Below are 56008 nucleotides of genomic sequence, written 5' to 3'. Positions count from 1 at the left end.
GTCTGGATTTTGTGCTAGAAACCTTCCGCTGACTCTCTAGGGCGTTGGGGACTACGTTGCCTAGCCGAAGCTTTTGCTCTTACCCTCCGGCAGTGCTAAAAAACGAAGCCCGCCCCAGTCACTGGAACAGGCTTCGGTGGGGTAAATGGGCAGCTAAGCTTAATTGCCGGCTTTAGTTGTATCGGTGGGTTCAGCTGGCTCTGCGGGTTTGGGCTGCTCAGCGGGCTTGGCCGGCTGGGGTTTGGGCTTGCCGAAAAGGATGTTGTTCAGACCCTGCTTGGCTTTGTCCTGAAGTTTAGCCTGCGCTTCAAGGCGCTTTTTCTCTAGCTCTAGCTGAGCTTTCTGGGTGAACTCCTGCTGCTTGCGCTGTAGTTCGTGTTGAAGGCTGTCTTGGGCTACCTTGGCCTGGGCCTGCATCTTCAGCTTCGCATCTTCTACTTTGGCCTGCACAATATTGCTAACCAAATCTTTGGCCTGAGCTTTCACGCTGCCCGTAGTCAGCTTTACCTGCGGGTTCGTGACGGTGCCGCTGATGTTCAGGCCCAGCGTTACCCGGTCGGTGCCCTGCAGGTTGGAAACGCCCGTGAGGCGGGTGAGCTGGGAGTTGAGCTGGTTGCCAAGCTTGCCGGTGGGCACATTTAGGGCCGTAACGTACTCCAAGCCGCCGCTGCTGATGTTATTGGAGCCACCCACCGTCATCTTGATCTGGCCCACCGTCAGGTCAAACGGCTTCACCACGAAGTTACCGTTGATGATTTCGGCGGCTACGTCCTTGTTATCCACTGCAAACTTCTTCAACTCCTGAAACTGGGTCAGGCTGCTGATTTTGTCCAGCACCGAGGAGTTAGCCACGGCCGCCCGCACCACTTCAAACAGGCCCTTGCCCGTGAGCGTGCTGTACCTGGGCAGCATGTCGGGTCCCATTTCCCCGCTCACGTTGAAATTAGTGGAAAACACGCCCTCCAGACTGCTGGCCAGCGGCACCATGGCCTTCACGGAGTTAAAGGCTTTGAAGGCGTTCTGGAAGTTGAGATTTTTGATGTTTAGGCCCAGGTTAAACTTGGGGTGAGCCAGGTCCTTGCTGCTGTAGCTGCCGCTGGTAGCAAACGCACCGCCCAGGGTGTTAAACGTCAGTCCATTAAGAATAGCCGCCTGGTCGCGCACGGTCACAATGCCCTTCACGTTATCGAGCTTGAGGTTGTCGTAGACTACCTGCTGCACATTGGTGTTAAGTACCAAGTCAAACTCCTTCGGAATCTGCAGCACGCCTTCGGCCTTGGCGGGGCAGCACCGGTAGCCGCCACCGTAGGCTTCTGCGACACCTCATCGACCATCCACTCGTTCACGTTGAAGCGGTTGCTGTTCACGGTTAGGTTGCCACGCAAGGGCTGGCCGGGCACGAATAGGTAGCCCATGTAATTGCTGATGGTGCCCGAGGCGACAATGTCGGAGGAGCCCACTGAGCCGGCCATGTTTTGCACCACAATCTTGTCGTTGTTGAAGGTGGCCGTTGCCCGGTTTACCTTCATGCCCTGGGGTAGGTCGGTGCTTTTGTAGGTGATATTCTGGGCGTTAACCGTGCCCGAAGCTACTACCGTCTGGTAGCGGCCGGCCTCAATGTCGGCCATGTTGCCCTTGGCAGCCACGTTGCCGCTCAGGCGGCCCGTCACGGTCATGCCCTGCAGCGGGAAGATTTTGGTGAGCTTGGTCAGGTCCACTACGCCGTGCACGTCGGTGTCAAAGCGCAGCTTGTCCACGCCCTGGGTCGCCACCCGGCCCTGCAGCGGCTCCCCGTCCAGCAGCATCCGAAACTGCGGAATGTCCACGTGGGTATCGTTGAGCTGGCCCGTGGGGTTGGTGATGGTGCCGGTGAGGGTCAGGTTTTCGATGGGGGCCGGAAACTGCTTGCTCTTGACGTAGCCGTTGGTCAGGTTCATGTTGGCCTGCACTACTGGCATCTGAGTTTTGGAGTAGATGCCGCGGGCCGTGCCATCAATAAACAGCTTGCCGCGCAGCAGGAGGTCCTGCACCGGGTACACCTTCATCATTTCCGCCAAATCCACGTTAGCCTTCACGCGGCCGTCCACTTTCATGGGCTCCAGCCCGTCAATGGCTACGTTGCCATCAATGGGGTTGCTACCTAGGTCGAGGTGAAACTGCTTTACGTTCACTTTCACGTTGTTTGTGAAGCCTGAGGGGTTGTCCACCACCATGTCCACGTTGATGTTGCGGGCCCGCTGGGGCAGCTGGGGGTAGTGGAAGCTGCCCTCCTTTACTTGCAGGTTCACGCCGTAGCCGGGCATCTGCACCGCGTTCTGCACGCCCTTGAAGTAGCCATCAAACGCTACCTTGCCCGTGGCCTCTATGTCTTTGAACTGGGCCGTGTAGGCGCCGGGCACCAGACTCAGAATGTTCTTAAAGTCGGTTTCGAGGGCTTTGAAGGTTAGGTCGTAGGTAATGTCCGTGTCGTTGGGCAGGCCAATGGTGCCCTGGAACGAAGCCGGGAAATCGTTCAGCTTCACCTGGTTGTCCTTGAACGTAAAGAGCATTTTCTCCAAGTTCATGGCCAAGGTCACGTCGGCGTCCAGCTTCTTGTTGGTCACGTACTCCGTGCCGTCGTACTGCATGGAGAAGCTCTCGGCCGTGGTCTGGCTAACCATGTCAAACACGTTCTGCTCAAAGTCGCCGGAGCCGGAGTGGTTCACGCCCCGTAGCTGCATGCCAAACGGAATCGTCAGGTCCTCGTAGCGCAGGCGGCCGTTGTTAATCTGCCAGCCCTGAATGGCCAGGTTTACGGCCGTGGTATCCTGGCCTTTGGAAGCCGCCGCCGAGTCCGACACGTACACGTCCCAGTTGGCGCGGCCACTCTTGAGCACCCGCAAGCTTAGGTCGGGCTGCTCCAGGGTCACGTTCTTTATCTTGATTTGGCTGCCGCCCAGCACGCTCATCAAATCCAGCCCTACCCGCACCTGGGGCAGGTACGCCAGCGTGTCGCGGGCAAAGGAGTCCTGGCCGATGACGTGCAACTGGTCCAGGCGCAAGGATAGGTCGGGGAAGGAGCTGAGCAGGGTGACGTCTACATTGGCGGGGTCGTAGAGCACGGTGGCCTTCACCCGCTGCGCCAGCTGCTGATCAAAGGCCGCCTTTATTCTATCCTTAAACAGGAGCGGGGCCAGGGCCAAACCGGCTATCAGCACCACCAGAAATAGCAGTAGCCCGACAAAGAATTTGCGCATAATGGTAGAGAGAAAAGAGAAGCGACGAAAAGGGCTAGCGGCCCCAAAATCCAATCAGCACGAACGAGGCAAAAGTAGTGCGAAACCCCACCGACCGCGGGAAAAGACCCTAAAAAATCGATAAGGTTGAGTTTGGTAACGTTGCTACCCGCGGGGTTGGTGCCGCAAGTCAGGAAAGAAAATCCCATTTTAGACCCGTAGGCAGCGCCCAACGCGTACCAAAAGCCTGTTTCTCACCGTTAGGCACCATACTTATGAGGATGCTCCGCCCGCTGTACTTAGTTGTTACTCCGCGCCCCCGTTGGGGCAGTGGGCTATGGTCGCCGGGCTGGCGCTGGGCGCTTCCCTTACGGCCCAGGCCCAAGACTTATACTTCGCCCAACCCTACGCCAACCGCCTGCAGCTGAACCCGGCCTACGCCGGCCTACTCGACGATTATAGCCTCACGCTCAGCTACCGCAACCAGTTCCCGACCGTAGCGGGCACCTTTCAAAGCAGCCAGCTGGCCGCCGACTACCGCCTCGCGAACCAGCGGAGTGCCGTGGGCCTGCTTGTAAACTATGACCGTACGGGCGGCATTGGCTACACCCGCTTTCAGGCCGGCGGCGTGTACGCCTACCATTTGCGCCTCAATGAGCAGTTGAGTTTGAGCGGCGGCGCCTCGGTTAGCTACGGGTTGCAGCGGGTCAGCTACGGCAATCTGGTATTCGGTGACCAACTTTCCGATGAGGGTGTTACCCGCGACTTTAGTTTAGAAGTGGCAGACTATAAGCCCGTTCACTACGTTACTGCTAGCGTGGGCGGGCTGCTCTACACCGACCGGTTCTGGGTGGGTGCCGCCGCCCACCATGTAAATCAGCCGGATCTGGCGTTTGTCACCCAAACCACGCTGCCCCTGCGGCTAAACTTGCAGGCGGGCTACAAGCAGTATTTCGTGCGCTCTACTACTAAAGGAGAAAATAAGGAAGTTAGCCTCTCGCCTACCGTGAGCTACGCTCGGCAGGGCGGCTCCCAGCGGGCCGAGGCTGGACTGTACTTTACCGCGACGCCCCTTACCCTGGGGGCCGTATACCGTGGGGTACCGCTGCCCGGGGCCCCAAGCCCCAGCAGGTCCTGACGGCGGTGGCGGGGGTAGCGGTGGGAAGTTTTCGGCTCGGTTATAGCTACGATGTGAGCCTCAGTCAGTTCAGCCGAGATTTAGGTGGCGCCCATGAAATTTCTCTGGCCCTTCGGGAGTTTGATTCGCTGGAAGCCGCTTGGCGCCGGCTGAAACGACGGAATTACCCGTCAATTCCTTGCCCCGCCTTTTGATTTTTTGTATTATTGCAGCCGACTTGCCTTGTCTAAACGCTTTTCTCACAGGTAGTTTCAACTTGATCATGAATTTTTCCAAGTACCTGCGCTTTGCTGTAGTGGGAGCCTGCGCGCTGGCCGCCTGTAAAGGTGGGCCTCCCACCGCCACCAAACCCGGTAAGTACAGCTCCACTACGGGCATCGAGTACAACACCGAGGAGGGCATGAAGGTGTCTGATTACCAGGGTATCCCGGAAGGTCCCGGTCTGGTATTCATCGAAGGTGGTCGTACCGTGTTGGGCTCCGCCGAAGAGGACGTGGCCATGACCCACGACAACATCGAGCGGACCGTGACCCTGGCTTCCTTCTACATGGACGAAGCCGAGGTAGCCAACATCCACTGGCTGGAATACTTGCACTTCGTGCGCAAAGATTCCGCCGAAGAATTCTACCAGTCGGCCCTGCCCGACACCACCGTGTGGGCCCGCGAGCTGTCGTTCAACGACCCCTACGTGGATTATTACCTGCGCTACCCCGGCTTCCGCTACTTCCCCGTAGTAGGTGTGAGCTGGCTGCAGGCCAACGACTACTGCACCTGGCGGACGGCTAAGGTAAACGAGCGTCTGGCTGGCGAAGGCGACGAAGGTGACAGCGGCAGCAGCGGAGGCGGTGGCCTGTTTGGTCGCAAGAAAAAGAAAGGTGGTGACGCTGGCGACGCCGCCGAAGGCACTTCCGAGGACGGAGGCAAAACCAAGATTGCCATCGAAAACGGCAACACGCTACCCAACTACCGCCTGCCCACGGAGGCTGAATGGGAGTACGCTGCGCAGGCCCTCATTGGAACCCAGGAAACTGGCAACGAAAACCAGGAAAACAAGCGTATTTATCCCTGGGATGGTCGTCAGGTGCGTAACCCCTACGGCAAAGGCCAGGGTCAGTTCCTCGCCAACTTCAAGCGTGGCCGCGGCGACTACGCCGGTATTGCCGGTTCGCTCAACGACGGCGCCATGATTACGGAGTACATCTACAACTACCCGCCCAACGACTACGGCCTGTACAACATGTCGGGCAACGTAAACGAGTGGGTACAGGACATCTATCGTCCGCTTTCCTACGAGGATGTGGAAGATCTGAACCCCTTCCGTCGTAACGGCTTCCTTGACCCCTCGGAGAAGTACGACAAGAAAGGTTACCAGTCCCTCATCGACGACCACGTGCGCGTATACAAAGGCGGTTCGTGGCGCGATGTAGCTTACTGGCTCTCGCCCGGTACGCGCCGCTTCATGGCCGAAGATTCTGCCACGGCTACCATCGGTTTCCGTTGCGCCATGATCAACGCCGGCTCGAACAAGTAATACCGTTAGCCTCGGCCTGACATGAAAAAGCCGCTTCGCAAGGAGCGGCTTTTTTGCTTTACAGCTTTTTTAGCGGGAAGCTAAGCAGCGCCCTATCGGTCCGCGGTGGCAATGGTAGCAATGCTAACGGTGGCGGCCCCAGCGGCTAGCAGCACGGCAGCGCAGGCTTCTAAGGTGGCGCCCGTGGTTAGCACGTCATCCACCACCAAGATTCGCCGGCTGGCTACCAGTACCGGCTGCGCTACCTCGAAAACCTCGGCCACGTTCTGCCAACGTTCCAGGCGGTTTTTGCGGGTTTGTGATTCGGTACCGGTGATGCGGCGCAGGCCATCGGCTTGCCAGGGGCAGCCCAAGCCGGTAGCCAGGCCTTGGGCAAAGCTGTCGGCTTGGTTGTAGCCGCGCTGGGCCAGCTTGCGGGCATGGAGCGGAACGGGCAGGATCAGGTCGAAGGCCGTGGAGAAGCCCGCTTCGGCTAGCTCCTGCCCATACCAGCGCCCCAACACCCGCCCGACGTCCTGCTGACCGCGGTATTTGAGCTGATGGAGAAGGTGCTGCACGCGGCCGTGCTTCTGAAAGCGCAGGTAGCTAAAGGCGTGTTCAATGGGGAGTTTGCCCCAGAAGCGGCGGGCCAACGGGTTGTCTTCGGCGGGTAAGCGGTGGTAGTCTGTGTAGGGCAGCTGGGCCCGGCAGGGCGTGCATAGGTGGTCTTCGCCTCGGGTTAATGGGTCCTGACAAGCCAGACAGACCTGCGGAAATACGAGCCCAACAAAGTCAGCGAGCAGGGTAGGAAACGGCATCTAATAGGAGAAATAAAAATAGCGGAGTACGGGAATAGGTAGCCAGCGCACCAGCCCTTGGCAGGACGCTGGCGAACTTCTCCCTAATTTTAAGGTTTAAACCCGACTCCTCGAAATGCGTCCGGCCCTCAATGCTGGCAAACCGACGGGAGGTGCCCGCTGCCGTGCGGTCAAGCGGCGTTTTTGTTCATTTCAATCCTTGCCTTTCTATGAGCCTCGTCTCAGAATTTAACGACTACCGCCAGCGCATGAACGAAAAGATCATGGCGGCTGATAATAAGGTGATTAAGCGGTTTTTCAACCTCGATACCAATACCTACCAGGAGGGTGCCTTGAACGTAAAAACCAAGGAGATGCTGGGCCTGGCCTGCTCTATGGTGCTGCGTTGCGACGACTGCATCAAATACCACCTGGGCAAGTGCTACGAGGAAGGCATCAACGATGAGGAAATCTACGAGGTCTTTGCCATTGCCAACCTGATTGGGGGTAGCATTGTGATTCCGCACTTCCGCCGCGCCGTGGAGTACTGGGAGGTACTGAAAGAGGAGGCCGGCGCGCTGGCTCCACCCCACTCCCACGACGCGTAACCATGCTGGACCCTCAGGAAACCGAGGCCCAGTTCGAGCAGCGCTGGTGGGAGCTGATGAACCAGCTGCGGGAGCGGTTCGGCAAAAAGCCCGACCTGAACGCGCTGCTGCTGCTCATTGGCGTGCAGGAACTGGGCCAGGGCGCCGGCCCGTTTACCAAGGAGCAGAAGCAGGACCTGATGCACATTGCTACCTGCCGCCTGTTCAGCCTCTCGGGCTACTACGAGCTGGAGCAGGTGGACGAGGAAGGCTGGCCCCACTACCGGCTGGTGCACCCCGTACCGTTTGCTAACCTCAAGGAGCAGGAACGGATGCTGAAGTGGCACATTCTAGAGTATTTCGATTCTCAGGAGTAAGCCTTAAGCAAGGCTTCATACCTAATTTACACAGCCCCTACCCTTGAATATCATCTCCTATAACGTGAATGGCCTGCGCTCGGCCCTGAGCAAAGGGCTGGTGGACTGGGTGCGCGAGGCTCAGCCAGATGTGCTCTGTCTCCAGGAAATCAAGGCTGGGCGAGAGCCGCTCGATGTATCGGGGCTGGTGGCCTTGGGCTACTACGCCTACCTACACCCGGCCCGTAAGCCCGGCTACAGCGGGGTAGCCACGTTCTCGAAACAGGAGCCGTTGGCGGTGGTAGAAGGCTGCGGAACGGCGCTGTATGATGACGAAGGCCGAGTACTGCGCCTCGATTTCCCGGGGTGCTCCGTGCTGAACGTGTACATGCCTTCGGGTACCAGTGGTCCGGAACGCCAAGCGTTTAAGGTAGAATGGCTGCATTTTTTCCGGCGCTACGTGCGCGAGCTACAGGCTGCCGGCACGCCGCCCCTTATCATTGGGGGCGACTTTAACTGTTGTCAGCGCGACATCGACCTGCACAACCCCAAGGCCAATCAGCAGAGCCCTGGCTTCACGCCGGAAGAGCGGCAGTGGTTTCAGGATTTGCTGGCTGATGGCTACACCGACTCCTTTCGTCACTACCACGGCGACGCTACCGGCCACTACTCCTGGTGGACCTACCGGGCCGGTGCCCGTGCCCGCAACGTGGGTTGGCGTCTCGACCACTTGCTGGTAGACCAGCAGTTGCAGCCCCGCATTCAGGAAGCCCACTTGCTCCCCGATGTAGTCCACTCTGACCACTGCCCGGCTCAGCTCGTGCTAAGCCTCTAAGCGCTACCCATATAGAATCACCAGAGCCGCTATTCTTACCTCGTTGGAGGCAGGAGTAGAGGCTCTGGTGGTTCAGGCGGCCTGGGTGCCGGAGCTAGGAACTCAGAATGGCTTCGGCTACTTCCCGGCCCGAAGCCATGGCGGCATTCAAGGAAGGGTAGGCCGTATGGTCGCCGCACCGGTACAGAGTTTCGCCGAGCTTCAGCATCTGGCGGGCGGGCTGGCCGGGCGCGTACACGGGCAGGCCGTAGGGAATAAAATAAGTACGCAGATGCCGCCACTGCGCGGCAGCCGGACCAAACCAAGCGGTTAATTCCTGCCGCAGTTGCGCGGTAAGCTCGTCTTCGGAAAGGCCATGTTCGCCGTGCGTGCTCACTGAAACGAGCTGCTGACCGGCCGGGGCGTAGTGCGGCGCCACGTCGGAAGGGAAGGCCACGTTATGCGCCAGGCCCGTCGGGGAGGCGTTGAGCCGCAGCAGCTTATCGGGACGAGCGGCCGTAGCCGGGGCCGCAAAGTAGGTGCAGGTAGTGCGGCGCCACTGCCGGGCCGGGGCATCGGCCGCGGGCGGCAGCAGACGGGCGGCGGCTTCTCCATCAACGGCCACAACTACGGCCGCGCCTGCGTAGGTAGTGCCATCGGCGAGGTGTACCGTAGTGCCGTCGATGGCACTCACGGGCGCCTGCAGCCGGACGCTACCTTGGGGCAGGCGAGCCGCCAGCTGCTCCGGAATTTGCTGCATACCCAGGGCAGGTAGGGCGGCCTCACCTTCCACAAATTGCTTGAACACGAACTCGAAGAAGTTGGCGGCCGTGCCCAGGCTCCGGTCGAGGTATACGCCCCCAAAAAAGGGCCGGAAGAAGTTCTGAATGATTTGCTCGCTCCAGCCATACTGGCGCAGAAACGTTAGGGTGTCGAGCTGGTTGGTGCTGTTGCGGCTGATGAGCTGCCCGCTGCTGAAACCGCGCACGTGCTGCACCAAGCTGGCGAGTCGGAGCTTGTCGGGCAAAGTGCCAACCCGCGAGGTAAGCGCCGAAAACGCAGCGGTTGGCTGTTGCAGTGGGTTTACCAGGGTAGTCTGCTGACCATCGGGCAGGCGAATGACGGCCCCGGAGCGGAACGCCCGCAGTTGCAGGGCGCCGTAGTCCATGAGGTGCTGAACCTCGGGATATTTGGTTTGCAATACCTGAAAGCCCCGGTCGAGACGGAAACCCTCCGGCGTGACATCCGTCCGGACGCGGCCTCCCACCGCATCAGCGGCTTCTAGCACCAGCACGGGCCGGCCGGCGCGGTGCAGGTAACAGGCGCAAGTCAGGCCGGCCATACCGGCCCCAATGATAAGAATGGGCAGTTGAGAAGAGGGAGCGGCAGTAGTCATACCCTGCCCAAACTAGAAAACAGCCCGGAAGGTTGGGCTCCTCAGTAGAACGCCGCCCGCACTTCCGCGCAGTGCGGGCTTACTTGGCCCCAGCTGCCGGCTCTGGTGGGCAGGCCGGGCGCAGCGAAAAGCGTTCGGCCTCGCTGTAGCTGTCCAGGTCCGTGATATAAATGCGCGACCGGTCGTAGTAGAACTCCCCAGAAGGTCGCGCACTACCCCCCGAAAGCGACCTTTGAAGAACAGCTCCTCTGCCTTAATGCTCTGGCGCCCTGTTGTTTCGCGCACCCGCCAGCGGCCGGTGGGCAGGCCCTTAAGTACGTTGCCTTCTATGCGCAGGCCGGCGTCGGTGCGGTACCAGGTGCCCTGGCCATCCCGCACTAGCGGTTGCCCGTCTTCGGTCCAAAACTGCTGGATGAGTAGCGTATCGCCCGTCCCAAAGCTCAGAATCTGTCGTTTCTGGCCCGAAGCATACCAGTAGGCCCAAGTACCTACCGGCCGGCCCCACGGTAATAGGCCCGGGTGGCTACCTCCCCATTGGGGTGAAATACTTCAAATACGCCTTCCTTTTGCCCATTCTTATACGCGCCGACTAGGGCCGGCTGGGCCGTGTGCATCCAGTAGTCGCGCACGTACCCGAAAAACAGGCCGGTGCTATCCAGGCGAGCGTGGCGCCGGATGCTGGCGCAGCCCGGCGGACACAACTCATACTCAGCGGTATAAAACAAGGCTACGCTGTCGGGCCCAAGCACCCGGTAGGGCCTAGCCGCCGCCATGGCTCTGGTAAGTAGCGGGCGGCGGCTAGAATCGGGCTGTTGCGCCACGGCCGATAGGGTAGCACTGAGAATTAAAACGCTGGTTAGCAGGAAAAGCAGGCTTCTAGAATACATAACGCCTTTTCTGAGTACAGGAAAGATAAGTAAGGCAACGGGCTAATAAGCAAGTAATAAGCGCGGTAGTGTCTGCATGGTATTGGCAGTTGTCACTCCGAGCGGAAGCAAAGAACCTGGGTTATCGATTAGGAGCCTAAGCTATATTCCTCGCTCCGGCTCGGAATGACAATCGGCTGTTTTCCAGGGTTTCAGATGAAAATCAGGCTGACTAACTTTGAACAAGTTCTACCTCAACGTAAGGCCGTGATGCAGCATGGAGCGAAGCATCTCGCGTGCTGACGTTGCCATGCTACCTCAACAATGCGAGCGAGATGCTGGGGCCCCGCTTCGGGCATGACAGCTTGTTCGGCTACCGTGCGCGCAGCCTAAAAAAGCGGCTTGCGCTTCTTCATCACCTTGCGGGTTTTCATGGTGTAAAGTTCTGCCACGCCGCTGCGCTTGAAGCTGGCGCGCCACACGCCCATGCTCTGGCCCAGCCGGTAGCCAGTGGCTTGGTCCTGGGGGTACTGCTTCTGAATCAGGGCGTAGTCGGCGGCCGCAATGTCCTGGCCTACCTCGCCGTGGCAGCGTAAACACACGGCATCATTGAGTACCACGGGGCGTTGGTAAGTAAACTCCTCGGTGGCGGGGCGGGCTACGCGGCGGGTTGTGGTGTCGGCAGCGTTGAGGTCAGCGGGCGGGAGGGCGGCCCGGTGCGCGGGGTTGCGCGGCCGCGGGCTTCTCCAGCTCAGCGCGGCCTGCAGCACTGCGGCCAGCGAATCGGTGGCGGGCAGGGCAGCGGGCCGGCAGAAGGGGAGGGCCGCCGCTACGCCGCCTTCCTGCAGCTTGGCGGCCAGCACCTGGCGCAGCTCCCGCTCGGTGGTGCGCGTTAAAGAGTCGCCGGCCCAGCCGGTGGCGCGTAGTAAGTCTTTGGGCATGATGCGCTTTACCTGCCAGTTCTCGGCTTCCACGGCCAGCTCCTTAGTGTTGCTCAGGTGCTCTACCTGGTCGGAGTTACAGGCGGAAAGGGGCAGTAAAAGCAGGGCGGCGCGGAACAGCAAACGCATAAGACAACGGGTTTAAAGACGGCAGGCAAAGGGACGCACTTCCGGGCATTCAACCAACAGCTACCCCCAGATGATTTCAGCTGCTTTACGGGCCGGAACGGGCGGCCGCAAACCTACGCCGTTTCCAGCAGGTAGGTGCGCAAGGCTTCGTATTCGGGTTCTAGCAACGTGCTGCGCTTGGGTTGGCGCAGCAGGGCTTGCAGCTCAGTGGGCACCGGCACGGGCTGGCCGATAGCCGGCTCCACAGCGGCCGGAAACTTCACCGGATGGGCCGTTTCCAGGAAAATACCGCGGGCTTCAGGCTGCTGGCTAAGGTAGTCTTCCAGGGCGAAATAGGCCACGGCGCCATGGGGGTCCAGTAGGTAGCCCGTGTGCTCGTGTACCCGCCGGATAGTGGCGCTAGTGTCGGCATCCGAAACGGAGTAGCCGCTGAGCAGGTCCCGAATAACGGGGTACTCATGGCGGAACAGCTCCAGGATGCGGCCAAAGTTGCTGGGGTCGCCCACGTCCATGGCGTTGGAAAGGGTAGGCACGGCCGGCCGGGCGGCGTACTGCCCCGAGGTAAGGTAGGCCGGCACGGCGGCGTTGGCGTTGCAGGCGGCCAGAAAGTGCGCTACCGGCAGCCCCGAAACATAGGCCAGCAGCCCCGCGCACAAGTTGCCGAAGTTGCCGCTGGGCACGGCTACCACTGGCGGCTGGTTAGTGGCCGCCAAGGCCTGGGCCACGCCGTAGCAGTAGTACACCTGCTGGGGCAGCCACCGCGCTACATTAATGGAGTTGGCCGAGGTAAAGCGCCGCCGCGCCAGCAGCTCCGGGTCGCGGAACGCCTGCTTCACTAGGCGCTGGCAGTCGTCGAAGTTGCCCTGCACCTCCAGGGCCCGGATGTTCTGGCCCAGAGCCGTGAGTTGCTGCTCCTGCACCGGGCTTACCCGGCCGGATGGGTAAAGAATCACAACTTCCACGCCGGGCACGCCTAGAAAGCCGCTGGCCACGGCTCCGCCCGTGTCGCCGGAAGTGGCTACCAACACCGTAACGGGCCGGGTTTCGTGGCGGGAAAAGTAGCCCAGACAGCGGCTCATGAAGCGGGCGCCCACATCCTTAAACGCCAGGGTAGGACCGTGAAACAGCTCCAGGGCACTGATTCGTGCGGTAACTGGCACCACTGGAAATGGAAAGCTGACGGTTTCTTCGCAGATGCGGCCCAACTCGGTTGCCGGAATGGTGCTGCCCACATAGGGCTGTAGCACCGTGAAAGCCACCTCGGCGGGAGCCAGCTGGGGCAACCGCTCCACGAAGCCGGCCGGAAAGCGCGGAATAGTTTCGGGGAAGTACAAGCCCCCGTCCGGGGCCTGCCCGGCCACAGTAGCCGCGTCAAAGTCAACGGTAGCGGCCTGGCGGTTAAGGCTGTAGTAACGCATGGTAATCGGAGGTAGGAAGGAGAAGCTGGCCAGGATGATGGATAGGGTTTCGGCGGCCGGCACGCGGCGGGAAAAGCAGCGTCTTAGTTCTCATCGACCAGCACCTGGCAGCCCACCGGGTTGATGGTCGTCAGGTAGGTGAGGTAGTCGAGGCCGAGGCGCTGGTAAGTGGCGTGCATGACGTTTTCTACGGCGCGGGCCGTGGCTTCGTCCTGGCTGAGCATAAACAAGGAGGGGCCCGAGCCGGAGATACCGCCGCCCAGGGCCCCGGCAATGCGGCTACCCTCCTTCACGTCCTGAAAGCCCGGAATCAGAATGCTGCGCACGGGCTCCACAATCACGTCCTCCAGGGAGCGGCCAATCAGGGCGTAGTCGTGCTGGAGCAGGCCAGCCACCAGCCCGCCCACGTTGGCCCACTGCCGGATGGCGTCGCGCAGGGGTACTTCCTGCTTCAGAATCTTGCGGGCATCGGAAGTTTTTATTTCAATCTGCGGGTGCACTACCGTCACGAACAGAGGCGGGGCATCCAGCGCTACAATGTCGGGCGTGGGGGTAGTGGCCCGAATCAGGGTTACGCCGCCGTAAATGGCCGGGGCAATGTTGTCGGCGTGGCGCACTCCAGAGGCTACCTCTTCGCCGTACATGGCAAACTGCACCAGCTCGGGCTTGCTGAATTGGTTGTTCAACAAGTAGTTAAGACCCACCACGGCGCCCGCCGCGCTGGCCGCGCTGCTGCCAATACCACTACCGGGCCGGATGGCTTTGCGAATGCGCACCTCCACCCCAAGCGGTTCCGGAATGGCGTGAAGCATAGCCAGCAGAGCCGCGCCCGCCACGTTCTGGGTTGGCTCCGTGGGCAGGTTGAACTCGTCGTCGTTGATAAGCACTACCCCCGGCTGCTGGGTTAGCCGCAGCTTCATCACGTCGTTGGGCTCGTGTAAAGCAAAGCCGAGCACGTCAAATCCGCACACCACGTTGGCTACGGTGGCGGGCGCTAGCACCGTAATAGAAGCTGAAGAAAAAAGCATGAAGCAAGTAAAAGGGGTAGGATAACGCGAAGCTAGAAATCTGGCGGCAGCTTCGCGTACGAGTGAACAGCTTGCCGAGCTGAAGTGTAGTCCGCTGCCCGCCGAGAAGCTGCCGTGTGCTGCAGTACTCCAGCCGCCTGCCTACTAGGATTGTACGGCGCGCAGTACATCGGCAAATACGCCGGAGGCCGTTACCTCAGCGCCCGCCCCGGCGCCTTTAATAACCAGGGGCTGCTCCACGTAGCGGTTGGTATAGAATAGCACGGCGTTGTCCTTGCCTTGCAGCGAGTAGAGGTCGTGGGTGGGGGTAGGGCCTGCAGACCTACCCGGGCCTGCCCCGCCCCGAAACTCGCCACGAACCGCAGCTTCTCCCCGTTAACCGCGGCGGCCTCATACAAGGCCCGGAAGTGGGGCTCGTGCACGGCCAGTTGCTCGTAGAAAGCCGGTACGTCGCCTTCCAGGCAGGAGGTGGGCAGAAACGCTTCGTTGTGAATGTCGCTCATTTCCAGCGCGTGCCCAGCCTCACGAGCCAGAATCAGGATTTTGCGGGCTACGTCCACCCCGTCAGATCGAGACGGGGGTCGGGCTCGGTGTAGCCTTCGGCCTGGGCCTGGCGCACTACCTCGGCAAAGGGCCGGGAGCCGTCGTAGTTGTTAAATACAAAGTTCAGGGTGCCCGACAGCACCGCTTCCATGCGCTGCACCTCGTCGCCGCTACGCAGCAGGTCGCCCAGGGTCCCGATAACGGGCAGGCCCGCACCCACGTTGGTTTCAAACAAAAACTGGGTGTTGAACTCCTGAGCCAATGACTTCAGGCGCGCATAATTCTGATAATCAGAGGAAGCCGCTACCTTGTTGCAGGCTACCACGGCCACGCTGCGTGCCAGCAACTCGGCGTACACTTGCGCTACCTCTGGGCTAGCCGTTACGTCCACGAACACGGTGTTGCGCAGGTTTAGGGCCAGCAGCTGCTCGGTAAGGGCCTCCAGGCTCAGGGGTGGTCCGGCGGCCAGGGCCGGTTGCCAGTCCGCGAGGTCAATGCCTTCCTCATCGAGCACGAACTGCCGGCTGGTGGCTAGGCCCACTACCCGCAGGTTCAGGCGCAGCTTTTCGCGCAGCCAGGGCTGCTGCCGGGCCAATTGCTCCAGCAGCTTGCGGCCCACGTTGCCCACGCCGCTAACTACCACGTTCACTTGCCGGGTAGTGGCCTCGAAGAAGGTTTCGTGCAGCACGTTAATAGCCTTGCGCACATCCTGCTGGCGGATAACGGTGGAAATGTTCTTCTCCGAAGAGCCCTGCGCAATGGCCCGAATGTTCACCCCATTTTGCCCCAGGGCCCCAAACAGGCGCCCACTGATGCCGGGGTGGTTTTTCATCTGCTCCCCACCAGGGCCACAATGGCCAGCTCCTCCTCACAATACAAGGGGTCGAGGCGGCCGGCGCTAATTTCGGCGGCAAACTCCGCGTCGGCCGCCTGCCGGGCCTGCTGCGCATCGGTAGCGCGCACGGCCACGGAAATCGAGTGTTCCGAAGAGCTTTGGGTAATGAGAATCACGTTGATTTGCTCCTGGGCCAGGGCCGCAAACAGCCGCCGCGAAAAGCCCGGAATGCCCACCATGCCGCTGCCCTCCAGCCGCAGCAAGGCCACCGGCCCGATGCTGGAAATGCCGCGCACCGTAGCGTGGTTGGCGGGTGGGGCTACCTCAATTAGGGTTCCGGCATCTTCGGGGCGAACGTGTTCTTGATCCAGAGTGGAATGCCCGGTGCATAACCGGTTGAATGGTAGGTGGGTAGAGAACCTTGGCTCCGAAGTGCGACAACTCCATGGCCTCTTGGTAGGAGATGTGCGAAATGGGACGAGCGGCCCGCACCAAGCGCGGGTCGGCCGTCATCATCCCGCTCACGTCGGTCCAGATCTGTAGCTGACTGGCTCCCAGCGCCCCGGCAAAAATGGCGGCTGTGTAGTCGGAGCCGCCGCGGCCTAAAGTGGTAGTGGTGCCATCCGGGGCTGCGGCCACGAAGCCCGGCGCCACGTACAGGGCCGTCTCGGCCCCATTCACGGCGGCCTGAATCTGGGCGTTGGTGGTAGCAAAATCTACGGTGGCGTGGCCGTAGCGGGCATCGGTGCGCAGAAGCTGCCGACTGTCCAGCCACTGATGAGCCGTACCCCGCGCCCCAGCCCCGCCGCTACCACCTGCGAGGACAGTAATTCCCCGTAGCTCACTAGCCGGTCCAGGGTGCGGGCCGAAAGTTCGCCCAGGGCAAAAACACCGTCGCAGAGCCGCTCTAGTTCATTGCAATAGCTTTTCACGAAGCTCAGCACCGCGCTCTGTCCCGTAATCGGGAGCAGTTCGCGCACTACGTCGAGGTGGCGCTGTTCCAGTTCCTGCAGTTGCTCCCGGTAGCCGGCATCAGCGGCGGCAGCGCGCCGGCCGGCACTAATCAGGGCATCCGTCACGCCACCCAGGGCCGAAACGACTACCACGGAGGGCTGCTGGCGGGCGGCGGCTTCGACCAGCGCTAAAACGCGGTTAATGTTGGCGGCCGAAGCCACAGATGAACCTCCGAATTTAAGAACCTGCATAAGCGTCACGTCAAGGGCACTACCAGTGAAAAGGACAAGAAAAAGCCCGCGTCGGTCCGGCAGCTCCCTCAGGTGGGGCTTACCGGCGAAGCGGGCGGCGAATACGAGGTGAAAAGGAGTTCCGCGGCCCGCTTAGCGGGTTGTAGTCACGGTTGTCCCGGTGGCAATTGGGCTGATTGTCAGAGCGCAGGGGGTAGCATGGAAGGCACGAAGCAAAGCCATGAGCGCGGGGTTGAGGGCCGTAAAGTAGGAATTTTTTGAAACGATAACTGTTTAGGATAGAAATAATTTGACTGCTAACTGACCCTTGTTAGCGCGCTCCGAGCTGGCGGCGCCTACCGCAGGTGGCGCGCTTACGGGGGCGCTATTAAGGAATTATCAGGCACAGAAAGCGCGCAAACAGGAAGGCTTTTACCACTTCTGGTCCAAGCGGTTCAGCCCTGTTTAAGGTCGGCATTGATTCCGTACCTTTGCACTCCCAATACATTTTCTGAAGGCAAGATGCTAGACAAACTGGAGGCCATCCAACGGCGCTTTGAGGACGTGAGCGAGCAGCTCACCCAGCCCGAAGCCATGAGCGACATGAAACGCTTCAAGGCCCTCAACAAAGAATATAAGGACCTCGGCAAAATCGTGACCGAGTACAAGGCCTACCAGAACGTGCTGGCCAACATTGATAGCGCCAAGGAAGTTATTGCGACCGAAAAGGACGAGGACTTCCGCCAGATGGCCAAGGACGAGCTGGAAACGCTGTACCCGGAGCAGGAGCGGCTGGAAGCCGTTATCAAGGAGCTGCTGATTCCCAAGGACCCGAACGACAGCAAGGACGTTATCATGGAAATCCGTGCCGGGGCCGGGGGCGACGAGGCGGCTATTTTCGCTGGCGACTTGCAGCGCATGTACATGCGCTACGCCGAAAAGCAGGGCCTGCGCATGGACCTGATTGATGCTACCGAAGGCACCTCAGGCGGCTACAAGGAAATTATTCTGGCTGTGAAGGGCGAGGACGTGTACGGCAAGCTCAAGTTCGAGTCGGGGGTGCACCGCGTGCAGCGCGTGCCGGCCACCGAAACCCAGGGCCGCATTCATACCTCGGTAGCCTCTATTGTGGTAATGCCGGAGGCGGAGGAACTGGACGTAGAAATCGACATGAATGATGTGCGCAAGGACCTGTTCATGTCGTCGGGGCCGGGCGGTCAGTCGGTAAACACTACCTACTCGGCTGTGCGCCTAACCCACTTGCCCACCGGCATCGTAGCCCAGTGCCAGGACCAGAAGTCGCAGCTCAAGAATTTCGACAAGGCCCTGGGCGTACTTCGCTCCCGCCTCTACGAAATTGAGCTAGCCAAGAAAAACGAAGCCGAAGGCGCGGCCCGCAAGAGCATGATTGGCGGCGGCGACCGGTCGGACAAAATCCGGACGTACAACTACCCCAGGGCCGCGTCACCGACCACCGCATCGGCTACACGGTGTACAACCTGAGCTCCGTCATGGACGGCAACATCGACGACTTTGTGGAGCAGCTTCGCATTGCTGAAAGCGCCGAGCGCCTGAAGGAAGGCGTCGGCTAGGATACGTTAACGCTCCCAGCCCCGTTTGTCATCCTGAGTGCAACGCAGGACCTTATCACGTAACAACGACAGCCGATTCGGCGTGATAAGGTCCTGCGCTGCGCTCAGGATGACGTTTTTAAGTTAGTTAGCTTACTGCCATCTATGCGCTTTTTACTCCCGCTGCTTCTGCTACTTTCGGCCGCTACGGTGCTGCTACCCGGCTGTGAGCCCAAGGAAGACCTCGTAACGACCGACAGCAGCGCCCGGTTGGAGTTTTCCCTTGACACGGTGAAGTTTGATACCGTGTTCGTGACGGTAGGCACGGTAAGCAAGCGCCTGTGGGTGTACAACCGCAACCCGCGGGCGGTACGCGTATCGGAAATCAGCCTGCAAAACCAACCCGGCATCACCTACAACCTGCTCGTTAACGGGGATGCCGGCAGCGTAGCCCGCGACGTGGAAATCCGGGGCAAGGACAGCCTGCTGGTGCTGGTGCGCGCTACTATTGACCCCACGCCCAGCGACGGGAAGCCTTTCCTGCTGGCAAGTGACCTCCGGTTTCGCACCAACGGCAACGACCAGCAAGTGAAAGTGGTCAGCTACGGCCAGAATGCCTACTTCCATGATCGGGATGAAATTAAGGCCAACACCACCTGGAAGGCCGATAAGCCCCACGTTATCTACAATTCGGTGGTGGTAGGGCCGGGCGTCACGCTCACCATTGCAGCTGGTGCGCGCATCTACTCGCACGCCGGTTCTTTTCTGGTCGTGAAAGGCCGGCTGCTGTGTAACCCCACGTACCAGCCTACCGGTCCCATCAAGCCGAATGATCCTAACCTGGTGCGCTTCGAGGGTGACCGACGCGAAACCGAATATGCCGAGCGGCCTGGCCAGTGGGGCGGCCTGGAGTTTGATCTGGGCAGCCAGGGCAACGTGCTGCGCTACACGCTCATAAAAAATAGTACGCTGGGCGTTTATCTGTACAATCCCTTCAATGAGCAGCCCCGCCCGCAGGTGCAGCTTGAAAAAGTTGAGCTACGTAATATTTCTACCCTCAACAGCGGTTACCCGTTTGATGGGGCAGCCTTACTGAGTTTGTGCGGTGACGTAACGGCCAATAATACACTGATTAGTAACTGTGAGCAGTATGCGGTTTATGCCGTGCAAAACAGCCAGGTTCAACTTGATTACTGCACCATTGCCAACTATACCTCTGGCACCCGCAACCAGCCGTCCGTGTTGCTCTCGCCCGAGGCACCCTTCAAGGCTATTAGCGGCCGGCCGTTGCCCGCCCTTGCTCCGCGCCTGACCATGCGCAACTCCATTGTGTGGGGCAATTCCCGGAACCTGGAGGAGCTGGCTTTTATGAACGGGGAGCAATACGCGGGCAACATCAACATCAGTACCAGCGTGTTGCTGACCAAGAAGTACAACAACACGGGGCCGCTGGGACAGGCTAAAAACGGCAACATCCTGAATCCGCAGGAAGGCCCGACCTACCTTTTCTATAGCACCCCCTCCCGCCCCGAGGCAAAACGCTGGACTATCAGCTCGACACCCTTTCACCGGCCAGCAACAAAGCCGTGGCCTTGCCGGGTATCAGCACCGATCTGCTCAACCGCCCCCGCCTCAGCCCGCCCGATATTGGGGCCTACGAGCGGAAAAATCCGTAAGCAACCTATGCAGTTTGTTCAGAAGCGGTTGCGCCTGCCGGCCGTAAGCCGAGGCTTTCATTTGATTACCGATTTGCTAGTAGCTGAACTACCGGAGCTGGAGCAGCTGCAGGTCGGAACAGCTCACTTCTTTATTCAGCATACCTCAGCTAGCCTGAGCATCAACGAAAACGCGGACCCCACCGTGCGCCACGATTTCGAGCAATTCTTTAACCGCACGGTACCAGAAAATGCCCCCTACTTCCGCCACACCCAGGAAGGACCCGACGACATGCCGGCGCATATCAAAGCCAGCCTGCTGGGCCACGCCGTGAGCGTGCCCATCAGTCAGGGCCGGCTGGCGCTGGGTACCTGGCAGGGTATTTACCTGGGCGAGCACCGTAACCACGGCGGTCGGCGGTGGGTAGTGGCTACCTTAATGGGCAAGTAACAGCAGCTACAACTAGGGGTAAAAGGCACTGCCTAAGCGGAATAGGCAGCGTAAGCAAGCCATGCGCCTGAAGTTTGCGTATAGGGCAGAAAGCCTCCCTATCATGTTTGCTGCCCTGTTTCTGTCATCCGCCAAAGTCGCCTCGGCTACCTCGCTTTATGCCGCGGTACTTCTAGGTATGTGCGGTATGGATGCGAAACGCAACGAGCCGCCCGCTACCCGGAAGGCTACCACGCAACAGGCGCGGCCGGGGCGTGCTGCCCGATATAGTGCGCCTGCTGCTACCCGCGTGGTGCGCCTGACGAATGATTCCTTGGCCGGCCAGCCGTTCGGCGAGGAGCCGACAGTACAGGAGCTGCTGGCCACCGGGGCAAAGGTAGTGGCACGCCGGCCCCACAAGAACTTGCACGAAGCCGGCCAGATCGACACCATTCTGCTGGTGCGGCACCAGGGCAACGTGTTTGAGTTCTACCGGGCCCCGGAGAAAGACCTACTCCGCGACGCTACCATTACCAACTTTCAGCCAGCTTATGGGCGGCGCCTGCGCACCCGTCTGGAGCCGGCTTGCCGCTCGGCAGCTTCCACCACTGATAAGGTCCGGATTGGCGACACGGAGCGCACCAACTACGTGTCCGTTATCTACCAAAGTGGCCGCCTAAGCGCCGTGCACGTGGAGCCCTACCTGGATTAGGGAATTTACCGCACCACGCGGCTCTGCACTGAATAGCGCACCGAATCGAACAGCACAAGCTTCTGCACGCCGCGCACCTGGTAGCTGGATACTTGCCCGTTCTGGCAGCGTAGAGTCATAGTTTTGGTTGAGTACACCAGCGGGTTATCCTGGGCTACCGTGGCGGTAAGCTCCCGCACCGTGGAGCCCTCACTCAATACGGTAAGTTGCTCTACCGGGTGCTCCGTGCCGGGCTGACGACGGTAGCTGCGGCGAGTAAAGCCTTCGGCTGTCGCGGCAGAATCTACTTGGTATAAACCACGGAGGGCAGGTTTATTGATGTCGGCCTGCTGGAAAATCTGTAGTTCCTTGGCCCAGTCCAGTTGGGTTACGCGGGTGGTTTCCTGCTGGCCGTCACGGAGCAGAACCTGCTTTTCCACGGCGGGCTGGCGCTGATTCAGCAGGGTAGCTTGCGTTTCCAGAAAGCCCAGTAAGTTGAAATACGCCGGCTTCCAATTTGCCGGGTTGGGGCGCACGGTAGCATCCTCGCCGGCCTCACAGGCGGCAAGAAACACGACCATGCTAGCCAGCCAGAATGAACTACGCATTCGGGACTGTTTCGGGGCGCAACAGGCTTTGGCCGCCCATAACTTCGGGTTGGGGCAGACCCATGAGCTGCAATACCGTAGGAGCAATGTCGCCGAGCTTGCCATCGGTGAGGGTGCCGCGGTAGTCGTTGGAAGCCAAGATGCAGGGCACCAGGTTGGTCGTATGGGCCGTGTTGGGCGTGCCGTCCGGGTTAATCATCATGTCGGCGTTGCCGTGGTCGGCAATGATGATGCAGGCGTAGTCGGAGGCCAGGGCCGCTTCAACAACGCCGCGGGCGCACTCGTCCACAGCTTCGGCAGCCTTCACGGCGGCGGCAAACACGCCGGTGTGGCCTACCATGTCGGTGTTGGCAAAGTTCAGCACCACGAAGTCAGCCGACTTGGCTTGCAGCTCGGGCACCAAGGCGTCGCGCAGCTCGTAGGCGCTCATTTCGGGCTGCAGGTCGTAAGTTGCTACCTTGGGCGAAGCGCGCATGATGCGCTTCTCGCCCTCGAACTCCACCTCCCGGCCCCCGGAAAAGAAGAAGGTTACGTGCGGATACTTCTCCGTTTCGGCAATGCGAATCTGGGTTTTATGGTTCGCCGCCAGCACTTCGCCCAGGGTTTCTTCCAGGTTGTCCTTCTCGAAGATGGGCGTGACGCCGGTAAAAGTGGCGTCGTAGTTGGTCATGGTGAGGTAGTGCAGGCTGAGCCGGCGCATCTCAAAGGCGTGGAAATCCTGCTGGTTTAGGGCCTGCGTGATTTCCCGGCCCCGGTCAGTGCGGAAGTTAAAGCACAGCACTACGTCTCCTTCCTTGATGGTAGCCAGCGGCTGCCCGTCGGCTCCTACCTTGATGATGGGCTTCAGGAATTCATCCGTTACTCCTTCTTTATAGGAGTCCTGCATGCTCTGGATCAGGTTCTGCGACGGAGTGCCCTTGCCGTTTACCAACAGGTCGTAGGCTACTTTCACCCGTTCCCAGCGGTTGTCGCGGTCCATGGCGTAGTAGCGGCCCACGATGGAGGCAATCTTGCCGCTGGCTCCGCGCTGCAGGTGCTGCTCCAAATTATTCACGTAGCTGACGCCGCCCTTGGGGTCGGTATCACGGCCATCAGTGAAGGCATGAATGAACACATTGTGCACATCAGCATCATACGCTAAAGTACACAGGGCTTTCAGGTGCTCAAGGTGGGAGTGCACGCCACCATCGGAGAGCAGGCCCATCAGGTGCACGGGCTTATTGTTGAGGCGGGCGTATTCAAAGGCTTTCACCAAAGCAGGCATGGCGCCCAGCTTCCGCTCCCGAATGGCTTTGTTGATGCGCACCAGGTCTTGGTACACCACGCGGCCGGCCCCGATGTTCATGTGGCCCACCTCAGAGTTGCCCATTTGCCCGTCGGGCAAACCCACGGCCTCGCCAGAAGCTTGCAGGCGGCTGTGGGGGTAGCGCTGAAACAGCGAATCGACGAAGGGCGTACGCGCCTGATCAATAGCCGATACCTCTTTGTTCTGCGCCAGACCCCAGCCGTCCAGAATCACCAACAATACCTGTTTGTTCATGGCAGCAAAGATAGGCCAGATGGGCCGAAACGCCCGCATTTTCCCTAACTTGGCTGCCAGGCCAAGCGGTTAAAGGTGCCAACCTGAAGGCCAGCCCAGGTTGGCATAGTTTTGGTGAGCTGCATGACGAACTCTTTACACTAACATGAAACGCAACTTCTTTTTGGCCTTCGCCCTAGTGTGGGGCCTGTTGCTGTCGGTGGGAGCCCTGGCACAGGGCGAAGCTTTTGGTCCCGTACGCAATGCCATCCGCAGCTCCTCCTCGCGCGATTTGGCCGAGTTTTTTGCCCCTACCGTGGAGCTGAGCTTCGACGGGGACAAGCAAAGCTACAGCGCTACCCAGGCCGAGTTCGTGATGAAAGACTTCTTCGCGAAACACTCCCCGGCTTCTTTCGATTTCATTCACTACGGCGGCAGTAACGAAGGTACGCCCTATGCCGTGGGCAAATACACCGGAAAAGATGGCGCCTACCGCATGTTCGTGAAAATGAAAGCGGCCGGCGGCAACCTCAAAATTGCTACCATCGACTTCACTAAGGAGAACTAGCTTCTCTTCCATTGTCTCTCTCCCAGCGCCGCGAAGCTTCTTCGCGGCGTTTTTTTGTGCCCGGTCGGGCCGGCAATTCGCTTTGTGTAACTCCGTAAATCCCGGGGAATAGCGGAAAATTCTGTCCCGTGGTTTCTGTGGAAGCCACCGGAAACCATTGATGGTTAAGTAGGGGCATTTTTGACTATTTTTGCCCCGTGCAAACGCCCTCCTACCTCACCCCGGAAGCTCTATCCACCTTTATTCGCACGGCCCTGGCCGAAGATGTCGGCGACGGCGACCATTCGGCATTGTCGGCCATTCCGGCAACGGCGCGCAATCGGGCCCACTTGCTGATCAAGGATGAGGGCGTACTAGCCGGTGTGGAACTGGCCCGTCACATCTTTCGGGAGGTAGATGCCGACCTACAGGTTGCGCCGCGCCTCGAGGATGGTACTCGCGTAAAGCACGGCGACATTGCCTTTACCGTGGAGGGCCGCGCCCAAAGCATTCTGACGGCGGAGCGGCTGGTACTCAACTGCATGCAGCGCATGAGCGGCATTGCAACCCGCACGGCCCACCTCACCAGCCTGCTGGCCGGCACCCAGGCCCGCCTGCTCGACACCCGCAAGACAACCCCCAACTTCCGTATGTGTGAGAAGTGGGCGGTCCTGATTGGGGGCGGCGTCAACCACCGCTACGGCCTGTTCGACATGATTATCCTGAAGGACAACCACGTGGACTACGCCGGCGGCATTCGGCAGGCTATTGAGGCTTCCCGCGCCTACCTGGCAAGTACTGGCCGGCAGCTACCCATTGAAATAGAAACCCGCAGCCTGGCCGAAGTGCAGCAGGCCCTGGAGGCCGGCGGCATCGACCGGATTATGCTTGACAACATGGCCCCGGCGCAGCTGCGCGAGGCCGTGGCCCTGGTAGCGGGCCGCTACCCCTGGAAGCCAGCGGCGGCATCACTGAAGAAACCATTGCCGAGGTAGCCGCTACCGGCGTCGATTACATTTCCGTCGGGGCCCTGACCCATTCCATCCGGAGCCTCGACATGAGTTTGAAAGCCTTTTAATAAGTGGCTAGTTGTCAGGTGCCGGTTACCAGCTTGTTCTTCGGAATAGTACAACTGTTAACTGGCAGCCGGCACCTAGCAACTGACAACTAATATTCCATGCAACTTCCCAACCAACGCGGCGGCTACCGGCAGCAACAGCAGCAGCAAGGCGCTTCGCCGCTGGCCATTCGCACGAAAAAGCACCAGCTCGACACCGATACCTACACCAAAATGGCCATGGCCCGGGTGTGGCGCCGCGAGTGGTGGTACGCCCTCATTCCCTTCGTTATTGGGTTGCTGCCCGCCATCATCTGGCCCTCGTGGTGGTGGCTGGCCGGGGCTTTGCTCCTAACGCTGCTGTACGTGCTGTTCCGCTCGGCTCAGGTAACGGGCGTGACGCAGGTTGAGCAAACGAAGCCTCTGTTCGAGAAGTTGGGCTATGAGTTTGACAATAAGCAGATTGTGCTGCGCCGTAACGAAAAGGAGGGCATGCGCCTGACCTGGGACATGATTGGCGACGTAAAGCGCCAGGCCGATGGCTACCTACTGTCCTTGCGCGCCCCGGAACTGCCCCAGGAGCTGAAAGGCTGGCGCCTGTGGCTGGCCAAAACCTTTGATACCCCCATTTTCCTGCAAGTGCCGGACCGCATCTTTAACTCGCCCAACGACCAGAAGCTGTTTGATGCCATGCTGCGCCGCAAAAACCTGCTGCCCGGTGGCGGTCCGGTAGCTGCCTAAAGCCCGGCCTTAACTTGCCCGGTCGTTTCTTCGTCATACCTCTTATTCAAGATTCCGTTTTCCTTCTCATGAGCAAGCAACTCGTACTTTCTGCCCTGGCCCTGGCTACGCTGGCCCTGAACGCGTGCAGCAGCGAACCTTCGGACTGGCGCGCCGACAAAAAAGTATCGGTAGACATGGTAGAGCCTGGCAGCCGCTCTTCTGACAACTTCGACCAGAACACGGAAGAAGCCGCCCACCAATCGAAAGGCGGAGCAATTGAGCGCCCCATCAACTCGGAAGTAACCCTGGACGAGCCCAACGCCCGCGACCGGGTAACGGCCGAGGAAGTTCGTACGGCCGATGCCAAAGACGCTACCCATACCAGCAGCGCCGAGGCCATTCAGAGCGACAAAAAAGCCACCAGCGACCAGAAGGCTGAAACGGCAGAGCCTACGCCCAAAAACTAACGTCGGGCTTATGGTATCTTTTTGGAAATCAACGGTAACAGCTGTTTTGCTGGCCTCTGGAGCTGTACTGGCCGGCTGCCAGTCGAAGCCCGCGGAGCAGGCTGCCACTACGGCGGCTGCCGCCACCGCACCTGCCGATAGCACGGCGCTGCCCGTGGCCACGGCTGCCTACCTCTGCCCCATGGGCTGCGAGGGTAGCGCCAGCAACAAGCCCGGCAAATGCCCAGTTTGCGGCATGGACCTGGAGCCTAACCCGGCCGCTACGCCTGCCAAGGCGCTTTGATTTAAACAAACGGGGGTTCATATTTGCAGCGCTGTTGCAAATATGAACCCCCGTATTTGCTCATAAAACGAGAAGGGGCGTGTAAGCGCCCTTTTGTCGTTTTAGTACCTGCCCTGTTACTTATGCTGCCTGCGCCCCCCAAGAATGGTTTAGTACTTGGTTTGACTCGCCGTACTATCATCGGCTCTACCGGGCGCGAAACGACGAGGAGGCCCGCGCTTTTCTGGCGAAATTGCTACGGTACCTGTACCCCAAGCCAAAGGCTCGCCTCTTGGACCTGGCCTGCGGCAAAGGACGGCACGCGCTCTACCTAAGTGAGCAGGGCTATGACGTAACGGGGTTGGACCTGTCGCCGGAAAGTATTCGTTACGCCCAGCAGTTTGCCCATAAGCACCTGCACTTCCAGGTGCACGACATGCGGCAGCCCCTGCTTACCGGGCCCTTTGACTTCATTTTCAACTTGTTTACCAGCTTCGGCTACTTCGCGCAGGAGGCCGACAACGTAGTGGCTCTGCGTAACGCGGCCGCCGCCCTGCGGCCCGGGGGCAAAATGGTCATCGACTTCCTGAACACGGACCTGACCATCCGGCAGCTGGTAGCGCACGAAACTAAGCGGGTGGAAGACACGGAGTTCCGGCTGTACCGCCATTTCCAGCACGATTTCATCGTGAAAGAAATCCGCTTCCAGGACGATGAGGGCCGAGAGCAACACTTTGAGGAGCGGGTGCGCGCCCTCAGTCAGGAGCGATTCGAGGAGTACTTCCGAATGGCGGGCCTGCGCCTAGTGGAAGTGTTGGGCGACTACCACCTCACTGCCTTCGATGCCGCTACCAGCCCCCGCATGATTTTCGTGCTCAAGAAATAAACTAGTCAGGTGGCGGCCAGGGGCAAGATCTGTTAGGTCTTCCCTCCTGAGTCTGCCGCCTCACCCCTCACTTTACTGCCCATGTGGTTTGCCGTTTTTGCGTTGTTTCTGACTGTGCTGGGGGCCGGCTGGCTGACCCGACTGGTCCCAACGGCCCGCACCACCTGGATGAAGCCGCTGCTGGCTTTTAGCGGGGCCTACTTGTTCACGCTCACCGTTACGCACTTGCTGCCAGAAGCCCTACAGATGCAGCCCGGGCACCGAGTAGGCTACTTCGTGCTGGCGGGTTTTTTTGGGCAAATGCTGCTGGAGGTTTTCTCGCAGGGCGTGGAGCATGGACACGTTCATCATCATACTGAGCATGCGGGTAGGGTGCCTTTCCTGCTGCTGTCGTCTTTGGTTTTGCACTCGTTTCTGGAGGGTAGCATTTTGGTGAAAACCCCGGCGGCCGGCGACGTAAGCCAGAATTTCTACGCCATTCTGGCTGGGGTAGCCCTGCACCACATTCCGGCGGCCTTTGCCCTGATGGCGGCCTTGCTGCTGCGCCTGGGCTCTTTCCGGCGGGCGTTGCCCTACCTGCTGGTGTTTGCCGTGGCGGGCCCGGCCGGTATTATTGTAAGCAACTTTGTAGTGCTGGAGCAACTCCTGACCGGCGGCCTATACGCGGCCCTGCTCGGGTTAGTAGCCGGTAACTTCCTGCACGTTTCCACTACCATTCTCTTCGAAACCAGCCCTGACCACAGCCTGAACGTGCGCAAGCTGGTAGCCACCCTGGCCGGCTTGCTGCTGGCCCTGCTAGTGGATGTGGGGTAGGAGGCCAATGGGGGCTAGTGTTAGAGTTGGTTTTACAGACGCCCACGCTAGCACTATAAATACAGAGAAGAGCTTATTTCGACTCCAAAGTCAAAGGCCGTCTTACAAAGCGCCGCCGCAGCATCTTGCATGCTGATGTTGCCATGCTACCTAACAATTCGAGCGAGATACGGTGGCGGCGCCTTCGCAGAACGGACCGGCAATCTGTTACCCGCTTACGCCGGAACAATAGCTACTTCAGCAGACAATTTGAGACTAGAGCAGGTACAGACTCGACACATGGCCCTAGCAAAACGAGTTAACATACTGGATTAGCTACGGACATAAAAAAGCGCCTTGCTCAGCTGAGCAAGGCGCTTTTTGATTTATGAACCAGCTACCAGTTAGCGGCGTGGGGTGGTCCGGCGAACCGGGGCCTTTGCAGGAGCTTTCTTGGCCGGAGCGGCGGCTTTCACCGGAGCGGGCGGAATAGCAGGAGCAGGACCATACTTGGTTTCAGCGGGGTTCGGGTCACCGGGTAGGTACACGTCGAACTCTACGCGGCGATTGAGGGCGCGGCCGGCTTCCGTGGTGTTCGGAGCAATCGGCTTGCTTTCCCCGTAGCCATGCGATACGATGCGGTCCTCCGGGATGCCTTTGCGCAGCATGTAAGCACGGGCCGAGGCAGCACGCTCATCCGAGAGACGCAGGTTGTACTCGTCGTTGCCTACGTTATCGGCGTGGGCCGAGATGCCGAGGAAGTAATCTGGGTAGTCGTTCAGGATTTGCACCAGGCCGTCCAGAGTCGGGAACGAAATCGGCTTCAAAGTCGCCTTATTGAACTCGAACTGAATGTACTTGGTAGCCTCCTGCAGACGCTTTTTCTCCTCAACCTTCATTTCCGGGCAGCCTTTGTTGGAGGCCGGGCCGGGGCGCTGCGGGCAGCGGTCCTGGTAGTCGGGTACACCGTCACCGTCGGAGTCAACGGGGCAGCCATTGGCGTCTACTTTCACGCCGCCGGGCGTGTCGGGGCACTTATCATTCTGGTCGATTACCCCGTCGTTATCGGAGTCGGGGCAGCCTTGCAGTTCAGCCTTGCCAGGAGTGTCGGGGCACTTGTCGTCGCCGTCGCGCACACCATCACCGTCCCGGTCGGGGCAGCCTTCCAGGGCCGCGAGGCCTTTCTCAGTGGGGCATTTGTCTTGGTAATCCGGAACACCGTCGCCGTCACCGTCGAGGGGGCAGCCGTTGGCATCCACGGCCACACCGGCGGGGGTACCGGGGCACTTGTCTTTGCGGTCGGAAACGCCATCCTTGTCCTCATCCTTGGCCTGACCTAGGGCGACGTTCAGGCCCACAGTGTGCTGCAAGAACCGGTCGTCGATGCTGTTGTCGTCGCGGGCAGGGTCGCCGTCAATGTTGGCATTGAGCGGGAAGTGCTGGCCGGTCTGCACAAACAGGTGCACGGCCTCGCCCAGGCGAAAGTCAATACCGGCGGCCCCGAATAAGTCAAAGTAGTTCTTGTCCTGGTCGGTGGGCTCGGTGCGGTTGTTGCGGAAGATGGTGCCCTCGCGGCTGGTGTAGGTCAGGCCCGGGGCGGCCAGCAGGTAGGGGCGCACGGGCGAATCCTCACTCAGCAGCTTGAACTTCAGGCCCAGGTTCACGTTCACCACGTTGGTGGCGAAGTTGCTGCCGAAGTAGGGGGCGCCGGCCGGGGCCGTCTTCTTCAGCTCCACGTAATTGCCGCTCAGCTGCAGGTCCAGGCCGCTGGTCAGGTAGCGGCTGATTGTCAGGCCGGGCGCGTACTTGTTCTCGCTCCAGTTCCAGTAGTCAGAACCGAAGTTGCCCTTGTACTGCATGGCACTCACGTTGAGGCCGATGGCCGTCTTGCGGTCGGCAGTTTGTGCGTGCGAAGCCAGCGGGGCCAACGCCCAGGCCGTAAGGCCGAGGGCTAACGCCTTTTGGAGGGGAATGCGTGGAGGCATAGGAAAGGGAAAAGGGTGACAAAAAAGGCAATTGCCACAGCGGGCAAGCTGGGGCTTTATACCCTGGTTAGGGGGAAAAGTTGCCCTGCTGCGTCCAAACCCGCCTACGAATCCTCCAAAACAACCAGCCAGACGCTCTCACAAAGCTGAGCGCTAGCCAGGAGGAACAAAATTTTACCGCAGGTCAATGTCCAGCATGGGCCCAGTGCCGCGCAGGAATACTTCCAATTGCCGGACTCGGGCCCGCTGCTGGCCAAGCTCCTGCTGGAGCTGCTCCAAGCGCTGACGCATGGCCAGAATTACCTCCAGACTGTCCTTGCTCAAGCCCAACTCGTGGTGCAGGCGAGCCAGCAGGGCCACATGGTCGGGCTCTTCGTGCAGGGCATTGGGCGTATCTGGGGCCGCATGCAGAAGCCCAAGCTCCAAGAACTCCCGCACATCGGTTTCGCTTAGCCCGTAGCGGGTAGCGCACTCGTGAAAAGAGAGGATGATATGATGCGTTTCCATGAGAGGTAGCAGTTTTCGGGACTCAAGGACAAACAAAAGGGCTAATACGGCTGTGGTTATTTCCGTAGCTCAGCCAGCTGACGAAACAGCTCCTTTTCCTTTTCGCTCAGGTTCTGGGGTAGCGTGAGCGTCAGGCGCAGGTATAAGTCGCCGAACTGTCCGGACTGGCGGTAGACTGGAAACCCCTTGCCGCGCAGGCGCAGGCGGGTGCCATTCGGCGTTTCGGGCTTGATGGTGATTTTCACCGGGCCCGACAAGGTTTCTACTACCTGCTCGCCGCCGAGCAAGGCCGTGTAAATGCTCACCGGCACATCCATGGTCAAATCGTTGCCGGCGCGGGAATAGCGGGCGTCGGGCTGAATGCGCAGAGTAATGTAGAGCGAGCCGGCGGGCCCGCCGTTGCGGCCCGGCCCACCCTGGTCGCGCAGCCGAATGACCTGCCCATCTTCCACGCCCGGGTGAATGGTAAGGCGCAGATTTTTGCCATTAACCGTGAGCGTGCGGGGGCCGCCGTGGTAGGCCTCTGCCAAAGTCAGTTCCAGCTCGGCCTGGTAGTCCTGGCCGGCGCGGGGCCGGGTGCTGCTCCCCTGGCTACCCCCACCCATGCCCCCAAACATGGAGCTGAAGAAATCGGAGAAGTCGGCGCCCCCAAACGGGTTGTCTTCGCCCCCGAAGCTGCCGCCCTGGGCGTACTGCGACCAGTCGAAGCCAGCTCCGTTGCCCTGGCCGCCCCGGCCCGCGCCCGCCTGCTGATAACGCTGCCAGTCAGCGCCCAGTTGGTCGTACTTCTGACGCTTGTCGTCGTCGCTAAGAACTTCGTGGGCCTCGTTGATTTCCTTGAACTTGCGTTCGGCCTCGGCGTTGTTGGGGTTCACGTCGGGGTGGTACTGGCGGGCCAGCTTGCGGTAGGCTTTCTTGATCTGGTCCTTGGTGGCCGATTTATCGAGGCCCAGAATCTGGTAGTAGTCTTTGTAATCCACGGGGCAGGTGATAACAGGGGAGAGCCAAGGCCCGCTACCGGGCGTTTGGAAGCTACTGCTAAAACGAATCTGGCTCAGGCGAGGTTACCCAACCAACATTGCGAAATTCGGCCCGTATTTTGTATTTTACAGCTACCGTACCCAGCGGTGTTTTTCTCCAATTCTCTCATTTTCCACCCACTATGAAACGGTATCCTACTACTATTTTGGCCACGCTTTTGCTAGCCGCAGCCGCTACCCTCAGCGCCCAGGCGCAAACCAAGCTGCCTCCCCGCCGGCCCGTGCAGCCCCGGGCCAAAGCCGCCGCTCCGGTGGGCCTGACCATGAAGGATGGCTTCCTGATGAAGGAGGGCAAAGTAATGATGACGCGCGACGCCCACACCGAGGCCCTGACCTCGGAAACGGCCCTGGTAAATGGGACTAAAGTTCGGGCCGATGGCACCGTGACCCTGGCTGATGGCACAACGGCCATGCTCAAAGAAGGCGACTACATGTCCTTGACGGGCCGGATGACTACCAAAGCCATGCGCGCCGAGCAGGACAGCCTGTTGCAGCTCGCCAAAAACGGCGGCAAGGTCAAAATGAAGAAGAAAGTCAAGTAAGCCAGCCCCTGGCCTACTACCTACCGCGGGGCGGTCTGGCACAAAGCCGGGCCGCCTCGTGGCGTTAGCGGCGGCCGGTTTGAGTGTAGTCCTGGAAGATGAGGACCACCTCGGCCTCGTCGCGGGCTTCCACTACCTCGTCCATTACAAACTGAATTTCGGTTTCCGACCAGCCCTGGGCTTCGGCCGCCTTTACAAAGGCGCCGAGCTGAACGAAGCGGTTGGCCTCGGCCGGAATGGTCCATTGAACTTTCTTACGAATACGCATGGGCTAAGCGAGGCACCGACGGGCGGCGCGGGATTATTTGGCTTTCCGGACAACTTTTAATTCCACTGGCGCTACGCCGGCATCTACGATACCAATCTTACGGGCCGCCTTGCGCGAGAGGTCAATGACGCGGCCTTTGGCGTGGGGCCCCGGTCAGTAACTTTCACTTTTACGGAGCGGTGGTTGCGCGGATTGGTGACGCGCACAATGGTGCCGAAAGGCAAGGTATTATGTGCCGCCGTGCGTTTGCCGCCCCGGTACACGGTACCGCTGGCCGTTTTGCGGCCTTCAAACTTATCAGCATAGTATGAGGCCTTGCCAGATTGGGTAAAGGTATTCGCGCCCCCGGCGCAGGCCGTAACCAATGCCAAAGTCAAAAGCAGGAACCCAGAGCGGAGGTAAGAAAACAAAGCAAAACTCATAAAATGGCAGATTAGTTGGCCCCGGAGCTGCGGCCGCGGGGCGGAATGCGCAGGGCCAACAGGCGCTGAAAGTTGCCCTGAAATACGTTAAAGTCGACGGTACCCCGAATGCCGGGCACGTAAGCCTCGTCGGAATGCTGCCAGATAATCCACTTTTCGCGGGGTAGCACGGGGCTTTCTACCTCGTAGTGCGCCAGCCAAAGCGGGTACTTATCGAAGTGGCCAGCCAGGTGACGCTTGTAAAAACTGTAGTTGGAGTACAGAATGGGCCGCACCCCGTAGTGGCGCTCCACCAGCCGCAGCCAGGTAGCCACGCCCCGCCGCATCTGGGCCACGTCGTGAAACTCGGCGTGTTCCACGTCTAGCACCGGGGGTAAGTCGCCGGGAGCCAGGGGCACGGTACGCGTAAACAGGCTGGCCTGGCGGGTGGCGTCGTAGTTAGGCTGGAAATAATGGTAGGCCCCGCGGTAAATGCCCGCCGCCTGGGCACCCTGCCAGTTTCGCTTGAAGCGCGCGTCGTGCAGAGTAACGCCCTCCGTGGCCTTAATAAAGGCAAACCGCACCTTGTGCCCGGCCACTTGGCCCCAGTCGATGCGGCCTTGGTAGGCCGACACGTCGATGCCGTGCACGGAGTAGCCGGCCAGCAGCGGGGTACGTTCGCGGCCCGTTAGGTGGGGGCTGATAAAGGAGGCGTACACGCGCCGGACGTAGCGGTTGAGCTGGCGCTGGTGCCGCCAGTAAAACACGAGGCTCCCAACCAGCAAGGCCAAAAAAGCCAGCGGCAGCACCCGGCGCCATACCAGGCGAAAGCCAGAACGAGAACGGCGGGAAGCAGTCATAGAACCAGGGCAAGTTGCCAAAGGTAACGTTGGGGAAGGACGATGTGGTGCCTTAACCGGGCGAAACCACCCGAAAGACGCCCGCTTTTTCGCACTTTTGTACTTACACGTTGCCTTTTGCCATGCCCGATTTGCCCAACCTCCCCGATGCCCGCGACGAGTCCGGCCACCTTATTCGTGAGCTGCACGGCGTCACGCTGGCCCAGATTCTGGAGTACCTGGTGGCCGCGTACGGCTGGCCCGAGCTGGATAACCGGATTCGGATCAACTGCTTCGCCGTAAATCCCAGCATCAAGTCCAGCCTCACCTTCCTGCGCCGTACGCCCTGGGCCCGCGCCAAGGTCGAGGAGCTCTACATTCGTACCCGCACCGCCGAGGTGTTGGGCAAGAAGTGAACAGGCGAGTTAGTGAAATTAGGAAGCGGTAGAACCAGGTAGTCAAAAAGTACGCTCAATTACCGCCTCACTTCATCACCCAATCACCCTCCATCTCACCATTTTACCGCCTCATGGCTGACGTGTCGCAGAAATCCGGGCCGCTGGCCGTGTTAGCAGGAGCCGGACTGTTCGTGCTCTTTGAACTAGTGGCCTACCAGGTGCTACGCCTAGCTACTTCCGGCTTGGGCATGAGCAACCAGATGCAGCCGGAAAACACGATTGTCAGCAATTGGGTGAAAACGGTGGTGTTTCTGCTGCTGCACCTCGCGCTGGTGGTGGTAGCGGTGCTGGTGCTCAGCAACCGCCTGCCCCGGCGCTACCGGGGGCAACTGATGGGCTGGTTCTACCTGTCTTTACTCACGGGTTTTCTGCTGCTCTGGCCCCTGTTTGACTAGATTGTACACAAAAAAGCCACTACCGGGGGCAGTGGCGGGTGAAACCATAGGGCCGGTCGGTCCCGGCGTTATAGGCGGCTAACGGCAATTAGCGCTGCTTGATGTTGATTTCGCGGGGCTCCGTGGCCGCGTTGTGGTACGGGATGCGCACGTGCAGCTCCTGACCTTCGAACACGGCATCAATGCGGCTCAGGTCGAGGGTAGCCGGCAGGGTAAGCGTGCGGGTGAACAAGGGAGCCGCCAGCTTATCCTCCGCCGAGTGGCGGTACTCGGCAAAGACCGTCAGCACGTTGTTGTTAAGCACGACGTGGAAGTTCTCGGGGCTCACCGAAGGAGCAGCAACGCGCACGACCACGCCCTTCTCCTGCTTGTCAATCCGTAGCATGGCCTGGGCAATACCTCCGCCCAAGGTGTTGAGCAGGTCGAGTTGCGGGGCAATGTTCCGGATAAAATCCTTGCTGATAAGATTCATGGTTGGGTTCCTCTCTAGATTGTGTATCAGGCTTATTTCAAAACCTGTACCAACCTGAATACAACCGCCTCCAACGCTAGATAGTGACGAATTGGCCGTTTATAGTCGGTTTATGGATGCTTTAGCAGCCATTGTGTCCGAAATTAGGCCGTATGTTGCCTTTCCTATCTGGGTGAAACTGCCAATACCTACACCTACCTAGCTGGCCGATCAGCCGAAGGGGCGTAGGAAAAGTACCGCTTGAGGTTGTTGAAGGGGCGCTCCAACCACCGCCAAGAAATGCCGGCCAAGGCCAGTGTTATCGGCGTCAGCACTAAGCTCATTCGCCAGGGGTTCATCCAATAGGCCAGGAGTGTTTGGCTGGCGGGTTCTGCTGCCCACAGCCGGTATATCAGCCGTTGGTACACCACCACCGCAGGCAAGTGATACAGATACAGGCCGTAACTGCGCGTACCCACCCACTGAACAACTGGGTGCAGCAGCAGTACTCGGGTGAAACGATAGGGCGTGTGTAGTACCCAGCCCAGCAAGCCAGCAGCTCCCAATGCCGCGGCACCCAACCCCACCACCAGGAAAGATGCCTCCCATTCAGACGGGGAAACCATGTGCAACAGGCTGATAGCTAGCCATGTACTCCAGCCCAGAGCCGCCAGCCAGCCGTAACCCCACCAGCGGGCCGGTAGGTGCGTTTCCAGCAGCCGCAGGAGCCCGCCCGCCGCAAAGGCGTCCAGATTGGCCGGCATGAGCACGAAGGTGAACGGTAACGGCGCGTTTCTGATCCATACCAACCGAAAGACGAAAGCCCCCACCATAAGGCCAGCTAGTAACCAGCCTTGTTTTCGGGTAGGCCAGAAAAGCAATAGCACCGGCCAGAGGGCGTAGAACTGCTCCTCAACGGCCAACGACCAGAAGTGGCCGACGCCTTCGCCCCATTGTTGTAAGCGGTAAAACAGCACGTTGGAGCCGTGCAGCACGTACCAGGGCCAGTACTGCCGTATGCTTGCCAGAGGCAAGAGGGCGCAGAGCACCAGAGTGAAGTAGTAGCCCGGCAAAATCCGCAGCGCCCTTCGACAATAAAACAGCACCAATGCCCGGCCGGTACTCATAATGCCGGCTTCCACCTGGGCCCGCTGGTGCCAGACAATGCCCGTAATTAGGTAGCCGCTCAAAACGAAAAACGTAGTGAGACTGGCCTCACCGAATGGTAGCGACATGGGCAGCCAGTGTTGGGCTACCACTAGCACAACTCCAATGGCCCGAATGCCATCCAGCTCGGGGCGAAACGTAAGTCGGGAACCGGTCGGGGAAGGTAGCATCATGCAGCAGGAAGGGGCGCAAAGTACGGCATCAAGCGCCGCATTGCTGACGCCGTACCTGCCACCTGCGGGGCGCATGGTGGGCACGTTAGCAGTTGGGGCCCCAGCAATGCGGCGCTAGTTACCAGGCGCAACTACCCACATTGCCCTAAGCTTGTTGGGCCCCGGTGGTTTTATCCGTGGCCATAATATCCCGCTCAAAATGCAGGTAGCCTTCCGCATCGGGGGTAGGGGAAGTGAGGCGGAAGGCGTTTTGCTGCAGAATCCGCTGGGCTCCCAAGTTATCGAGGGTGGTACGGGCGGTGAGGTGCCGGACCATCCCGGTATCGGCGGCGTGGCGCACCAGGCCAGCTACCAGTTCTGTGCCCAGGCCCCGGCCCCGCCAGTCGTCGGCTATGGAAAAACCGATTTCGACGCTACCCTCCACGGGTGGGCCATGAAAGCCCCCGGTGCCGATCAGCACGTTGGTCGGAGTTTCCGCCCCCGCCCGCAGGATGGCGTACCACCCGTACCACCCCGCCGCGGTGCGGCCCCCAGCCGTGAGCTGGGCCAGGAAGTAGCGCATGGCTTCCTCATCGTACTCGCCCGGGGGCCAGTGGGCCGGCAGCTGGGCGCCTAGCAGAATAGGAAAATACTGGGGCTTAGTAAGTTCAGCGGTGAGCAAGGCCCGGCTGGCGGCTACCAGCGTTAGCCGGGAGGTATAGGCAATCAGAGCAATCATGGGAAAAGATACGGAGTTCGTCGAATAAGGGCGCAAATGGGAGCGGCTGCCCGATGGGTTGCCCGTCTTGGCGCGTATATTTGATTTCTCCCTGCCTCCTGCCTGATGCTGCCAGCCGCCCCAGAGTTTGTTGAAGTTACCCACCGCGCCGACCTGGATGTGTTGCTAATCCGGTGGATGCGGAAAGTGACGCTGGAAGAAATGTGCGCAGGCTACCACTACGTGCTGGAGCGCGCCGCCGAGCACCGCTGCCGGCAGTGGCTGCTCGATGCCCGGCGCCGCTTCAATACCGACCGGGACGGGGCCCACTGGATGATTACCAGCTTCCTGCCTACCCTGCACGCCCGTTTGGGCGGCCGAACCTACCTGGCTTACCTGCTCGTGCCCGTCATTATGCGGGATGTTGAAGCCGATGCGGCCTTTCCGCCCGCCAGTTTTTTCGAAGGTAAGCCCTTTGCCGCCGAGCGCTTCATTGATGAACGGGAGGCGGTTGCGTGGCTGCAGGAGGCTCGCCAGCAACCCGTAGCCTAGCGCCGGTCGGGCAGTCACTAGCGGCTAGTACCCGAAAACAAAAGTCGCGCTGGCCGTGCTGAGCGAAGGGAAAAATATGGGCTACTGCTTGGGTGGTAAGTTCAGATTCCGTGCTTCACTTGGCACGGCCAGCGCCGCAACCAGTGCGCTAGTGAACGTCCAGTTCACTTACTCATTCACCAACTCACTTAAATGGGTGTCCACGCAGTCGAGCACGTCCTGGACAGTGCGGAGGTCTTCCAGTTCGGGGTCGGGAATTTCGATGTGGAACCGGTGCTCCAAGTTGATGACCAGCTCGACCATATCGATGGAGTCCAGGCCTACGTCTTCGTGCAGGCGGGAGGTAGGAGTAAGGTGCAGGGCGGGGTTGCGGTGTTTTTTGCGCAACATGCGCTCTACCTGGTAGCGGATGAGCTGTTCCATAGTCTGGTATGAAAGCAGGTAAGAGGGAAAAAGTAAAGAGCAGCGTTTGCAGCCGAGCTACTCAACGCTAGACAGTAGCAAGGTGGTATCCGCCGCAATCAGGCCCGAGGCAAGCTGCGCCACTACCGTCTGGGGCGTGAGGTAGTCGCCGGTAGTCACGGCCATGCCCGTAATAACGCCATCGGCCGGGGCCGTCACGAACACGAAGCTGAGCATGGGCACGGCCCGGGCTAGCTGGGCGCGGGTGTCCGTGAGTTGGGTTTCGGCCGCCGTGAGGGCCGCCGAGGCCGGATGAGTGGCTTGCAGAACCTCGTAGGCGCGCAGCTGTTGGGCAAGGCGGGCCTGCAACTGCTGCTGGGTTACGCTGGGCAGCTTTTCTACCAGCTTCAGCAGCAACTGCCCTTTACGTACGCGCTGGCCTTCGTGGAAATACACTTCCCACACCCGCCCGGCGGTGGCGCTACGAACTGCCTGCGCGGTGGCATAAGTTGGGGACCCCGCGGACGTGGCTGCGGAGAAGTGGGAGGTAGCTAGTAGGGGTAGGCCCGCGCCCGGCGCTTCGACCGGGGTAAGCCACAGGGGCAGCAGGAAGCTTCCTGCCGCGACGAGGAGCACGAGCCCCACGCCAAGTATCTTTTTCATGGGTAAAACGCCGGCACATCCGACGAAGCCAGTTGCCACTACCGCAGCAAGCCAGCCGATGCCTCCCGTGCGCGCTAGGGGGTAGCGCGGGCAGAAGACGGTGAGAAACAGTGAGTAACCAGGGTGGTTACATTTTTGGTTAAATAAAAAAAGCTCTAGCCCGAAGCATCCGTGCAGCCGCCGGGCAGGCGCTTGCCCAGCTCCTGCATCACCTGCTGTACCGTTACGGCGGCCAGGGCAGCCCGCATGGCTTCAATGGCCGGCCCAAACAGGCCCTCGAGCGTTTCCTGCATCACGCTGCCCAGGTCGCAGTGGGTGTTGGGGTTGGTACTACCCACCTGAAATAGATCAGGCTCACTGGCCTGCATGGCCCGAAACACATCGAGCAGGGTGATTTCGGCGGCGGGCCGGGCCAGGACGGTGCCCCCGCCCGCGCCGCGCTGGCTTTGCACCAGGCCCGCCTCGCGCAGTGTGCTCATAAGCCGGCGCACAACCACTGGGTGCGTACCCGCACTGCTGGCCAGCACCTCCGACGAAACTGGCTGCCCCGGCTGGGCATGCGCCAGGTAGGCCAGAATGTGCGTGGCGACGGCAAAGCGGGTGTTCATGAGGAATTAGTAACAGATTCGGTTACAAATGTACGACGAGAAAAAGTTGGGCGCAATCTTTTCCGTGAGGCACCTGAATACGAACGTAAATTGCAAGCCATAGGGTAGGTGGGGCCGCATCAGAACAGCCCACTGCAGCAGACGATTACCGAGCCCGATTACTTTACGCCGACCCCAGTTATTCTTCCCAGCGCCCAAACTTGCCAGCCTGATAATCCTGGTAGGCCTGGCGGATTTCCTGCTCGGTGTTCATCACGAAGGGGCCGTAGGACACAATGGGCTCCTGGAAGGGTTGGGCGTGGCCCAGCAGCAGCACGGCTTCTTCCAGGGCTTCAATGTGCAACTCGTCGCCGTCGTAGTTGAACTCGACCAACTGGCGGGCCTGGGTTTCCTGGCCGTTTACGCGCAGGCTGCCGCGCACGGTGTAGAAGAAGATGGTATGGCTGGCCGGAATGGTTAAAGCGAGTTTGCCGCCCGCCTGGAAGTTAATGGTAGCCAGCTGAATATCAGCCAGCGGGGTTACGGCTCCGGCCGTGCCGGCCCAGTTACCCGATACAGCGTGTACTACCACCCGGCCCTCATCCAGGGAAGCCGTCGGAATTTCTGGCTCCTGCAGCCCGAGGTAGCGCGGCTCCACCATCTTGTCCTTGGCCGGCAGGTTTACCCACAGCTGCAGAATCTCCAGCGGCCCACCGGTGCGCTTAAACTCCGGCGAGGAAACCTCCGCGTGAATCAGGCCTCTACCTGCTGTCATCCACTGAATGCCGCCCGGCCCGATGATGCTCTGGTGCCCGCCCGTGTCCTGGTGCATGATGTCGCCCTCCAAAATGAACGTCACCGTCTCGAAGCCGCGGTGAGGGTGGGGGCCGAAGGGTAGGCCCTGGTTGTTCGGTCGGTACACCTGGGGGCCGTGGTGGTTCAGGAACAGAAACGGGTCGAGGTGCTCTACGGAGTTCGTAGGTAGCGCCCGGTAGGTAACCAGATCGGCAATGGGCGCATTCTGGGCGCGGTGCTGGGTGTTAATAGTGCGCATAGCAAGCAACGGGTAAGGAAAGGTGCACTTGCATACCAGCAGCCCCCAGGAATGGTTTTAAAAACCTACGCGGCCCGGCTGGGGGCTTCTTCCCGGCGGATAGAAAGCAACAGTTCCTGAAATAATCGATTCGTCTTACAAAGGCGCCACCGCTGCATCTCGCGTGCTGGCGTTGCCATGCTACCTAACAATTCGAGCGAGATGCGGCGGTGGCACGTCTGCAGGACGGCCTGATTGTTCGCTACCAAGCCACCTAGCACGGCAGCCCCTGGCAGAGTAGAGCCGCGGGTAGCTCAGGCGTGAAAACCCCAAGGCCACGCGGGTGGTTTAAAAGTCTTTCCCGCTTGCTTCTCCCGACTTCTTTCCTGTAACATGGCCCACCTCTTCACGCCGCTTACCCTGCGCGGCCTCACCCTGAAAAACCGCATCGTCATTTCGCCCATGTGCCAGTACAGTGCCCAGGATGGCTTCGCTAACGACTGGCACCTGGTGCACCTAGGCTCCCGGGCCGTGGGCGGCGCGGCGCTTATCTTGCTGGAAGCCACGGCGGTAGTACCCGAAGGCCGCATTACGCCCGACGACCTCGGCATCTGGAAGGATGAGCACCTGCCTGGCTTGCGCCGCATCGTTGATTTTCTGAAAAGTGAAAACTGCGTCCCCGGCATTCAGCTAGCCCACGCCGGCCGCAAAGCCAGCCACCGCAGCCCCTGGCAAGGCGGCACGGTAGTGCCCGAAACCGAAGGCGGCTGGCAGACCGTAGCTCCCAGCCCGCTCCCCTTTAGCCCCGGTGAACCCGCTCCGCGGGAGCTAAGCTTGGCCGACATTCAGGGGTAGTAGAAGCCTTTCGGGTAGGAACGCGCCGGGCGTTGTCGGTTGGTTTTGAGGTGATTGAGTTGCACGCGGCCCACGGCTATCTGCTTCACCAGTTCCTCTCCCCACTCAGCAACCAGCGCACCGACGAGTACGGCGGCTCCTTCGAAAACCGCATCCGGCTGCTGCTGGAAGTAGTAGACGCTACCCGCGCCGAGCTACCCAACCACCTACCCCTGTGGGTGCGCATTTCCGCCACCGACTGGACTGAGGGCGGCTGGACCGCCGAGGACTCCGTGGCCTTGGCCGCCATCCTGAAAAACCACGGCGTAGACCTACTAGACTGCTCTACCGGCGGCAACGTGCCCCGCGCCGATATTCCCATCGGACCCGGCTACCAAGTGCAGTTTGCCGAGCAAATCAAGCGCGAAACCGGCCTGCCTACCGGCGCCGTGGGCATGATTACCGAAGCCCAGCAGGCCGAAACCATTATTGCCAGCGGCCAAGCTGATGTAGTGCTGCTGGCCCGCGAGTCCCTCCGCGACGCCTACTTCCCGCTCCACGCCGCCCACGAGTTAGGGGTAGACATAGAGTGGCCTGAACAGTACGAGCGAGCCAAGCCCCGGCGGCGGTAAGGGGTATTATGTTCAGAGTAACCTCTAAACGAGAGCGGGAAGCATTGCTGCTCTCGTTTAGAGGTTACTTGCTGAATGAAGGTTTGCTGCCGTTTTAAGGTAAGCAGCTTCCCATTTTATCTACCCTAATATGGTCTTGTAGTGTAGTCTAGGTTACAAGCGAAGTAAGTTGCACCCGGCCTTGCTTACCATCTTATTTGTCTAACAACACCGCGTCCGATACTTCTAGGCAGGTGATAGTAGCTTCTCTTAATCCATCTACATTGGGCGGTACCTCGGGGCCAAGCTGGTAGCCTACCCGAAGCACCTGCCCATTTATTTGGTGCGCATGATAAGCTTGCCATTTCGGCCCAACCGGAAGCACATGATAGCCAGCCGGTAACCCCTCGCGGCTGTTCGCTAATTGCAGTGTTGTGTGCAGGGTCTTACAATTGGGTGAATCGCCATAGCTCGGGCAGAAGCGCACTGTGGCAAGCTCACTGCACTCGGTAGTAGCGGGAGCAACACTATCCTGGTTAGTGCAGCCGTTTAGGCCAAGAAAGAATAGTAGGCCGAAGTTTGCCAGATGGTGAAGAGGAATAAGGGTGCGCATGGTAAGGGAGAATTTGTTTTAAATAAAGGCGTATGATTGGACGTCTAGGCTTTTGCTAGCCTCAGCTACTAGCGATGCCTTAGGGGTAGCTCAATAAGAAGTAGATGAGCGAAAAAGGAGGAAGGAATAAGCCCCTCAAGCTTACGAGTGTCGCAGCTGGGTTAAGGTTGCATCGGGCTGCTTAGTGAATAGCATAAGTTGACGAGCAAGAAAGCGTTACAGAGTAATCCATCCATGTAAGCTAACTCAGACTGTGAGGCTAATTGTCGCCATTGCGGTATTACAACATGGTCCATAGCGGCACTTCGGGGGCAGACGCAGCCATTCTGGAAGCGTCACTATAACAGGAATCATATAGGCGCAACCTTCCTGGCGCAAGCTGCGACCTTAGCGAAACCACCGTTCTGTATTTCGCTGAATGAAAAACCGTTCTGCTTCCCCGCGCGCCGGCGCCGCGGCCTTACTCCTGACGCTGGCCGGCTGCGCCACTAGCCAGCCCACAACCACCGCTACTACTGCTACCCCTGCTGCCGCTTCAACTGCTACTCCCGTGGCTTCCACCTCGGGCGGGCGCAGTATCAACCCCCAGGATGTGGACCGCTCGGTGTCGCCGTGCGAAGACTTTTTTCAGTTTTCGGGCGGCAACTGGCTGAAGAATAACCCAGTGCCGGCCTACGCCTCCAGCTGGGGCCCGCGCAACCTGCTCGGCGACCGGACCCAGGCCACGCTGAAGCGCATTCTGGAGGAAGCCGCGGCTAACACCTCGGCGGCGAAAGGCTCCAATGCCCAGAAAGTCGGCGACTTTTACGCCTCCGGCATGGATTCCGCGGCCATCGAAAAGGCGGGGCTGACGTATTTGCAGCCCGAACTCAAGCGCATCAGTGCCGTGAAGGACTTGAAAAGCCTGCAAACGGAGCTGGCCCGCCAGCAGCGGCTGGGCACGGGTGCATTCTTCCGCGCTGGGGTAGGGCCCGACCGCAAGCAAAGCACCGTGTACGCCGTGAACCTGAGCCAGGGCGGCCTGAGCATGCCCGACCGGGACTACTACCTCAAGGACGATGCCCGCTCCAAAACCGTGCGCACGGCTTACGTCGCCTACATGACCAACACCTTTAAGTTGATGGGCGACAGTGAGGCTACCGCGGCCCAGAAGGCGGCTACCATTTTGCGGCTGGAAACCCGCCTGGCCAAAGCCAGCAAAGACCGGGTTGCCCTGCGTGACCCTAATGCCAGCTACAATAAGATGACCCTGGCCGAGGCTAACACGCAGTTTCCCAACATCGGCCTACCCACCCTGCTGGCGCAGAATGGCTTGGGTGCAGCCAAGGAAGTAATTGTGGGTCAGCCAGATTTCTTCCGGGAGGTGAGTGCCCTGCTGAAGGAAGAGCCCCTGTCGGATGTGAAAACCTACCTGACCTGGCAGCTGGTTAGCTCCCTACCTTCGGCCTTGCCCAAGGCGTATTCCGATGAAGCCTTCCGTTTCCAGCAGGTGCAGAGTGGGGCCAAGCAGCAGCCCGTACGTTGGAAGCGCATGCAAGCCGCCACCGATGCTACCTTGGGCGAGGCGTTCGGCCAGCTTTACGTAGACAAGGCGTTTTCGCCAGAAGCCAAGCGCAAGGCCCTCGAAATGGTCGCCAACATCAAAGCCAGCATGGCCGAGCACATCCAAACCAACACCTGGATGAGCGACGCGACCAAGGCCGAAGCCCTGAAAAAGCTCAACGCCCTGCGGGTAAAAATCGGCTACCCCGATAAGTGGAAGGACTATTCTGAGCTGTCGATTTCGCGCGAATCCTACCTGAAAAATGTGCTGGCGGCCCGCGAGTGGGGCTACAAGCAAAACGTGAAGAAATTTGGCGGGCCGATTGACCGCAACGAGTGGGGCATGACGCCGCCCACCATCAACGCCTACTACAACCCGCCGATGAACGAAATCGTGTTTCCGGCGGGCTACCTCCAGCCGCCCTTCTTTGACCCCGAAGCCGATGACGCCGTGAACTACGGGGCCATTGGCGGCGTGATGGGCCACGAAATGACCCACGGCTTCGATGACCAGGGCCGGCAGTACGACTCGGAGGGCAACCTGCGCGACTGGTGGACCAAGGCCGATGGGGAGGAGTTTACCAAGCGCGCCGCCGTGGTAGGCCGCCAGTACGACGCCTTCTCGCCCCTGGACTCGGTGCACGTGAACGGCAAGCTGACCATGGGCGAAAACCTGGCTGATTTCGCCGGCCTGACCATCGTATACGGCGCCCTCCAAAAGCAGCTCGACAAGACCTACGGCAAAGGCAACCGCCCGCTTATTGACGGCTTCACACCCGAGCAGCGCTTCTTCCTGAGCTGGGCCCAACTGCGCCGCCAGAACATCCGGCCGGCCGCCCTACGCCAGCAGATCCTCACCGACCCGCACTCGCCCGGCCAGTACCGCACCATCGGCCCCCTGATGAACATGCCTGCCTTCTACCAGGCTTTCGGCTGCCAGCAGGGCCAGAAAATGGTGCGCCCCGATGCGGAGCGGGCGGTAATTTGGTAACTGTACTAGCGCTAAAAGCCAGTTGCCTTGCTTGAGCTATGCCGCGCCCCAAACGCTGTGGCCTAGGGCAGGTGCTTCAAGCAAGAACGACACTAGAACTCTCCCTCTGGAGAGGGGCTAGGGGTGAGGCGAACTAGCGCTAAAACCAAAAGGACGTGCTACCCTCATCAACCACCCCTAGCCCCTGCTTGCCAAGGAGGGGAGCCAGTTTCTAGGCTTTAGCTTAACTTAGAACTCCACACATCCCACATTTTCCTTTCATGACCTCGAAAAACTACCTATTGCTGACCTTAGGTACGGCGGCAGGCCTCGGGCTGGCCGGCTGCGCCACCAGCACTCCCGCTACCACGGCTACCTCCGCTACTACTACCACCACAACCAGCACTGCTACTGCCTCAACGGCTGGCGCTACCGCTACGGAAGCCCCCAAAGGCCCGGTAATGCCGGGCGTGGGCCTCGACCTTTCGGCCCGCGACTTGGCGGTTTCGCCCTGCGAGAACTTCTTCCAGTACGCCAGCGGCACCTGGCTCAAGAACACCCCCATTCCGGCCACGGAGTCGTCGTGGGGTTCCTGGAACACGCTGATTGACCAGAACAACGCCGTACTGCGCAACATTCTGGAAGCTGCAGCCGCCAATAAATCGGCGGCCAAAGGCACCAATGCCCAGAAAGTAGGCGACTTCTACGCCTCGGCCATGGACACCATGGCTATTGAAAAAGCTGGCCTGAAGTACCTGCAACCGGAGCTGGCCCGCATCAACGGGGTAAAAGACCTGAAAGGCCTGCAGAACCAGCTGGTGCGCCAGCAGATGCTGCAAACCCGCTCGGTATTCGGGCTGGGCGTGCGCCAGGACTCCAAGAAAAGCACCGAGTACGCCCTCTACCTGGGCCAGGGTGGCCTTACCCTACCCGACCGGGACTACTACCTCAAGGAGGATGCCCGCTCCAAAACCATCCGCTCGGCCTACACTACCTACCTCACCAACCTGTTCAAGCTGTTGGGTGATGCGGAGGCCACGGCTGCCAAGAACGCCGCCACCGTACTGCGCCTGGAAACCCGGCTCGCCAAAGCCAGCAAAGACCGCGTAGCCCTGCGCGACCGGTACGCCAACTACAACAAGATGACGGTGGCCGAGGCCAACAAGCAGTTCCCAAATCTGGGCCTGACCACCATGCTGCCCCAGGTGGGCCTGGGCTCAGCCAAGGAGGTGATTGTGGGTCAGCCGGAATTCCTGAAAGAAGCCAGCGCCGCCCTCCAGCAGGAGCCCGTAGGCGACTGGAAAACCTACCTGCGGGCTCACCTGGTGAACTCCGTATCGTCGGCGCTGCCGAAAGCTTACGTGGACGAGTCCTTCCGCTTCCAGCAGGTGATGAGCGGAGCCAAGCAGCAGCAGCCCCGTTGGAAGCGCATGCTGCGCGCCACCGATGGTACGCTAGGTGAGGCATTCGGTCAGATTTACGTGGAGAAGGCTTTCACGCCGGAAACCAAGCAAAAGGCCTTGGAAATGGTGGCTAACATCAAGGAGGCCATGGGGGAACACATCCAGGCCCTGGAATGGATGAGCCCGGCCACCAAGCAGGAAGCCATGAAGAAGCTGAACGGCTTCACCGTGAAAATCGGCTACCCCGATAAGTGGAAGGATTACTCCTCGCTGAACATCTCCCGCGAGTCCTACCTGAAAAACGTGCTGACGGCCCGTGAATGGGAGTTCAAAGACAACGTGGGCCATTACGGCAAGCCCATTGACCGCACCGAGTGGGGCATGACGCCGCCCACGGTAAATGCCTACTACAATTCCACGATGAACGAAATCGTGTTTCCGGCCGGCATCATGCAGCCCCCGTTCTTCGACCCCAAGGCCGATGACGCGGTAAACTATGGCGGCATGGGCGCGGTCATCGGCCACGAAATCACCCACGGCTTCGACGACCAGGGCCGCCAGTCGGACGCCGAAGGCAACCTGCGCGACTGGTGGACCAAGGAAGATGCGGCCGAATTCTCGAAGCGCACCGACCTGGTAGGCAAGCAGTACTCGGCTTTCCAGCCCCTCGACTCCATTTTCGTGAACGGCAAGCTGACCATGGGCGAAAACCTGGCCGACTTCGGGGGCACAGCCCTGGCTTACTCGGCCCTGCAAAAGCAGCTGCAGAAAAAGTACGGCTCGGAGCCCCGTCCGCAGTACGATGGCCTCACGCCCGAGCAGCGTTTCTTCCTGGCCTGGGCCCAGATCTGGCGCACCAGCGCCCGGCCTGAGTACATCCGCCAGCAAGTGCAGACCGACCCGCACTCCCCGGCTCAGTACCGCACCAACGGCCCCCTGATGAACATGCCCGAGTTCTACCAGGCTTTCGGCTGTAAGGAAGACGCCAAGATGGTTCGTGCGCAGAACGTGCGCGCCCGGGTATGGTAGTGTTTGGCAAAAGCTTGTAAATAAGTAGATTGAAAAGCGGGTTGCCCAGGTAGCCCGCTTTTCTCTTTTTCAGTTCGCCGTATTTCCCGCATCTATGAAAACCCACAATACGCTAACGTTGGCTGCCCTGTCGGTGGCAGGTTTGGCCGCCACCAGCTGCAATTCCTCGAAGCCCGCTGCTACGGCCGCTACCACCTCTGCCACGGCCGTAACAGCTACTACCACTACTACCCCAGAGGCGCCGAGCGTACCAGGAGTAGGGCTGGCCGTAGCCAACATCGACCGGTCCGTGGCGCCCTGCGACGACTTTTTCCACTTCGCCAGCGGCACTTGGCTTAAGAACACGGCCATTCCGGCCAGTGAGGTCCGGTGGGGAAGCTTCCAGCAGCTCGCCGACCAAAACAACGCCGTGAGCCGGCAGATTCTGGAGGAAGCCGCCGCCAACCGCAACGCCCCCAAAGGCAGCAACCTGCAGAAAGTCGGTGACTACTACGCTTCGGCCATGGACTCCGTGGCCATTGAGCGCGCCGGCATCACGCCCCTGAAGCCAGAGCTGGCCCGCATTGCCGCCGCCAAAGACCTAAAAAGCCTGCAAGCCGTAGTGGCCCGCCACCAAGCCCTGGGCACGGGCGCTTTCTTCCGGGCCGGTGTGAGCCCCGACCGCAAAAACAGCACCGTGTACGCCGTAAATATGAGCCAGGGCGGCCTGGGCATGCCCGACCGGGACTACTACCTCAAGGACGATGCCCGCTCCAAAACCGTGCGCAACGCCTACGTGGCCTACATGACCAACACGTTCAAGCTCATGGGCGACTCGGAGGCGGCGGCGGCCAAAAAGGCGGCGGCTGTGTTGGCTATTGAAACGCGCCTGGCCAAGGCCAGCAAGAGCCGCGTGGAGCTGCGCGACCCGTACGCGAACTACAACAAGATGACGGTGGCTGAGGCCAACCAGCAGTTTCCCAACATCGGTCTGCCTACCCTGCTAGCGCAAAACAAGCTGGGCGCGGCCAAAGAGGTCATTGTGGGTCAGCCGGCTTTCTTTCAGGAAGTTAGCGCGCTGATGAAGCAGGAGCCGATGGCCAACCTCAGAAGCTACCTCGACTGGCAGTTGGTAAGCTCCGTTAGCTCGGCCCTGCCCAAAGCCTATGCCGACGAAGCCTTCCGGTTCCAGCAAACCCTAACGGGGGCCAAGCAGCAGCAGCCCCGCTGGAAACGCATGTTGGGTGCCACCGACCAGGCCCTAGGCCAGGCCTTCGGTCAGCTCTACGTGGACAAGACCTTCACGCCCGAAACCAAGCAGAAGGCCATGGAAATGGTCAATAACATCAAAGCCTCCATGGCCGAGCACATTAAGCAGCTAGACTGGATGAGCGACGCGACCAAGCAGGAGGCCTTGAAGAAGTTGAACGCCTTCACCGTAAAAATCGGCTACCCCGATAAGTGGAAGGATTACTCGGCCCTGACCCTTTCGCGCGAGTCGTACCTAAAAAACGTGCTGGCCGCCCGGCAGTGGGCCTACAACGACAACGTGAGCAAGTACGGCAAGCCCATTGACCGCACCGAGTGGCGCTTCACCCCGCCCACGGTGAATGCCTCCTACAACTCATCGATGAACGACATTACCTTTCCGGCTGGCATCATGCAGCCCCCGTTCTTCGACCCGAAAGCGGATGACGCGGTGAATTACGGTGGCATGGGCGCCGTCATAGGCCACGAAATCACCCACGGCTTCGACGACCAAGGCCGGCAGTCGGATGCCTCGGGTAACCTGCGCGACTGGTGGACTAAGGAGGACGCCGAGAAGTTTACCCAGCGCGCCGACATGGTCGGCAAGCAATACTCCGCCTTCTCCCCGCTGGACTCGGTGTACGTGAACGGCAAGCTAACCATGGGCGAAAACCTGGCCGACTTCGGCGGATTGAGCGTAGCGTACAGCGCCCTGCAGAAGCAGCTCCAGCAGAAATACGGCAACGGCCCCCGGCCCAAATACGACGGCTTCACGCCGGAGCAGCGTTTCTTCCTGGCCTGGGCCCAAATCTGGCGTACCAATGCCCGCCCCGAATACCTGCGCCAGCAGGTGCTAACCGACCCCCACTCACCCGCGCAGTTCCGGACCAACGGCCCCCTGATGAACATGCCCGAGTTCTACGAGGCTTTCGGCTGTAAGGAAGACGCCAAGATGGTGCGCGCCCAAAACCTGCGCGCCCGCGTCTGGTAAACCCGCAAGCAGCCCGTTAAACTTGTTCGAAGGATAACAAAAGGGCAAAATAGGCCCTGTCATGCAGAGGCGGAGCCGAAGCATCTCGCTCGAATTGTTGGGTAGCATTGCAACCTCAGCACGCGAGATGCTTCGCCTCCGGCTCGGCATGACGGTCTTTCGATTTGCTGAACAACTTTACTAGTAAAAGCCCGCTTGCCCACAGCAAGCGGGCTTTTTTGTGTACCGCTAAAAAATATTTCACTACTTCCTGTATCTAATTACGAAATATTCGTAGTATTACGAAAAGATAGTAATTGATGATATGGAACGACTTACTCAACCCGAAGAAGAAGCCATGCGCGGCTTCTGGCAGCTCGAGGGCGGCTTTATCAAGGACGTGCTGGAGCTGCTGCCCGAACCCCGCCCACCCTACACTACCCTGGCCTCCACGGTGCGCAACCTGGAGCGCAAGGGCTACCTGCGTAGCGAGAAGCTGGGCAATACCTTCCGCTTCACGCCCCTGATTCCGGCCGAGGACTACCGCAAGCGGTTCCTGGGCGCCTTCGTGGGCGACTACTTCCGCAACTCCTACAAAGAGCTGGTTTCCTTCTTTGCTAAAGACCAGAAAATCAGTGCCGAGGAGCTGAAGGAAATCATTGATATGATTGAGCGGCAAAAGCCTCAGCAGCCATGATACCCGAGCTATTAGTGTACTTGCTGAAGGTGAACGGGGTCCTGCTCCTGTTGCTGGGAGTGTACTATGCCCTGCTGCGCCGGCTCACCTTTCATCAGCTGAACCGCGCCTACCTGCTGGGGGCGCTGGGGTTTTCGGTGCTGTATCCGTGGCTGGATGTGTCGGCGCTGCTGGCCCGGCCGGCTGCGCTGGATAACCAGCTTAGCGTGCTGCTGCCCAACTGGCCCGGGAGTGGTAGTGTAGCGCCCGTAGTGCCTGCTGAGGAAGGCGTTAACTACAGATTCTGGCTGCTGGCCGTTTACTGGGTAGGCGCGGGGCTGATGACGCTACGCCTGCTGCTGCAAGCAGCTTCGCTGGCCGGCGTGCACCGCGCCTCCCGTCCGGCCCAGGTGGCCGGCGTGGCTTGCCGCCAGGTAGCCGCCGACATCAACCCCTTTTCCTTCTGGCAGACGATTTACCTGAATCCAGCCCAGCACGCGCCTGCGGAGCTACCAGCCATTGTGCTGCACGAGCAGGTGCACGTGCGCCAGTGGCACACGCTGGATGTGCTGCTGAGCCATGTCCAGCGGATTTTCGGGTGGTTCAGTCCGGGGGCGTGGCTGCTGCTGCGGGCCGTGCAGGAAAACCTGGAGTTCATTACCGATGAGGCCGTGCTACAGACCAAGCAGCTCGATGCCAAAACGTATCAATACAGCCTGCTGCAACTCAGCACCCTGGCTTCTGGGCCGGCGCTGGTTACTCCTTTCTCCTTTATCACTCTTAAAAACCGTATTCGTATGATGAACGCGCAACGATCTGCCCGCGCTCAAGCGGCCCGCTACCTCCTGGTGCTACCGCTGGCCCTGGGGCTGCTCAGCCTCTCGGCTCCCGAAGCTGCCTCCGCTGCCCTGACTGCCTCCGATGTAAGCACACCCACGGGCCCCGATGTTGAAAAGGAAGCTCCCATTAGTGCCCTACCCCCGCCGCGCTGGCCTACATCGTAAAGCAGTACCCCGGCTACCGCCTCATTGGCGTCTCGGAAGTGCGTGCCGCCGATGGCAGCAACCTGCGCTACCGGGCCGAAATTGCCTACGGTCGTCGGCCGGAAAAAGTACTGTTCGATGAAAAAGGCCAGCCGCTAGCCGTTGCCGCCGAGCCCCTGTATTTCCTGGACGGCAAGCCCAGCACCAAGGCGGAAGTGCAAGCCCTCGACCCGAAAGCCATTGAAAGCATGAGTGTGCTGAAAGGTGAGCAAGCCCGCACTGCCTTCGGCGAAAAGGCCACGGGTGGCGCCATCCTGATTATCACCAAGAAAAACCGAGATTCGGCTGCGGTTCAGGCCTTTATCAAGGAGCACAACCTGAGTTTCGAGCCGGCCAAGCCCGAAGATCAGCGGGTCATCAACCTGATAAGTGCCGGTCGGGGCCTGAGCCCGGCTGATGTGGGCGGACGGCTACTGATCATCAACGAGAAGGAAGCCACCATCGAGCAAACCAAGATTCCGGCCGCCCAGCTTTCCTCCGTTTTCGTGATGGATGCCGAGCGGGCTACCAAGAAGTTCGGCGAAAAAGGCCGGCAGGGAGCTATTGTAATAACTACCAAGTAGATAGTGCTGGCTAGATGAACGCTTTTCGCTAGTGACAATAGCTATAGAACAAGTTGCCGGGCCGGTTGCGGAAAGCAGCCGGCCCAGTTTTGTATCTTGGGAGCCGAACTTTTGTTTGTTGCTACTATGCTCACCTTTTCCTCTTCACATTGCGCGGTTGTCCTAGCTGGTCTGCTTGTGGCAACTACCTGGTACACTGCTGATAGCCAGGCTGCTGGCCCGGTGCCGGCTGCGTGGGCCGCCGCAACAGGACCCAGCTTGTATTTTCTTGATGGTCAGCCTTCGGACCAGAAAACCATTGAGCAGCTCAACCGCCGGACCATTGCTTCGGTGAACGTAGTGAAGGGCGACGAAGCCCGCCGCATCTTCGGGGCGGAAGCTGGCGAAGGGGTGATGATTGTGGTAACCAAGCGCAACGTAGGCTCGGCGGCCGTAGCCGAGTTCAACCGCCGCTACGATATTCGGCCCGTGGAAACTCCCGTGCCCCCGACCGTTCCTGGTAAGCCCTAAAACGCCGGTCTCGGGGGCGGCCTCACCTACTGGGCTAGGCAATGCCCCGCGTACTACTGGGGCAGGCTGGCCTGACTCCTCTGCCACTGGGCCAACGTGCGGCCCGTATGCCCCGTATCCGGACCACTTTATTTTCTCGTCAGCTTCTCCGCTCGCCCCGCATGAATCCTACCACGCTTGCCGACTTTCTGGACTTATCGTACCGGCCCGACCTAGGGATTGTGGCCGCCCGCTGGACGCGCCCCACGGCCTCACATGAGCTGCGCGCCGGCTACCAGGAAGTGCTGCGCTACGCCGCTACCTGCGACTCCTGCCGCCACTGGCTTGTGGACTCCCGGCGCCGGCTAGAGGTAGACTCCCGCGACGTGCACTGGCTGACCACCGTGTTCTACCCCCTGTTGCGTCAGCACCTCGGCGACCATGTGTACCTGGCCTTTCTGGTGGCGCCCTACCAGCTCGACGACGTGCACGACGAAACCCTGCCGCCCCTGCCCCACACCCACGGCGACTACTGCTCCCTCAACCAATTCACCGACGAGGGCGAGGCTGTGCGTTGGCTCTGCTCCCGAGGGTAAGCGCCTGGACTACCCATTACATACTCTTCTAAGTACTTGCTAGGGCTCCGGGTGCGGGCGGCCCGCTAAATAGTATTGGCTTTAGCAAAAGCCTTCTGTAACCGTTGGGCAGGGCAGACCTAGGTAAAAGGTGCCCACCGTTACCGTCCTAGCTACGTCCTTAGTTTCCACCAGCTGATCGAGAAAGTAAAGGTGCCAGGAGGCGTTGCTAGGCTAGCATAGGAAGCAATGACAGCGCTTCTTCTTGAGCCGGCAGAAGCCAGTACGAATATCAACGAACTATTTACCTGAGGTTTCAGCATACGCGGGGGGCTGGCAATAGCGTGCGTCGCTTTCTGTCATCAGGCAACCAGGCTCAGGAAAGCTCACAAGATTTAGGTTGATACACGGATCGTATTAGAAAAGTTAAAAGGAATGACGCTAACGTTAGAGAAATCGAAATGAGACTTGACATAGAATTTTTCTTAGAATAACTCTTTATTTCAGCTTGTTACGATAATTATCTAAAGATTCGCTTTATTTGGAGGTGCCATGTGGTGCCGTGCTTCTCTCACCTCTTATTCTTTCTTATGTTCAAAAAGATACTCCTGCTACTTTTGGGCTTCCTTTTGTTCCTAGAGCCGGCCCCTACGCGGGCCGAAACGGGAAGCAGCGCCACCTCATCAGTCAGCGCTGAAACGGTAGCCAGCGTTCCGGTCTTTCGTCGTTCATACAAGCGCGGCCGGCCTAACTACAAAGCTTACCGTGGCAACAGCCGTCACAAAATGAAGAAGTTGGGCCCGTTTCGTCGCTGGAAGCTGCGCCTCAAAGCCCAACGCAAGCGCAAGCGTAACCCAAGCGTAAAAGTAGGAGCACCCACCCGCAGTATGCCCAAGAAGTAATTCCACTCCCCTCACACGCAACAAGCCGGTTCCCGTACGTACGGAAGCCGGCTTGTTGCATTATGGTGGCGTAGTAGGTTGTTACCCTTTGGCCCGGCCCTAAGCCGTAGCCGGCTGGCGTTACCAGCTGCCACTCGTGTTGTCGTCACTGTCGAAGCCCCCGCCGCCGGTATCGTCCGACGACGTGTCGTCGTAGGAAGAGCTGTCGTCGGAGGAGGAGAAATAGTCTGGGGAATCGTTTGCCGTGTAGTCCTCCGAGAAGTAGTCTGGCTCCGCTTCGGGGTAGCATCGGTGCCGCCCAAGGCCGGAAAGCCACCCGTTGAGGCCGCTCCACCTACCGCGCCAGCTGCCGCTGCTCCACCCGCGGCACCCGCCGCGTCCGGGTCGAAAGTGCGGGAGCCGTCGGGGTGGAAAGCAGAACTGTCGGGGTTGTCGTGGCCCTGGGCCATGCGGTTGCCAAGGTAAGCGCCGGCGGCGGCGGCAGCACCCGTCATGAGCATGCCGCCCACACCACTACCGCCGCTCCCGCCCCCAAAACCAGAAGTACGGTTAGGCAAGAAGTCCGGAACGTTACCGGGCTGGTTTACTGGCCGCTGCCCGTAGCCGCGGGTAGCATCGTTGGGCTGGCCTGGCTGCGTCGATTGGTTGGGCAGAAAATCCGGGGTAGGGCTCGGGCCTGGCGCGGCGGGTGTCCGGCGCCGAAATAGCTTGGATACCAGCCAAATGCCGCCTCCTATAATCAGGGCACCCAGGGCCAACGTGCCCCAGCCAAACCCCGATGAAGCAGGTTCTGCCGCCGGTAGGGTAGGCGCTACGGGTTCCGGAACGGCGCTTTGGGCCGGAAGCTCGCTGGCAAGTTCGGCTCCGCTGCCGGCCCCGTTGGCGCCTACCCCAGCGGCGGCGCTAGTTGCCGGACTAGTGGCGGCCGCTGGGGAGCTGGTCGGAGCAGAGCCCGGGTTAGCGGCCAGCATTAGGGCATTAAGGCCCGAACGCAAGCCGGCGAAATAGCGGCCTTGCTTAAAGCTGGGCGTCATTTTTTCGTTGATAATCTGGCTGGTCAGGGCCGGAGTAATCTGCTGGCGCAGCCCCGAGCCGGCCTGAATGGTGACGTTGCGCTCCTGCGCGCCGATTAGCACTACCACGCCGTTGTCTTTGTCGCGCTGGCCGATGCCCCAGGCCGTGCCCAGCTCCCGGGCGTACTCGGCCACGTTGCGGCCTCCCAGCGAAGGCACCGTTACCACCACAATCTGGGTACCGTTTTCGTCGGCGTAGCGGCGCAAGCCATTTTCCAAGGTCTTGGCGTTGGCTTCGGGTAGTAGTTGGGCCTGGTCATTTACAAACCGGAAGGGAGCGGGGCGGGGCGGCAGCTCTTCCGCGGGGGCGCCCACGGCGGTCTGGCTTAGGCCGGCCACCAGCCCCAGCCACAGAAAAAGAAGGATGCGGTGCATAAGGAGTACGAAGTGAAGTGGAAAGATGCTCGTAGCGGTGTTTTACGATGCGGCGCGCGACGCGGCTACCAGCCGGGCCGCTTACCCACCAAAACCAAAAGCCGATTCGGAATCCGAACCGGCTTGGTGCACCAATAAGAGGCGAGGCCTTAGGAGCCTACCCCCGAGCTTTGCGGGCGGTTTTTCATTTCCTCGGCCGGATCTACGGAGCCGGTGGCTTGGGGCTGGCCGTTGCCATTGCTGCCCGTTTGCACGGCTACGTCGGTGGCCTGCTCTCCCAGGCGCTCCGACATCTGGCCGGGGCTACTACCCTGGTTCTGGCCGCCGCGCACCTCAATCTGGTGGCGCATGGTTTTCTTCTCGTCCTTGGGCACGCTTACCCGCAGCACGCCATCTTCAAAAGCGGCCTGAATGCGGCTGGCATCCACGGTATCGGGTAGCTGGAAGGCGCGGTGAAACGAGCCGAAGGAGCTTTCCACCACGTGGTAGCGGCGCTGGTTTTGCTCGTTGCGGAAGTGTCGCTCCCCCGATATAGTCAGGCGCCCCTGGTGGAAGTCAACCTTAATGTCTTCGCGCTTCAGGCCAGGTAAGGCGGCCTCAATCTCGTAGCTTTTCTCCGTCTCGTAAGCATCTACGTGGGGCGAGAAGCTGTTCACGCGCCCTCGCGAGGCCAGGGAGTCGCTGAAAAACCGGTCGAGCATGGTGCTGAAGCTCGAGGAGTTCATGTCAGAAAAGGAGTCCTGATATTTCTGAATAGCCATGACGGTACGCTGTTTTAACGTGAAACATCACTGAAAACGGCGTTTTATACGACCTTGAAAATCAGAGGTTATAGGCGAGCTAGAAGCACCCTGCGCCCGGCTGCGGTAGTAGTACAGTGGCCGGATTATCAGCCCTGAAACCGTCATTTTGTTACAGCCAGCGGTTTGGGTAAGCCCTCCTCCAGGCAAGCGGCATCTAGCGGGCCACCGCATGGCCCTTGGCAGCG

Annotated in this window: 53 protein-coding genes and 6 pseudogenes; 30 read left to right on the top strand and 29 right to left on the bottom strand. The window is 60.0% G+C overall.

Annotated features, from left to right (window positions below; translation table 11 throughout):
* Positions 1-159 precede the first annotated feature (159 nt).
* Both MUN84_RS11245 and MUN84_RS11240 read right to left on the bottom strand, forming a co-directional pair.
* On the bottom strand, positions 160-1266 hold the full coding sequence (locus MUN84_RS11245) for an AsmA-like C-terminal region-containing protein (RefSeq protein WP_244698533.1): 1107 nt from the start codon (positions 1264-1266) through the stop codon (positions 160-162).
* Positions 1209-3236, bottom strand: a complete 2028-nt coding sequence (locus MUN84_RS11240) for an AsmA family protein (RefSeq protein WP_244698530.1) — start codon at positions 3234-3236, stop codon at positions 1209-1211. Before MUN84_RS11240 ends, MUN84_RS11245 begins: the two co-directional genes overlap by 58 nt.
* A gap of 316 nt (positions 3237-3552) precedes the next feature.
* On the opposite strand from MUN84_RS11240, the gene MUN84_RS11235 reads away from it, so the two are divergent.
* From MUN84_RS11235 to MUN84_RS11230, 3 genes are all read left to right on the top strand, one after another.
* Positions 3553-4353: a PorP/SprF family type IX secretion system membrane protein gene (locus MUN84_RS11235; protein ID WP_244698527.1), complete on the top strand. Its 801-nt coding sequence runs from the start codon at positions 3553-3555 to the stop codon at positions 4351-4353.
* Positions 4354-4358: 5 nt separating this feature from the next.
* Positions 4359-4547 (top strand): type IX secretion system membrane protein PorP/SprF, encoded by a 189-nt coding sequence (locus MUN84_RS24555; RefSeq protein ID WP_410780087.1) that lies wholly within the window; start codon positions 4359-4361, stop codon positions 4545-4547.
* 68 nt (positions 4548-4615) lie between these two features.
* Positions 4616-5884, top strand: a complete 1269-nt coding sequence (locus MUN84_RS11230) for an SUMF1/EgtB/PvdO family nonheme iron enzyme (RefSeq protein ID WP_244698525.1) — start codon at positions 4616-4618, stop codon at positions 5882-5884.
* A gap of 92 nt (positions 5885-5976) precedes the next feature.
* On the opposite strand, the gene MUN84_RS11225 is transcribed toward MUN84_RS11230, so the two are convergent.
* Positions 5977-6681 (bottom strand): ComF family protein, encoded by a 705-nt coding sequence (locus MUN84_RS11225; RefSeq protein WP_244698516.1) that lies wholly within the window; start codon positions 6679-6681, stop codon positions 5977-5979.
* 209 nt (positions 6682-6890) lie between these two features.
* Here MUN84_RS11225 and MUN84_RS11220 point away from each other — a divergent pair, with 209 nt between their 5' ends.
* Genes MUN84_RS11220 through MUN84_RS11210 form a run of 3 tightly spaced genes read left to right on the top strand, consistent with a single transcriptional unit; the run spans position 6891 to position 8438 of the window.
* On the top strand, positions 6891-7268 hold the full coding sequence (locus MUN84_RS11220; protein WP_244698515.1) for a carboxymuconolactone decarboxylase family protein: 378 nt from the start codon (positions 6891-6893) through the stop codon (positions 7266-7268).
* Between the two features lie 2 nt (positions 7269-7270).
* Positions 7271-7624 carry a hypothetical protein gene (locus MUN84_RS11215; RefSeq protein ID WP_244698513.1) on the top strand — a complete coding sequence of 118 codons (354 nt, stop codon included), beginning with the start codon at positions 7271-7273 and terminating at the stop codon, positions 7622-7624.
* A 43-nt stretch (positions 7625-7667) separates the two neighbouring features.
* A complete protein-coding gene (locus MUN84_RS11210) occupies positions 7668-8438 on the top strand; it encodes an exodeoxyribonuclease III (RefSeq protein ID WP_244698512.1) in 771 nt (256 codons plus the stop codon).
* A 94-nt stretch (positions 8439-8532) separates the two neighbouring features.
* Here the strand turns inward: MUN84_RS11210 and MUN84_RS11205 are convergent, their stop codons facing one another.
* The 9 genes and pseudogenes from MUN84_RS11205 to MUN84_RS22965 all read right to left on the bottom strand — a co-directional run bounded on the left by MUN84_RS11205 (position 8533) and on the right by MUN84_RS22965 (position 16778).
* Positions 8533-9813, bottom strand: coding sequence for a protoporphyrinogen/coproporphyrinogen oxidase (locus MUN84_RS11205; protein ID WP_244698510.1), 1281 nt, complete (start codon positions 9811-9813; stop codon positions 8533-8535).
* A 488-nt stretch (positions 9814-10301) separates the two neighbouring features.
* Positions 10302-10700 carry a hypothetical protein gene (locus MUN84_RS11200; RefSeq protein ID WP_244698509.1) on the bottom strand — a complete coding sequence of 133 codons (399 nt, stop codon included), beginning with the start codon at positions 10698-10700 and terminating at the stop codon, positions 10302-10304.
* Positions 10701-11068: 368 nt separating this feature from the next.
* Positions 11069-11749: a DUF3365 domain-containing protein gene (locus MUN84_RS11195; protein WP_244698507.1), complete on the bottom strand. Its 681-nt coding sequence runs from the start codon at positions 11747-11749 to the stop codon at positions 11069-11071.
* A 113-nt stretch (positions 11750-11862) separates the two neighbouring features.
* Positions 11863-13230 carry a threonine synthase gene (gene thrC / locus MUN84_RS11190; RefSeq protein ID WP_244698505.1) on the bottom strand — a complete coding sequence of 456 codons (1368 nt, stop codon included), beginning with the start codon at positions 13228-13230 and terminating at the stop codon, positions 11863-11865.
* A gap of 20 nt (positions 13231-13250) precedes the next feature.
* Positions 13251-14195, bottom strand: coding sequence for a homoserine kinase (locus MUN84_RS11185; RefSeq protein WP_244698502.1), 945 nt, complete (start codon positions 14193-14195; stop codon positions 13251-13253).
* A 144-nt stretch (positions 14196-14339) separates the two neighbouring features.
* Positions 14340-15570: pseudogene (locus tag MUN84_RS11180) on the bottom strand (ACT domain-containing protein).
* Entirely contained in the window at positions 15567-15869 is a 303-nt protein-coding gene (locus tag MUN84_RS11175) for an ACT domain-containing protein (protein WP_244698500.1), read from the bottom strand. Before MUN84_RS11175 ends, MUN84_RS11180 begins: the two are co-directional and overlap by 4 nt.
* Positions 15870-15897: 28 nt before the next feature.
* A complete protein-coding gene (locus tag MUN84_RS22970; RefSeq protein ID WP_262920712.1) occupies positions 15898-16326 on the bottom strand; it encodes a hypothetical protein in 429 nt (142 codons plus the stop codon).
* Positions 16290-16778: a hypothetical protein gene (locus MUN84_RS22965; RefSeq protein ID WP_262920690.1), complete on the bottom strand. Its 489-nt coding sequence runs from the start codon at positions 16776-16778 to the stop codon at positions 16290-16292. Before MUN84_RS22965 ends, MUN84_RS22970 begins: the two co-directional genes overlap by 37 nt.
* 501 nt (positions 16779-17279) lie before the next feature.
* On the opposite strand from MUN84_RS22965, the pseudogene prfA reads away from it, so the two are divergent.
* The 4 genes and pseudogenes from prfA (at position 17280) to MUN84_RS11155 (ending at position 21125) form a co-directional block, all read left to right on the top strand.
* A pseudogene (gene prfA, locus MUN84_RS11165) lies at positions 17280-18349 on the top strand (peptide chain release factor 1).
* 1565 nt (positions 18350-19914) lie between these two features.
* A complete protein-coding gene (locus tag MUN84_RS24550) occupies positions 19915-20004 on the top strand; it encodes a hypothetical protein (RefSeq protein ID WP_410780099.1) in 90 nt (29 codons plus the stop codon).
* 7 nt (positions 20005-20011) lie between these two features.
* Complete coding sequence (locus tag MUN84_RS11160) at positions 20012-20434, top strand: secondary thiamine-phosphate synthase enzyme YjbQ (protein ID WP_244698831.1); 423 nt, start codon at positions 20012-20014, stop codon at positions 20432-20434.
* 103 nt (positions 20435-20537) lie between these two features.
* Positions 20538-21125, top strand: a complete 588-nt coding sequence (locus MUN84_RS11155; RefSeq protein ID WP_244698497.1) for a hypothetical protein — start codon at positions 20538-20540, stop codon at positions 21123-21125.
* A gap of 5 nt (positions 21126-21130) precedes the next feature.
* Here the strand turns inward: MUN84_RS11155 and MUN84_RS11150 are convergent, their stop codons facing one another.
* Together MUN84_RS11150 and gpmI are read right to left on the bottom strand one after the other, a co-directional pair.
* A complete protein-coding gene (locus MUN84_RS11150) occupies positions 21131-21685 on the bottom strand; it encodes a hypothetical protein (protein WP_244698494.1) in 555 nt (184 codons plus the stop codon).
* A 19-nt stretch (positions 21686-21704) separates the two neighbouring features.
* Complete coding sequence (gene gpmI, locus MUN84_RS11145) at positions 21705-23252, bottom strand: 2,3-bisphosphoglycerate-independent phosphoglycerate mutase (protein WP_244698492.1); 1548 nt, start codon at positions 23250-23252, stop codon at positions 21705-21707.
* A 145-nt stretch (positions 23253-23397) separates the two neighbouring features.
* Here gpmI and MUN84_RS11140 point away from each other — a divergent pair, with 145 nt between their 5' ends.
* From MUN84_RS11140 to MUN84_RS11110, 7 genes and pseudogenes are all read left to right on the top strand, one after another.
* Positions 23398-23799: a DUF4783 domain-containing protein gene (locus MUN84_RS11140; protein ID WP_244698491.1), complete on the top strand. Its 402-nt coding sequence runs from the start codon at positions 23398-23400 to the stop codon at positions 23797-23799.
* Positions 23800-23996: 197 nt separating this feature from the next.
* Positions 23997-24856 (top strand): annotated as a pseudogene (gene nadC, locus MUN84_RS11135) (carboxylating nicotinate-nucleotide diphosphorylase).
* A gap of 99 nt (positions 24857-24955) precedes the next feature.
* Positions 24956-25576, top strand: a complete 621-nt coding sequence (locus MUN84_RS11130; RefSeq protein WP_244698484.1) for a hypothetical protein — start codon at positions 24956-24958, stop codon at positions 25574-25576.
* 68 nt (positions 25577-25644) lie between these two features.
* A complete protein-coding gene (locus tag MUN84_RS11125; protein WP_244698482.1) occupies positions 25645-26025 on the top strand; it encodes a hypothetical protein in 381 nt (126 codons plus the stop codon).
* Between the two features lie 46 nt (positions 26026-26071).
* The gene (locus tag MUN84_RS11120; RefSeq protein ID WP_244698481.1) at positions 26072-26308 is read left to right on the top strand and encodes a heavy metal-binding domain-containing protein; all 237 of its coding nucleotides are present in this window, start codon (positions 26072-26074) and stop codon (positions 26306-26308) included.
* A gap of 211 nt (positions 26309-26519) precedes the next feature.
* A pseudogene (locus MUN84_RS11115) lies at positions 26520-27173 on the top strand (SAM-dependent methyltransferase); the annotation flags it as partial.
* 81 nt (positions 27174-27254) lie between these two features.
* Positions 27255-27986 (top strand): ZIP family metal transporter, encoded by a 732-nt coding sequence (locus tag MUN84_RS11110; RefSeq protein WP_244698477.1) that lies wholly within the window; start codon positions 27255-27257, stop codon positions 27984-27986.
* A 383-nt stretch (positions 27987-28369) separates the two neighbouring features.
* Here the strand turns inward: MUN84_RS11110 and MUN84_RS11105 are convergent, their stop codons facing one another.
* The 3 genes from MUN84_RS11105 to MUN84_RS11095 all read right to left on the bottom strand — a co-directional run bounded on the left by MUN84_RS11105 (position 28370) and on the right by MUN84_RS11095 (position 31437).
* The gene (locus MUN84_RS11105) at positions 28370-29950 is read right to left on the bottom strand and encodes an OmpA family protein (protein ID WP_244698475.1); all 1581 of its coding nucleotides are present in this window, start codon (positions 29948-29950) and stop codon (positions 28370-28372) included.
* A 174-nt stretch (positions 29951-30124) separates the two neighbouring features.
* Positions 30125-30457 carry a hypothetical protein gene (locus tag MUN84_RS11100; protein WP_244698473.1) on the bottom strand — a complete coding sequence of 111 codons (333 nt, stop codon included), beginning with the start codon at positions 30455-30457 and terminating at the stop codon, positions 30125-30127.
* Positions 30458-30513: 56 nt separating this feature from the next.
* Positions 30514-31437, bottom strand: a complete 924-nt coding sequence (locus tag MUN84_RS11095) for a DnaJ C-terminal domain-containing protein (protein ID WP_244698471.1) — start codon at positions 31435-31437, stop codon at positions 30514-30516.
* A 182-nt stretch (positions 31438-31619) separates the two neighbouring features.
* Between MUN84_RS11095 and MUN84_RS11090 the strand changes: the two genes are divergently transcribed.
* Positions 31620-32039 (top strand): DUF6799 domain-containing protein, encoded by a 420-nt coding sequence (locus MUN84_RS11090; protein WP_244698468.1) that lies wholly within the window; start codon positions 31620-31622, stop codon positions 32037-32039.
* A 64-nt stretch (positions 32040-32103) separates the two neighbouring features.
* Here MUN84_RS11090 and MUN84_RS11085 read toward each other — a convergent pair whose 3' ends face one another.
* From MUN84_RS11085 to MUN84_RS11075, 3 genes and pseudogenes are all read right to left on the bottom strand, one after another.
* Positions 32104-32307: a hypothetical protein gene (locus MUN84_RS11085; protein WP_244698466.1), complete on the bottom strand. Its 204-nt coding sequence runs from the start codon at positions 32305-32307 to the stop codon at positions 32104-32106.
* Positions 32308-32340: 33 nt separating this feature from the next.
* Positions 32341-32729 (bottom strand): annotated as a pseudogene (locus MUN84_RS11080) (septal ring lytic transglycosylase RlpA family protein).
* 11 nt (positions 32730-32740) lie between these two features.
* Positions 32741-33568 carry a glycoside hydrolase family 25 protein gene (locus MUN84_RS11075; protein ID WP_244698464.1) on the bottom strand — a complete coding sequence of 276 codons (828 nt, stop codon included), beginning with the start codon at positions 33566-33568 and terminating at the stop codon, positions 32741-32743.
* Positions 33569-33690: 122 nt separating this feature from the next.
* On the opposite strand from MUN84_RS11075, the gene MUN84_RS11070 reads away from it, so the two are divergent.
* Positions 33691-33963: a VF530 family DNA-binding protein gene (locus tag MUN84_RS11070; RefSeq protein WP_244698462.1), complete on the top strand. Its 273-nt coding sequence runs from the start codon at positions 33691-33693 to the stop codon at positions 33961-33963.
* 113 nt (positions 33964-34076) lie between these two features.
* A complete protein-coding gene (locus MUN84_RS11065) occupies positions 34077-34400 on the top strand; it encodes a hypothetical protein (RefSeq protein WP_188557117.1) in 324 nt (107 codons plus the stop codon).
* Positions 34401-34488: 88 nt separating this feature from the next.
* On the opposite strand, the gene MUN84_RS11060 is transcribed toward MUN84_RS11065, so the two are convergent.
* The 3 genes from MUN84_RS11060 to MUN84_RS11050 form a co-directional block, all read right to left on the bottom strand.
* Positions 34489-34872 carry an Hsp20/alpha crystallin family protein gene (locus tag MUN84_RS11060; protein WP_244698460.1) on the bottom strand — a complete coding sequence of 128 codons (384 nt, stop codon included), beginning with the start codon at positions 34870-34872 and terminating at the stop codon, positions 34489-34491.
* 194 nt (positions 34873-35066) lie between these two features.
* Positions 35067-36191, bottom strand: coding sequence for an acyltransferase family protein (locus MUN84_RS11055; RefSeq protein WP_244698458.1), 1125 nt, complete (start codon positions 36189-36191; stop codon positions 35067-35069).
* Between the two features lie 145 nt (positions 36192-36336).
* A complete protein-coding gene (locus MUN84_RS11050; protein ID WP_244698457.1) occupies positions 36337-36909 on the bottom strand; it encodes a GNAT family N-acetyltransferase in 573 nt (190 codons plus the stop codon).
* 105 nt (positions 36910-37014) lie between these two features.
* Here MUN84_RS11050 and MUN84_RS11045 point away from each other — a divergent pair, with 105 nt between their 5' ends.
* Positions 37015-37440: a hypothetical protein gene (locus tag MUN84_RS11045; RefSeq protein ID WP_244698455.1), complete on the top strand. Its 426-nt coding sequence runs from the start codon at positions 37015-37017 to the stop codon at positions 37438-37440.
* A 168-nt stretch (positions 37441-37608) separates the two neighbouring features.
* Here MUN84_RS11045 and MUN84_RS11040 read toward each other — a convergent pair whose 3' ends face one another.
* From MUN84_RS11040 to MUN84_RS11025, 4 genes are all read right to left on the bottom strand, one after another.
* The gene (locus MUN84_RS11040) at positions 37609-37863 is read right to left on the bottom strand and encodes a phosphopantetheine-binding protein (RefSeq protein ID WP_244698453.1); all 255 of its coding nucleotides are present in this window, start codon (positions 37861-37863) and stop codon (positions 37609-37611) included.
* 57 nt (positions 37864-37920) lie between these two features.
* On the bottom strand, positions 37921-38505 hold the full coding sequence (locus tag MUN84_RS11035) for an efflux RND transporter periplasmic adaptor subunit (protein WP_244698451.1): 585 nt from the start codon (positions 38503-38505) through the stop codon (positions 37921-37923).
* 155 nt (positions 38506-38660) lie between these two features.
* The gene (locus tag MUN84_RS11030) at positions 38661-39113 is read right to left on the bottom strand and encodes an Rrf2 family transcriptional regulator (protein WP_244698449.1); all 453 of its coding nucleotides are present in this window, start codon (positions 39111-39113) and stop codon (positions 38661-38663) included.
* A gap of 178 nt (positions 39114-39291) precedes the next feature.
* Positions 39292-40146 (bottom strand): pirin family protein, encoded by an 855-nt coding sequence (locus MUN84_RS11025; RefSeq protein ID WP_244698447.1) that lies wholly within the window; start codon positions 40144-40146, stop codon positions 39292-39294.
* 372 nt (positions 40147-40518) lie between these two features.
* Between MUN84_RS11025 and MUN84_RS11020 the strand changes: the two are divergent.
* The 9 genes and pseudogenes from MUN84_RS11020 to MUN84_RS10980 all read left to right on the top strand — a co-directional run bounded on the left by MUN84_RS11020 (position 40519) and on the right by MUN84_RS10980 (position 52691).
* A pseudogene (locus MUN84_RS11020) lies at positions 40519-41591 on the top strand (NADH:flavin oxidoreductase/NADH oxidase).
* A 1010-nt stretch (positions 41592-42601) separates the two neighbouring features.
* Positions 42602-44716: a M13 family metallopeptidase gene (locus MUN84_RS11015; protein WP_244698446.1), complete on the top strand. Its 2115-nt coding sequence runs from the start codon at positions 42602-42604 to the stop codon at positions 44714-44716.
* Between the two features lie 260 nt (positions 44717-44976).
* A complete protein-coding gene (locus MUN84_RS11010) occupies positions 44977-47127 on the top strand; it encodes a M13 family metallopeptidase (protein ID WP_244698444.1) in 2151 nt (716 codons plus the stop codon).
* 94 nt (positions 47128-47221) lie between these two features.
* On the top strand, positions 47222-49345 hold the full coding sequence (locus MUN84_RS11005; protein ID WP_244698442.1) for a M13 family metallopeptidase: 2124 nt from the start codon (positions 47222-47224) through the stop codon (positions 49343-49345).
* 304 nt (positions 49346-49649) lie between these two features.
* Positions 49650-50021 (top strand): BlaI/MecI/CopY family transcriptional regulator, encoded by a 372-nt coding sequence (locus tag MUN84_RS11000; protein WP_244698441.1) that lies wholly within the window; start codon positions 49650-49652, stop codon positions 50019-50021.
* On the top strand, positions 50018-51004 hold the full coding sequence (locus MUN84_RS10995) for a M56 family metallopeptidase (protein ID WP_244698438.1): 987 nt from the start codon (positions 50018-50020) through the stop codon (positions 51002-51004). The genes MUN84_RS11000 and MUN84_RS10995 overlap by 4 nt, the downstream gene beginning before the upstream one ends.
* A 38-nt stretch (positions 51005-51042) precedes the next feature.
* A complete protein-coding gene (locus MUN84_RS10990; RefSeq protein ID WP_244698436.1) occupies positions 51043-51606 on the top strand; it encodes a TonB-dependent receptor in 564 nt (187 codons plus the stop codon).
* Between the two features lie 177 nt (positions 51607-51783).
* On the top strand, positions 51784-52116 hold the full coding sequence (locus tag MUN84_RS10985; protein ID WP_244698434.1) for a hypothetical protein: 333 nt from the start codon (positions 51784-51786) through the stop codon (positions 52114-52116).
* A gap of 41 nt (positions 52117-52157) precedes the next feature.
* Complete coding sequence (locus MUN84_RS10980) at positions 52158-52691, top strand: hypothetical protein (protein WP_244698431.1); 534 nt, start codon at positions 52158-52160, stop codon at positions 52689-52691.
* Between the two features lie 892 nt (positions 52692-53583).
* Here the strand turns inward: MUN84_RS10980 and MUN84_RS10975 are convergent.
* Positions 53584-55020, bottom strand: coding sequence for a TPM domain-containing protein (locus MUN84_RS10975; protein ID WP_244698428.1), 1437 nt, complete (start codon positions 55018-55020; stop codon positions 53584-53586).
* A gap of 149 nt (positions 55021-55169) precedes the next feature.
* Positions 55170-55781 (bottom strand): Hsp20/alpha crystallin family protein, encoded by a 612-nt coding sequence (locus MUN84_RS10970; RefSeq protein WP_244698425.1) that lies wholly within the window; start codon positions 55779-55781, stop codon positions 55170-55172.
* Positions 55782-56008 lie beyond the last annotated feature (227 nt).

It is taken from the genome of Hymenobacter sp. 5516J-16, assembly GCF_022919335.1.
Classification (GTDB): Bacteria; Bacteroidota; Bacteroidia; order Cytophagales; family Hymenobacteraceae; genus Hymenobacter; species Hymenobacter sublimis.
Note: the sequence above shows the minus strand (reverse complement) of the source record. Positions and strands in the feature narration are given on the sequence as shown.

Bases quoted from the DNA above. Each gene is read 5' to 3' on its own strand.
- MUN84_RS11240 (WP_244698530.1), bottom strand. From the start codon at position 3,236: ATGCGCAAATTCTTTGTCGGGCTACTGCTATTTCTGGTGGTGCTGATA.
- MUN84_RS11235 (WP_244698527.1), top strand. From the start codon at position 3,553: ATGGTCGCCGGGCTGGCGCTGGGCGCTTCCCTTACGGCCCAGGCCCAA.
- MUN84_RS11230 (WP_244698525.1), top strand. From the start codon at position 4,616: ATGAATTTTTCCAAGTACCTGCGCTTTGCTGTAGTGGGAGCCTGCGCG.
- MUN84_RS11225 (WP_244698516.1), bottom strand. From the start codon at position 6,681: ATGCCGTTTCCTACCCTGCTCGCTGACTTTGTTGGGCTCGTATTTCCG.
- MUN84_RS11220 (WP_244698515.1), top strand. From the start codon at position 6,891: ATGAGCCTCGTCTCAGAATTTAACGACTACCGCCAGCGCATGAACGAA.
- MUN84_RS11215 (WP_244698513.1), top strand. From the start codon at position 7,271: ATGCTGGACCCTCAGGAAACCGAGGCCCAGTTCGAGCAGCGCTGGTGG.
- MUN84_RS11205 (WP_244698510.1), bottom strand. From the start codon at position 9,813: ATGACTACTGCCGCTCCCTCTTCTCAACTGCCCATTCTTATCATTGGG.
- MUN84_RS11200 (WP_244698509.1), bottom strand. From the start codon at position 10,700: ATGTATTCTAGAAGCCTGCTTTTCCTGCTAACCAGCGTTTTAATTCTC.
- MUN84_RS11195 (WP_244698507.1), bottom strand. From the start codon at position 11,749: ATGCGTTTGCTGTTCCGCGCCGCCCTGCTTTTACTGCCCCTTTCCGCC.
- MUN84_RS11185 (WP_244698502.1), bottom strand. From the start codon at position 14,195: ATGCTTTTTTCTTCAGCTTCTATTACGGTGCTAGCGCCCGCCACCGTA.
- MUN84_RS22965 (WP_262920690.1), bottom strand. From the start codon at position 16,778: ATGCAGGTTCTTAAATTCGGAGGTTCATCTGTGGCTTCGGCCGCCAAC.
- MUN84_RS11160 (WP_244698831.1), top strand. From the start codon at position 20,012: ATGCAGTTTGTTCAGAAGCGGTTGCGCCTGCCGGCCGTAAGCCGAGGC.
- MUN84_RS11155 (WP_244698497.1), top strand. From the start codon at position 20,538: ATGTTTGCTGCCCTGTTTCTGTCATCCGCCAAAGTCGCCTCGGCTACC.
- MUN84_RS11150 (WP_244698494.1), bottom strand. From the start codon at position 21,685: ATGGTCGTGTTTCTTGCCGCCTGTGAGGCCGGCGAGGATGCTACCGTG.
- gpmI (WP_244698492.1), bottom strand. From the start codon at position 23,252: ATGAACAAACAGGTATTGTTGGTGATTCTGGACGGCTGGGGTCTGGCG.
- MUN84_RS11140 (WP_244698491.1), top strand. From the start codon at position 23,398: ATGAAACGCAACTTCTTTTTGGCCTTCGCCCTAGTGTGGGGCCTGTTG.
- MUN84_RS11130 (WP_244698484.1), top strand. From the start codon at position 24,956: ATGCAACTTCCCAACCAACGCGGCGGCTACCGGCAGCAACAGCAGCAG.
- MUN84_RS11125 (WP_244698482.1), top strand. From the start codon at position 25,645: ATGAGCAAGCAACTCGTACTTTCTGCCCTGGCCCTGGCTACGCTGGCC.
- MUN84_RS11110 (WP_244698477.1), top strand. From the start codon at position 27,255: ATGTGGTTTGCCGTTTTTGCGTTGTTTCTGACTGTGCTGGGGGCCGGC.
- MUN84_RS11105 (WP_244698475.1), bottom strand. From the start codon at position 29,950: ATGCCTCCACGCATTCCCCTCCAAAAGGCGTTAGCCCTCGGCCTTACG.
- MUN84_RS11100 (WP_244698473.1), bottom strand. From the start codon at position 30,457: ATGGAAACGCATCATATCATCCTCTCTTTTCACGAGTGCGCTACCCGC.
- MUN84_RS11090 (WP_244698468.1), top strand. From the start codon at position 31,620: ATGAAACGGTATCCTACTACTATTTTGGCCACGCTTTTGCTAGCCGCA.
- MUN84_RS11085 (WP_244698466.1), bottom strand. From the start codon at position 32,307: ATGCGTATTCGTAAGAAAGTTCAATGGACCATTCCGGCCGAGGCCAAC.
- MUN84_RS11075 (WP_244698464.1), bottom strand. From the start codon at position 33,568: ATGACTGCTTCCCGCCGTTCTCGTTCTGGCTTTCGCCTGGTATGGCGC.
- MUN84_RS11070 (WP_244698462.1), top strand. From the start codon at position 33,691: ATGCCCGATTTGCCCAACCTCCCCGATGCCCGCGACGAGTCCGGCCAC.
- MUN84_RS11065 (WP_188557117.1), top strand. From the start codon at position 34,077: ATGGCTGACGTGTCGCAGAAATCCGGGCCGCTGGCCGTGTTAGCAGGA.
- MUN84_RS11060 (WP_244698460.1), bottom strand. From the start codon at position 34,872: ATGAATCTTATCAGCAAGGATTTTATCCGGAACATTGCCCCGCAACTC.
- MUN84_RS11055 (WP_244698458.1), bottom strand. From the start codon at position 36,191: ATGATGCTACCTTCCCCGACCGGTTCCCGACTTACGTTTCGCCCCGAG.
- MUN84_RS11050 (WP_244698457.1), bottom strand. From the start codon at position 36,909: ATGATTGCTCTGATTGCCTATACCTCCCGGCTAACGCTGGTAGCCGCC.
- MUN84_RS11045 (WP_244698455.1), top strand. From the start codon at position 37,015: ATGCTGCCAGCCGCCCCAGAGTTTGTTGAAGTTACCCACCGCGCCGAC.
- MUN84_RS11040 (WP_244698453.1), bottom strand. From the start codon at position 37,863: ATGGAACAGCTCATCCGCTACCAGGTAGAGCGCATGTTGCGCAAAAAA.
- MUN84_RS11035 (WP_244698451.1), bottom strand. From the start codon at position 38,505: ATGAAAAAGATACTTGGCGTGGGGCTCGTGCTCCTCGTCGCGGCAGGA.
- MUN84_RS11030 (WP_244698449.1), bottom strand. From the start codon at position 39,113: ATGAACACCCGCTTTGCCGTCGCCACGCACATTCTGGCCTACCTGGCG.
- MUN84_RS11025 (WP_244698447.1), bottom strand. From the start codon at position 40,146: ATGCGCACTATTAACACCCAGCACCGCGCCCAGAATGCGCCCATTGCC.
- MUN84_RS11015 (WP_244698446.1), top strand. From the start codon at position 42,602: ATGAAAAACCGTTCTGCTTCCCCGCGCGCCGGCGCCGCGGCCTTACTC.
- MUN84_RS11010 (WP_244698444.1), top strand. From the start codon at position 44,977: ATGACCTCGAAAAACTACCTATTGCTGACCTTAGGTACGGCGGCAGGC.
- MUN84_RS11005 (WP_244698442.1), top strand. From the start codon at position 47,222: ATGAAAACCCACAATACGCTAACGTTGGCTGCCCTGTCGGTGGCAGGT.
- MUN84_RS11000 (WP_244698441.1), top strand. From the start codon at position 49,650: ATGGAACGACTTACTCAACCCGAAGAAGAAGCCATGCGCGGCTTCTGG.
- MUN84_RS10995 (WP_244698438.1), top strand. From the start codon at position 50,018: ATGATACCCGAGCTATTAGTGTACTTGCTGAAGGTGAACGGGGTCCTG.
- MUN84_RS10980 (WP_244698431.1), top strand. From the start codon at position 52,158: ATGCCCCGCGTACTACTGGGGCAGGCTGGCCTGACTCCTCTGCCACTG.
- MUN84_RS10975 (WP_244698428.1), bottom strand. From the start codon at position 55,020: ATGCACCGCATCCTTCTTTTTCTGTGGCTGGGGCTGGTGGCCGGCCTA.
- MUN84_RS10970 (WP_244698425.1), bottom strand. From the start codon at position 55,781: ATGGCTATTCAGAAATATCAGGACTCCTTTTCTGACATGAACTCCTCG.